Source organism: Amycolatopsis sp. NPDC058278 (assembly GCF_042881395.1).
Taxonomy (GTDB): Bacteria; Actinomycetota; Actinomycetes; order Mycobacteriales; family Pseudonocardiaceae; genus Amycolatopsis.
Map to the genome: position 1 here is coordinate 1 of NZ_JBHVXZ010000084.1, position 44,406 is coordinate 44,406.

The following is a 44,406-nucleotide window of genomic DNA, read 5'->3' on the forward strand; positions in this document are numbered from 1 at the left end:
ATCCCGCGTGGACGCCGGACGGCTCGCTCCTGGCGTTTCCCGCGGGACCGGACCCCGATTCCGACCTGACGTTCCGCTCCGGCGCGTACGTCGTCGAGCCCGGCGGGGACCCACGGCCGGTCGGCTCCGGCGAGGGCATGTGCGGCACGGTCGCCTGGACCGCCGACGCCGCCGCGCTGCTCGTCGTCGGCCGCCGCGACACCGCGCCCGGGCACCTGGGGCTGCTGCGGATCCCGTTGGACGGCGGCGAAACCACTGATCTGGCCGCCTCGCTGGACCGCAACGTCATGCCCGGCGGGCCGGGCTACCCCGGCGCGCTCCCGCAGCTCTCCGGCGCCACCGTGCTCTTCTGCGTTCGCGACCGCGGTTACACGCACCTGTACGCGGTCGACGCCGGGGGTGGCGAGCCGCGGCTCGTCGTCGGCGGCGCCGGGAACACGGTGGCCGCGATGTCCGTCGCCGGGGACACCGCGGCGATCGTGCTGGTCACGCCGACCTCCTACGGGGAGGTCGCCACGGTCGGCCTGCCCGGCGGGGAGATCGAGGTGCGCACCGCGTACGGGACGGGGGACCTCGAGCCGTTCGTCGCCGAAGAACGCGAGTTCACCGTCTCCGACGGCACGGTCGTGGCCGGCTGGCTGCTGCGCGACCCCGCCCGCACCGGCCCGCGGCCGCTGCTGCTGGACATCCACGGCGGCCCGCACAACGCGTGGAGCGGCACCGCCGACGCCGTGCACCTCTACCACCAGGAACTCGTCGCGCGCGGCTGGGCCGTACTGCTGCTCAACCCGCGGGGCAGCGACGGCTACGGCGAAGCGTTCTACACCGCGGCGGTCGGCGCCTGGGGCGTTGCCGACGCCCGCGACTTCCTCGAACCCCTGGATGACCTGGTCGCCGAGGGCGTCGCCGACGCGCGGCGGCTCGCCGTGGCCGGCTACAGCTACGGCGGCTACATGACCTGCTACCTCACCAGCCGGGACGACCGCTTCGCCGCGGCCGTCGCGGGCGGGGTCGTCAGCGACGTGGTCAGCATGGCCGGCACCTCCGACAGCGGCCACTACCTCGGCGTCGCCGAACTCGGCGCGCTCCCGGCGGAAAACCGGGCGCACTACGCGGCGCTTTCCCCGCTGTCCCAGGTGGAAAAGGTGCGCACGCCGACCCTGGTGGTGCACGGCGGCGCCGACGACCGCTGCCCGGCCGGGCAGGCCGAGCAGTGGTTCACCGCACTGCGCGAGCAGGGTGTGCCCACCCGCCTGGTGCTCTACCCCGGCGCGGCACACCTGTTCATCCTCGACGGAAAACCGTCGCACCGGCTGGACTTCAACCGCCGGATCGTCGACTGGGTCTCCCAGTACGCGGGCGAGCCGGGCAAGCCGGCGCGGGTGCCGCTCGACGCCGCGCACTGGCGGCGGCGCCTGGCCGCGCTGGCGCGCAAGCACCGCGTGCCGGGTGCGTCGCTGGGCATCCTGCGCGGCGACGACCAGGTGCTGGCGAGCCACGGCGTGCTGAACACCGCCACGGGGGTCGAGGTCACCGACGACTCGGTGTTCCAGATCGGCTCGATCACCAAGGTGTGGACGGCCACGGTGGCCATGCAGCTGGTCGACGAGGGCCTGCTGCAGCTGGACGCGCCGATCGCCGACGTGCTGCCCGAGCTGCGGCTGGCCGACCCGGACGTCACCAAGCAGGTGACCCTGCGGCACCTGCTCACCCACACGAGTGGCATCGACGGCGACGTCTTCACCGACACCGGCCGCGGCGACGACTGCATCGAGAAGTTCGTCGGCCTCCTCGCCGAGGTCGCGCAGAACCACCCGCTCGGGGCGACGCTGTCCTACTGCAACTCCGGGTTCGTGCTGGTGGGCCGGGTGATCGAGCAGCTCACCGGCCTGACCTGGGACGCGGCCCTGAGCGAACGGCTGTTCACCCCGCTCGGCCTGACCCGCACGGGCACGCTGCCGGAGGAGGCCCTGCTGCACCGCGCGGCGATGGGCCACGTCTCGGCCGGTGACGGCGAGCCGCGGCCGGCGCCGGCGTGGGGCCTGCCGCGCTCGGCGGGCCCGGCCGGGCTGATCACCGCGCCGGCGGCGGACGTCCTGGCGTTCGCCCGGATGCACCTGGCCGGCGGCCTCGACGTGCTGTCCGGCGCGTCGGCGGCGGCGATGACCGAGTGGCAGGCGGACATGCCCGACAAGCACACCCTCGGCGACTCGTGGGGCCTCGGCTGGATCCGCTTCGACTGGGACGGCCACCGCGTCATCGGCCACGACGGCAACACGATCGGGCAGTCGGCGTTCCTCCGGCTCCTGCCCTCCCACGGGCTGGCCGTCACACTGCTCACCAACGGCGGCAACACGCGCGACCTGTACGAAGAGCTCTACCGCGAGATCTTCGCCGAGCTCGCGGGGGTGGCGATGCCCCGCACGATCGGGCCGGCCGCCACGCCGCCGTCCGTGGACTTCGCGGAGTTCCTCGGTGTCTACGAGCGCGCGTCGATGCGGATCGAGGTTTTCGAAGGCGGCTCGGGCCTGCGGCTGCGGCAGACGATCACCGGCCCGATCGCCGTGCTGGTCCCGGAACCGACGACGGAACACGACCTGATCCCGATGGGTGGCTCGCAGTTCGTCTTCCGCGAGCCGGGCGCACGGTCCTGGATCTCGGCGACGTTCTACACGCTGCCGACGGGGGAGCGGTACCTGCACTGCGGTGTCCGCGCGACCCCGAAGACCAGGTAGCTGCGGTGAACTCCCGCTTCCGCTCGCCGAGCGGAAGCGGGACTTCCCTCAGTGGTGCGCAGCGGCCTGCGGGGCCGGCCCCCGCCGGATCAGCCAGCTGCCGGCGAAGGCGACCAGCCCCACGACTCCGGCGACGATGAACGCGGCCCGCAGGCCCGAGGCGTCCGGGCTGGCCGCCGTCGTGTCGTGGCTGCCCAGCGTCGCCACACTGACGAACACCGCCGTGCCGAGCGCGCCCGCCACCTGCTGCAGCGTCGAGAGGATCGCGCTGCCGTGCGAGTACAGGTGCTCGGGCAGCACGCCCAGCGACTCGGTGAACAGCGGCGTCATCATCAGCCCCAGCCCGGCCATCATCAGCACGTGGATCCCGATCACCGCGACCAGCGGCGAATCCGGCCCCAGCACCGCGAACAGCCACAGCGAAGCGGCCATCGCCGCCGCGCCGGGGATGACCAGCGGGCGCCCGCCGACCTTGTCGAACAGCGCACCGACCGGGCGGCCCAGCAGCCCCAGCACCAGCCCGCCGGGCAGCACGGCCAGCCCGCTGACGAACGTGCTCGTGTGCAGCACCGTCTGCAGGTACAGCGGCAGCAGGATCGCCGCGGCGCCGATCAGGCACACGAACAGCAACGCGGTCAGCACCAGCGCGACGACGAAGCTGCGGTGGGTGAACGGCCGCAGGTCCAGCAGGGCGCGGTCCCGGCGCTGCAGCCGCAGCTGCCGCCAGGTGAACACCACCAGCGAGGCGACCCCGACGACGATCGGCACCCAGCCCGGCACCGGCGGCTCGGCCCCGGCCTGCTCCCCGCCCGACGACAAGCCGTACAGCACCCCGCCGAACCCGATCGCGGACAGCAGCACCGACGGCACGTCCAGCGGCACCTGACGGCGTTCACTGTCGAGGCGCAGCATCAGCGCACCGGCCACCAGCGCGGCGACCGCCAGCGGCAGCACGATCCAGAACATCCAGCGCCAGCCCAGCGACGACAGCACCGCACCGCCGATGGTCGGCCCGATCGCCGGCGCGACCGCGATGACGATCGTGATCGTGCCCATCGTCGCGCCGCGCCGCTCCGGCGGCACCAGCCGCATCACCGTCGTCATCAGCAGCGGCAGCATCACCGCCGTGCCGCACGCCTGCACCACGCGCCCGGCCATCAGCAGCCCGAACCCGGGCGCGAGCGCGCTCAGCAGCGTGCCCAGGCTGAAGGCCGACAGCGAGAACAGGAACACCTGCCGCGGCGAGAACCGCTCCAGCAGGAACCCGGTCGTGGGGATGACGACCGCCATGGTCAGCAGGAACCCGCTGGTCAGCCACTGCACGGTGGTCGTCGGCACGCGCAGGTCGACGGTCAGGTCGCGCAGCGCGACGCTCAGGATCGTCTCGTTGAGGATCATCACGAACGCGGAAAGCACGAGAACCCCGATGAGGAGTCCCGAGCGCGCCGGGGGGCGGTTCACGTCGGCGGGCGGGGTGGACACGGTTTCGGTCATCGGGGTGGGACTCTCCTGGTCGGCCGGGACGCCCGTGCCGAACACGGACGTCCTTCGCAGTGTGCCCGTTTCGGGCCTCTCCTGTCAGGCGGTTTTCGGTACACCGGACCCCCTGCGCGGCCGCTCCAGACGTCCGTTATGCTTCTCGTCAACACAAAGTTCCGCAGCGCGCGATTAGCTCAGCGGGAGAGCGCTTCCCTGACACGGAAGAGGTCACTGGTTCAATCCCAGTATCGCGCACCACGAGTCCACCCCCGGATTTCGTGGCAGGCGGCACCGCGGGCGATTAGCTCAGGGGGAGAGCGCTTCGTTCACACCGAAGAGGTCACTGGTTCGATCCCAGTATCGCCCACGAGATTCGCTGGATGAGCCCTGTTCGCGGAAAGCGCGAACGGGGCTCATCTCGTTGTGTCCTGTGGGGGCCGAGCCCCCACGCCCCCGCCGGGGGCACGCCCCCGGACCCGCGCGGGTGGTTGCGTTGCGCTGTCGGGGTGCTGTGGGTGTGGGCTTTGATCCACTTCGGACTCTTTGCTCACAGCAGGCGGCGCTGGTGCACGTCGGCGGTGATCGTGTGGACCATCTTCGCCAGCTCGCCTGGTTCGGGGAGGGTTCCTTGTCGGCGGCCCGCGAAAAGCAGGTGGGCTGCTCCGATCAGGGACAGGGACAGGGAATCCACCTCCGCGTCCGCTGCGATGCGGCCCTGTTCGCGCTCGGCTGACAGGTAGGCCGCCAGCATCTGCCGCGCTTCCACCAGGAGCGGCACCCCGTTGCCCCGGTGGCGCAAGCGGGTGCGGAGCTCGTCGCGGAAGAAGATCAGGCTCGACAAGGCCACGGTGACCGGGTCGAACAACTCCGTCAGGGCGTCGACGAGGTTCTCCGCGACCGTTCGGGTTCCCGCCCCCGCCCGCAGGAGTACCCCCTGGTCCGTCAGGCGGGCGATGCGGTCGCGGACCAGTTCGGCCAGGAAGTCGTCGAAGTCGGCGAAGTGGCGGTGCAGGACACCCTTCGCGACGTCGGCCTCGGTGGTCACCGCCCGGCTGGTCAGCGCGGCCGGCCCGTCGCGGAGCAGGACCCGCTCGGCCGCGTCGAACAGCTGCTTGCGCACATCGCGCAGGTGGACCCCGGTCGGCATGCCCCTATTCTCCGGTACGCCCGGCGGTTGCCCTAGTGGGCGAGTGCCCATTAAAGTGGGCGCATGCCCACTCAACCTCATGAAGCGCGTGCGATGGCGGAATCCTTCGGAACGGACGCCGAACGCTACGACCGGGCGCGGCCGGAGTACCCGCGCGAGCTGGTGGACCGCGTCGTCGCCGCGAGTCCGGGACCCGACGTCCTGGACGTCGGCTGCGGAACCGGCATCGAAGCCCGCCAGTTCCGGGCGGCGGGCTGCCGGGTGCTCGGCATCGACCCCGACGAGCGGATGGCCGCCTTCGCACGTCAGGGCGGCATCGACGTCGAGGTGGCGAAGTTCGAGGACTGGGCCCCGGCCGGCCGGACCTTCGACGCGGTCGTCGCCGGCCAGGCGTGGCATTGGGTGGACCCGGCGACGGGCCCGGCCAAGGCGGCGCGGGTCCTGCGGCCCGGCGGCCTGCTGGCGGTGTTCGCCCACGTGTTCCAGCCGCCGGCCGAGGTGGCGGCGGCCTTCGCGGCGGCGTGCCGTCGCGTGCTCCCGGGTTCGCCGTTCGCGGCCGAGTCCCGGCCGGCCGCGGAGATCTACGACGTGATGTTCACCGGATTCGCCGACGCGATCGCCAGGGAGGACGGCCTCGGCACCCCGGACCGCTGGCACTTCGAGTGGCAGAGGACGTACACGCGCACCGAGTGGCTCGACTTCCTCCCCACAACGGGCGGCTTGACGCGGCTGCCACCGGACAAGCTGGCCGAGGTGCTGTCCGAGGTGGGCGCGGCCATCGACGGGCTGGGCGGCAGCTTCGTGCTGCCGTACACAACGTTGGCGGTGGTCGCGACCCGCCTTGACAAATAAAGTTGTCGGTGAGATCTTGGCTGAAGCCGAGGAAACCTCGACTTCATCCGGCCCAACTGGGGAGAAACCATGTCTTTTCAGGCTTACCTCGACAACGCGGAGAAGCAGACGGGCATCACCCCCCGAGCGTTCCTCGACCGCGCGGCGGCCAAGAACCTCACAAAGCCGGCCGAGATCATCACGTGGCTGAAGGAAGAGCACGCCCTGGGCCACGGCCACGCAACGGCAATCGCCAGGCTGATCACCAAGGGACCGGAGTTCGTGGCCGAGCACCACACAGGAGGAGTCCTCCACCTGGACGGCCTGGCGTCCCGCCCCTGACCGCCGGCTGCGCTCGCCCGCACCGGCTTGGCACCGGCCTCGACCGGCCAGTTTCGACCGGTTCTGCTCACCCCCGAGCACCGGCTGCGCTCACCCCCACCGGCTTGGCAGCCCGCCTCGACCGGCCGGCCCCTGACCGGCCTGGCTGCTCTCGCCCCCTCACCGGCCGAGGCCGCTCGCCCCTGCCCACCCGGCGAGCACACCCCCCTGCCAACCCGATACGCAGCCGCATCAGCGGCCGGCACGCCGGGTCAAGGCACGCTTTCCCGCCTTGACGCGGCGTGACGGCCGTTGAACAATCCGGCGTTCGGGTCGGCGGAAGAGGGAATCCGCGAGATGCTTCGCTGACCACGCAAGATGCCCGCCGGTCACGCGGCAGGAGCTGAAACTCATGGGACTCGGCACGGAACTCGCGTGACTGGGCACGGATCTCGCGTGACTGAGCACGGATCTCGCGTGGTTGAGCACGGATCTCGCGTGACTGGGCACGGATCTCGCGTGACTGGCGAGACATCTCGCGTGACTGGAGAGACATCTCGCCGCAAGGGCCTCACCCGGCGGCGAGCGGCCCGAGGAACGTCCCACCGGACACATCCAACGTCCGCCCGGTGATCCACCGCCCGCCCGGCCCGGCCAGAAACCCCACCACGTCCGCAACATCCTCCGGCTCGCCGATCCGCCCGAGGGCCGTGATCGCCGCGAGGCCCGCCGCCGCCTCCGGGATCGCGAGCATCGGCTCCGTCATGTCCGTGCGGATCGGCCCCGGCGCCACCGTGTTGACCGTGATCCCGCGCCGGCCCAGCTCGTTCGCCAGTGTCGGCGCCAGTGCCTCGACCGCCGCCTTGCTCACCGTGTACCCGATCTGGGTCTGGACCGCGATGCGGGTCGCCATCGAACCGACCGTCACGATCCGGCCGCCGTCGTTCAAGGCCGGCAGCAGGCGCTGGATCAGCAGCATCGGCGTCTTCACGTTGACCGCCAGGAGCCGGTCCAGTTCCTCCTCGGTCAGGGTGCCGATCGAGCTGTGAGAGCTGATGCCCGCATTGTTGACGAGGATGTCGAGCCCGTCGCCGCCGAACGCCGAGGTGACCGCGTCGGCCAGCCGGTCGACCGCCCCGGGTTCACCGAACCGGGCCGTCACCGGGAAGGCGCGGCCGCCCGCCTTCTCGATCAGCGCGACCGTTTCCCCGGCCGCCACTTCGTTGCCGCCGTGGTGCACCGCGACCACCGCGCCGTCCGCGGCCAGCCGCAGCGCCACCGCGCGGCCGATGCCCCGCGAAGCCCCTGTCACCAAAGCGTTCTTCGTCATGTCCGGTTCCTCCGGGTCCGTGCCGGGCCCGTGGTGACCCGGTGTTGTCCCGAAGGTTTCCGTCCGCCGCTGACCGGACGCGCACCACGCGCGCACCTCCCGGCAGCGCGTCGGTCAGCGGGCGGCCGCGACGGCGGGTTCGCGCGGACCCGGCGCCGGGGACCGCCGCGGCAGGAACGCGGCCACGGCCAGCGCGATCAGCGCCGCCGCCGACCCCATCCCCAGCACCAGCCGGAAGCCGTTCTGCGACGGCAGCGTCGCCGGCCCGAACGAAATCGTCAGCCGGGCGAGGATCAGCCCGGCGGTGGCGCTGGAAACCGACGTGCCGATCGAGCGCATCAGCGTGTTGAGGCTGTTGGCCGCCGCGGTTTCCGACACCGGCACGGCCCCCATGACCAGCGCCGGCATCGCGCCGTAGGCGAGCCCGATGCCCGCGCCGATGACGCTCGAGATCAGCACCAGGTGCCAGGTCGCGCTCATCAGGACGATGCCGAGCGCGTACCCGGCGGCGACGACCACCGCGCCGAGCATCAACGTCGTCTTCGGGCCGCGGGTGGCCGAAATGCGCGCGGACACCGGTGCCAGCGCCATCATCACCAGCCCGGACGGCGCCATCACCAGACCCACGGCCAGCATCGACTTCCCGAGGCCGTACCCGGTGGCCGCCGGCAGCTGCAGCAGCTGCGGCAGCACCAGGGACATCGCGAACATCGCGAAGCCGAACACCGCGGAGGCGATGTTGGTCAGCAGCACCTGGCGCCGCGCGGTCGTCCGCAGGTCCACCAGCGGCTGTGCCGTGCGCAGCTCCCAGCGGCCCCACAGCAGCAGGACGACGACGGCGATCGCGAACAGGCCCAGCGTCGCCGCGCTGCCCCAGCCCCAGTCGGCGCCCTTCGAGATGGCCAGCAGGAGGCACACCAGCGCGATCGACAACCCGGCCGCGCCGGGCACGTCGAACCGGCCGCCGGTGCGGACCGGCGACTCCGGCACGAGCGCGACGACCAGCGCCGTGACGACCACGCCCAGGCCGGCCGCGGTCCAGAAGAGCGCGTGCCAGTCGGCGTTTTCGGCCAGCAGCGCGGCCGCGGGCAGGCCCAGCGCGCCGCCGACGCCGAGCGACGCGCTCATCAGCGCCGTGGCGGAGCCGAGCCGTTCGGCGGGCAGCTCGTCGCGCATGATGCTGATCCCGAGCGGGATGACGCCGGCGGCGAGGCCCTGCAGGGTCCGCCCGGCGACCATCGGCACGAGGCTGTCGGACAGCGCGCCGATCGTCGAGCCCGCGACCAGCGCGCCGAGGCTGATCAGCAGCATCCGCCGTTTCCCGTACATGTCGCCGAGCCGGCCCATGGTCGGCGTCGCCACCGCACCCGCGAGCAGGGTAGCGGTGATGGCCCAGGTGGCGTCGGCCGCGGAGGCGTGCAGCAGCCCGGGCAGCGCCGGGATCAGCGGGATGACCAGCGTCTGCATCAGCGAGACGGTGATGCCCGCGAGGGCGAGGACCGCGACGACGAGGTTCGCGCGCGGCGAGGCCTCCCGGGCGGACGTGGATGGGTCGGGCACGAGCGGTCCTCCGGGAGCGGTCGAGGGGCGCGGTCGAGTTAAATCAGTCGCTTGACTTAGCTTAGCAGTCTTCGGTTGACTGATCACGAACCGACGGCCACCGCGGAGGAACCATGACGAGCACCGCCGAGATCCCCGAGTTCCCGATGATCCGGGCCGCGGGCTGCCCGTTCGACCCGCCGCCCGCCGCCCGCGCGCTGCAGGAGGAGACCCCGCTCGCCCGGGTCCGGCTGTGGGACGGCAGCACGCCGTGGCTGGTGACCCGCTACGCCGACCAGCGGGCACTGCTGGCCGATCCCCGCGTCAGCGCCGACGTCACGCGGCCCGGGTACCCGAGCCCGGCGCCGCTGCCGAAGGGCGGCACCGGCATCAGCTTCATCCTGATGGACAACCCCGAGCACGCGCGGCTGCGCAAGATGGTGACGGCGCCGTTCACGATCCGCCGCGTCGCCGCGATGCGCCCGGCCGTGCAGAAGATCGTCGACGACCGGATCGACGGGCTGCTGGCCGGCCCGAACCCGGTCGACCTCGTCGAGGCGTTCGCGCTGCCGGTGCCGTCACTGGTGATCTGCGAGCTGCTGGGCGTCCCGTACGCCGACCACGGCTTCTTCCAGGAGAACAGCAAGGTCATCATCCGCCGCGACGCCCGGCCCGAGGAGCGGGCGGCCGGGCACCGGGCGCTGATCGGCTACCTCGACCAGCTGGTGGGCGAGAAGCTCGAGCACCCCGCCGACGACCTGCTTTCCGGGCTCGCCACCCGCGTCGCGGCGGGGGAGCTGACCCGGGGCGAAGCGGCGCAGATGGGCGTCCTGCTGCTCATCGCCGGCCACGAGACGACGGCCAACATGATCGCGCTCGGCACCCTCGCCCTGCTGGAGCACCCGGACCAGCTGGCGCTGCTGCGTGAGAGCGACGACCCGGCGCTGGTCGCGTCGGCGGTCGAAGAACTGCTGCGCTACCTGAACATCACGCACAACGGGCGCCGCCGCGTCGCGCTGGCGGACATCGAGATCGCCGGGGAGACCGTCCGTGCGGGGGAGGGCCTGATCATGGCCAACGACATCGCCAACCGCGATCCGGAAGTCTTCCCCGCCGGCGACCGGCTGGACCTGACCCGCGACGCGCACCGCCACGTGGCCTTCGGCTTCGGCGTCCACCAGTGCCTCGGCCAGCCGCTGGCCCGGCTGGAGCTGCAGGTCGTCTACGGCACGCTGTACCGGCGAATCCCCACCCTGTCGCCGGCCACCGACGTCGGGAAGATCCCGTTCAAGCACGACGGGTCGGTGTACGGCGTGTACGAGCTGCCGGTCACCTGGTGAGTCAGACGCTGCGCAGCACCGACACGACCGCGCCGAGGATCACCGCGCGATCGCCGTCGATGACGTCGTAAGCCGGGTTGCGGGGCTCGAGGTACACGTGGCCGTCGCGGCGGCGGTAGACCTTGACCGTCGCCTCTTCGTCGATCATCGCCGCCACGATCTGACCCGAATGGGCTTCGGACTGCTGCTTGACCACCACGATGTCGCCGTCGCAGATGGCGGCGTCGATCATCGAGTCGCCGCGGACGCGCAGGCCGAACACCGTGCCGCGGCCGGTGAGGTCGCGGGGCAGCTTGAGGACGTCGTCGGTGTGCTCGATGGCCGAGATCGGGGTGCCCGCCGCGATGTCGCCGACCACGGGCACCGGCACCGAGTCGCCGTCCTCGGCGGACGCCGGGCCGTGCAGGAACGCGCGCACGTCGATCGGGCGCGACACGGTGGCCCCGCGGCGCAGGAAACCCTTGTCTTCGAGGCTGGCCAGGTGCTTCGACACCGACGACGTCGACTGCAGGCCGACGGCCTCGCCGAGCTCGCGGGTGCTGGGGGAGTAGCCGTGCTGGACCACCCAGTCCCGGATCGCGACCAGGATCCGCTGCTGCCGCTCCGGCAGGGCCGAGGGGTCGAGGTGCTCGAACGTGTCGTCGTAGGTGGTCACCGGCGTGATCCTAGAGGCAGGCGCCCCGCGTCCCGCCGCCGGTCCGGCCGGTGCGGTCCCGCTCAACGGAACACCGGGTGACAGTTGGCGCCTTACCAACATCAACCAGGACTTTGCCAGCCGTTGACCCGGGTAACGAATCGACGTATGGTCTAGACCACAATTTTCCTTCGCTCGCAACCCTTCCCGTCGCGGCGGACCTCCATCGAGGCCGGGGCCGCGGCTTCGCCGTGCCCGGCGGCGGGACGCGAGCCTTTCGGAGAAGGAGCTGGTATGAACCGCAAACTGGCCGCGGCCGCGGCGGGTGTCCTCCTGGCCCCCGTCCTGGTGGTGCTCAACCCCGCCGGGATCGCGAGCGCGCACGGCTACGTCAGCTCGCCGGCCAGCCGGCAGGCGCAGTGTGCCCAGCACGTCGTGGCGTGCGGGCAGATCCAGTACGAGCCCCAGAGCGTGGAAGGACCCAAGGGCCTGCGGTCCTGCAACGGCGGGGTGGCCCAGTTCGCCGAGCTCAACGACAACGGCAAGGGGTGGCGCGCCGCGAAGGTCGGCCGCACGGTGACCTTCACCTGGACCTTCACCGCCCGCCACCGCACGTCGAACTACCAGTACTTCATCGGCGGCCAGAAGATCGCGGAGGTGAGCGGGAACGACCAGCAGCCGCCGTCGACGGTCGCGCACCAGGTGAACCTGGGCAGCCACACGGGCCGCCAGACGGTGCTGGCGGTGTGGAACATCGCCGACACGGCGAACGCGTTCTACGCCTGCATCGACCTGCAGGTGAGCTGAACCGGCGCGGCCACCGGGCCGCACCGTCCACAGTGGCCGGACGGGCCGTGTCACCCCCTCGACGACACGGTCCGCCCGGCCTCCTTCGCGGCGACGAACCGCTTGCGCACCTCGACGACTTCCGTCAGCGCGGCCAGGGCCAGCATCCTCAGCAAGGCTCCGGTCGGCACTGCCTGCCCGCGGTCGTCGTCGCCCCGGAGACGACGCAGTTCCACGGCCTCGGCAGTGGCCTCGACCCCGTCCTCGCCGAAGCCGAGGTCGAGCAGCTGCAGCGACTTCTTCAGCAAGCAGTCGGCCAGCGGCCCGCTCTTCGTCGCCGCCGGGAATTTCGCGGGGCGTGAGGCCCAGTGCGAGAAGGAATTCGTGCAGCACGTCGGACGGCGCCCGCGCACCGGCGTCGGTGCCGAGTCCCCCCAGGTTCGCGTACAGCCGGCCCGTCCGGGAACCGCGCGATGTGCCCGGTGGCCCACCGGAGTACCAGGAACGTCTTGCCGATGCCGCGCGGCCCGGCCACCACGACGACGTTCTCGCCGCCGAGCAGCTTCGCCGTCAGCGCGCCGAGTTCTTCCGCCCGGCCGACGAACAGCCCGGGGTCGAAGGGGCGCAGCCGGGGCGGCCCGGCCGGCGGCCGGCTCCGGCCGGTCCGCCGGTGCGAGCAGCCGGTCACCTTCCCCGGGGCTCAGGTCCAGGGCCTGGGCCACGCGCCGCACGGACGGCCCGTGCGGGTGCCCCCGGCCGCCGGTTTCCCACCGCCGGATGGTCCGGATCGAGACCCCGGCGGCTTCGGCCAGGTGTTCCTGCGTGAAGCCCGCCGGGTCCAGTGCCGGCGGAGCAGTGCACCCCGGTGCGCGGTCGATCGCCCTCCCCGTTCGTCCGGCCGTTCCCCGGTGTCGGCGCGGGTTCCGTGATGCCGGGGCGGTACCGCCGGTGACCAGGACGCGAACCGGTCAGGTGTGGCCGGTCCGCCGTCACCGCGGTGGCGCGGAGAGTGACGGCCGCCTCGCCACCCGGGCCGAACTGTCCACAAAGGAGCCCGGGGAACCGAGGGGCACCCCGAACCCGGCGCCGCTGCTGGTACACCTGGTGCCATGGCTTTGCACGATCTCGGCGCCGCGGTGCGCCGGCTGCGCGAGAACACCGACCCGGCCGTGGCCGGGCTGCCGGGCGGGCGGCGGCGGACCCGCGGGTTGCGGCGGGAGGAGCTCGCCGAGCTGGCCGGGGTGTCCGCGGACTACGTGCGGCGGCTGGAGCAGGGGCGCCGCCACCCGTCGGCCGGGGTGGTGACCGCCATCGCCGGGGCGTTGCGGCTCGGGCGGGCGGACTACGAACGGCTCTGCGCACTGGCCGGCTACGCCCCGGTGGACGGGCGGGTGCCGCGCGAGGCGGGGCCGGCGGCGCTGCGGCTGCTGGAACGGTTCGGCGGCACCCCCGCGTTCCTGGCCGACGCGGCGTGGAACGTGGTCGCCGTCAACGGTGCGTGGTTCGCGCTGCAGGCCGGCGGCCCGACCGGGCACGACCGGGACTGGAACGTCGCCTGGCGCACGTTCTGCAACGCACCCCGCGGGATCAGCCGGACCGACGAGCGCGCGGCCGGCTTCCGGGCGATGCTCGCCGCCCGGCTGCGGGACACCTCCCTGCGCTACCCCGGGGACGCGGCGCTCGCCGGGCTCGTCGACGAGCTGCGGAGCACGAGCCGGCCGTTCGACACCTTGTGGCGGGCCCCGGAACCGGTGACCGCGTACGAGAACCGGGCGGTGTTCCGGCATCCCGACGGAGCGGACATCACGCTCGACGGCACCCTGCTCGAGGTGCCGGGAGACGACCTGATGGCGGTGGTCCTCACCGCGGCCCCGGGTTCGGCCGACGCGGCCCGGCTGGGCGAGGTCGTCGCCGCCTCGGGCCCGCCGTCCGTCGTCCGGGTGGGCCCACCCGGCCCACCCGGCTCGGCCGGCTAGCGGGTGAAGGTGAACCAGTTGACGTTGACGAAGTCCGCCGAGCTGCCGGAGAACGTCAGGTAGAGGTCGTGCACGCCGGTGGCCGGGGCGACGACGTTGGCCGGCACCGTCTGCCACTGCTGCCAGCCGCCGTTGTTCGCGAAGTCGATCTCGGCGATCACCGGGCCCGTCACGCTGTCCAGGCGGGCCCGGATGGCGCCGCTGACCCCGGCGGCCGCTCCCGAGGCGAGGCGGGCGACGAACTGGTTCGGCGAGCTCGCCCCGAAGTCGACGCGGGCGTACTTGAGCCAGTCGCCGTTCGCCAGCCAGCCGACGTCCACCCCGCCGCCGGTGTCGCCGCACGACTCGTTCTGCGTGCCGCTCTGGGCGTTGTAGGCCTCCGCCTGGATGGTGGAGTACGCGCTCGTGCCGCCGGAGCCGGGCGGGGTCGTGCCGCCGCCCGCGCCCGGTCCGAGCGAGACCGTCCAGGACGTCGGGGCCGGGTCCTGGAGGTGGCCGTCGACGGGCTGGGCCCCGGTCGGGCCGACGTCGTCGTACGGGAAGGCGTAGCCGATCGAGGCGTACTGGTGCACCAGGCGGGCGTAGTGGTTGGTGGTGGCGTCCCGGTAGTACTGCGACGGTGCGACGCCGTCGGGCTGGTTGTTCCCGCCGGCCACCAGCAGGCTGCTGCGGTTCAGCGCGGCGGCCAGCCGGGCGGCGACCGCGCCCCGGGCGTCGCTGCCGGAGTTGTACAGCGGTCCGCTCGCGCAGCCGAAGATGTCCGCCGCGCTCGGCTTGGTGAACGGCACGCCGTTGGTGTTCAGGCCGGCGAACACGATCGCGTCGCCGCTGACGGTGCCCGTGTAGGAGCCGATGCCGCCTTGGCCGTTGATCGTCAGCGGGGTCGTGCGGTAGTGGTCCCAGACGGCGTTGAGGTAGTTCGTCCAGTAGCCGCCGAAGTCGACGGGGGAGTGGCCGGGCGCGAGCACCCGCACCACCTTGCCGGCGCTGTCGGTGACGACCAGCCGGTCCCACGGTGCGCCGTCGGTGTTGTGCTGCGCGCGCAGCCCGTCCGCGATGCTCCCGAGGGCGCCGTCCGGCAGCGGGCTGACCGACTGCGCGCCCGCCGCGCCGGTGGTGGCCATCGACACCGGCAGCGCCACCATGTCGACGTAGCTGATGTTCGCGTAGAGGTTCGCGCTGTTGTAGGTGAACTCGCAGAACGTCCAGTTCGTCTGCCAGTTCGGGTCCGCGCTGGTGAACCCGGGCTGCACCAGTCCGGGCCCGGGGTTGACGAAGAACTGGATCTTCTTGCCGACCGAGAACCACACCCGGCCGCCGATGAGGAAGTCGGTCAGGGTCACCGTGAGCTGGGACCCCGAGCCGCCGAGCGGGATGGCGTAGTCCGGGACCGGCGTCACCGGCGAGGAGGGGTTCGGCAGCGCCTGGAACCGGCCGTCGGCGGTGACGAAGCCGGGGCGGCCCGCGGTGTCCGAGCCGCTGATGTAGGCGTAGACGGTGCCGCCGCCCGAATTGTTCTTCAGCGTCAACGGCAGGGCCGTGGCGGCGCGTGCTCGCGGAGCGGTGACGGCGGACCACAGCGGCGTGCTCGCCGCGGCGGCGACCAGGCCGGCGGTGACGAAGGTACGCCTCGACAGCATGGCACCTCCTCGGAAACGGGCGGCTTCCGCGGGGCCGGCCGGCCCCGCGTCCACCGGGAACGGTGACCGGACGGTAGGTACGCGGTCCGGCGGGGTCAACATCCGGCGGCCCGGATCGGGTACGGACGGCCCTCGAAGCTGCCTCATGTTGCCCGGACCACTGCTTCCGGTGGTCCGCATATCGTCCTTTGTGGACGCCGCGATCAGCGGTCGTGCGGCGCGGGGAGCCCGGCGGCGGCCAGCGCCGCCCAGAGTGGCTTCGCGTCGAACCGCGGGGTCCCCAGTCCTTCGACGAACCGGCAGCCGAAATCGCCGGCGGTGAGGGTGGTCGCCCGGCCCCGGGTGTCGACGAACCGAAGCCGGTAGCTCGGCCCCATGTCGGCGGTGCAGGCCAGGTCCGACGGCGGTTCCGGCAGGGCGCACGCGGCGGCGGCGACCTTCTTGATCGCGGCCGCGTCGGTGCTGCGGCTTTCGCCGCGCGTGCCTTCCGCCGCGCCGGGCAACGGCGGGTACAGCGGCCCGCTGTCGACGAGTTCACGCGGTTCGTAGGAGGCCGCGCACAGCGCGTCCGCCGACCCGGGCCGGGCGTTGTTGCCGCAGGCCACGGCACTCAGCACGACGAGGATCACGCCCGGGACAGCGGACAGCGTGCGCATGGGAGGTGCCTCCTTCGATCCGTTGCTCCCCGGACGGAACCACCCGGCCGTCCGGTTGCACCTACGGGTGGACTCCCTCGGCGAGGATGACGTCGGCGAGGTTGTCCATCGCCCGGGTCATGTCGGCGCGCAACCCGGCGGCGACGACGCGGTGGACGAGCGGACCGAGCGGGCCCAGGCCGAGGCGGTACCGGACGGCGTAGGTCATCAGCGTGTTTTCCGAACCGTCGCCGCGGGTGAGCGGCTCGAACTCGAACACGTTGGTCAGGTCCTGCAGCGGCGCGAACCCGACGCCGGTGTCGACCCGGCGGGTGAGCGGCTCGATTTCGCGGACCGTCCAGGTGGACCGGGTGGTCAGCGGGCCGAGCGACTTGTTGCGTTCGCGGTAGGTCCGGCCGATTTCCGCGGTGCCGTGGTGGTCGGTCACCTCCAGGACGGTCGGGACCCACTCGGCGTAGCGGTGGGTCGCGGAGATCACGTCCCACACCCGCCGGACCGGGTGCGGGATGATCGCCTGCTCGGAAACGGTGTAGTCGCGCACCATCGTCCCCTTCACTCGTGGCCGAGGACGGCGCGGGCGGCGGTTTCGCCGGAGCGGACCGCACCGTCCATGTATCCGTTCCAGTGATCCGCGTGCTCGGCACCGGCCCAGTGCACCCGGCCGAACGGCCGGTCGCGCCAGGGGCCGAGCTCGGTCAGCACGCCGGGCCCGGGCACGGACGTCGGTCCGCCGCGGGTCCATTCCTCGCCGACCCAGTCCTGTTCGAAGTACTCGACCGGGCTCAACGCGGCTTTCCCGACGGCGGCGGCGAAGGCGCGCAGAACGGCGGCGCGTCGTTCGCGGGGCGGCCGGGCCGCCCAGGCGTGCCACTGCGGGCCGCCGAGGAAGCCCATCAGGACACCCGGCTTGCCGTCGGGCGGCGAGTTGTCCCACATGGAACAGATCGGTGAGCCGTGCCGGAACACGGCCTGGCCGTTGAGCCCGTCGGCCCGCCAGAACGGCTCCGGGTACACGGCCTCGCACTTCATCAGCGCGCCGAAGGTCATCCGGGAGAACAGCGCGTCCTGCTGCGGCGGCAGCAGCGGGCGCCAGGAGATCCGGGCGGCCAGCGCCGGCGGGACGGCGACGACGACGTGCCGCGCGCTCCAGGTGTCCACATCGGACTTGACCGTCACCCGGTCGTCGTCCTGCTCGATCGCCCGCACCGGAGCGCCGAGCACCACGCGCCCGTCGAGCTCGTCGCCGATGCGTTGCGAGATCAGCTGAGAACCACCGGCGAAGCGGGATTCCTGCGCTCCGCCGGTGACGCCGATGCCGCGTTCGACGGTGCCGGGGGTGGTTTCGTTGCCGAAGCCGGCGATGTACCAGAGGCTGTAGAGCAGCGACGCGCCGGCGGCGCTCCCGCCGTAGGCCGAGCCGAGCAGCACGTTGACCAGGTCCAGCGCGCCGGTGCCCGCCGTGGTGTGCCGGATCCAGCTTTCGAACGTCACGCTGTCCCACGCCCGCGCCTTGGGAGCGCGCCACGGCGCTTCCAGGGGGATCTTCCCGGCCAGCTGGTTGATCCGCCGCATGGCGATCGCGAGGTCGGGCAGGGCGAGCGGGTCGGGCGGGATGTCGCCGCGGTACCGGCGCGCCCGGTCGCCGTTGACGTAGACCGACGCTCCCTCGGTGTGGGCGGGGAACGTCTCGACGCCGACCTGCTTGGCCAGTGCGAGGATGTGGTCCTGGGTCGGGCCGACGAACTGGCCGCCCGCTTCCACCACTTTGCCGTCGCCGAGGTCGTGGTTCACGGTGCGGCCGCCGACCCGGTCGCGGGCTTCCAGGACGACGACGTCGCGGCCGGCCGCCGACAGTTCGCGGGCGGCGGTGAGCCCGGCCAGGCCCGCGCCGACCACGACGACGTCAGCGCGGCGCATCGGCGGTCTCCAGCGTGGGCGTGGATGCGGCGAAGGCGTCGGCGGCCGCCAGGTCGAACTCGCCGTGGTCGCTGCCCAGCCCCTGGGCGACCAGGGCCGCGGCGGCGGAGCCGAGCACGGCGGCGTCCCGCGGCGAGCGGCCGAGGCCGATGCCGCGGAGGAAGCCGGCGGAGAACGCGTCACCGCAGCCGGTGGTGTCGACGACGTCGACCGCGAACGCGGGGACGGCGACCACCTCGTCCGCCGTGATCACCAGGGCACCGCGGGCCTCCCGGGTGACGGCGACGCAGCCGACGCCCTGACCGATCAACGCGCGAGCGCCGTCTTCGAGGGTGTCGGCGCCGGTGAGCCCGAGGACCTGCTGCTCGTTGGGCAGCAGGTAGTCCAGAAAGGACAGTGCGGGCGCGATCCAGGCCAGGATCCCGGGATCGCCGGGGGCGAGCAGGTCGGCCGAGGTGACCACGCCGGCCGCCCGCGCGGGGGAGAGGATCTTCGCCGCGTTCTCCCCGCCCATCAGCTCGGGCGCGCCGAGGTGCAGGTGGGTCGCCCGGGCGACTTCGGCTTCCGCGATGTCGCCGGGGCCGTAGGTGAGGTTCGCGCCGGGGACGTGGAAGGCGGGCCGGCTGCCGTCGGGGCGGATGGGCAGCACCGACGCCGAGGTCTGCACGTCTTCGCGGCGGACCACCAGTGAGGTGTCGATGCCGTACCGGGTCAGCATGGTCAGCAGCAGGTCGCCGATGGGGTCGGTGCCGATCGCGCCGGCGGTGCGGACGCTCGCGCCGAGCTTGGCCAGCGTCAGCGCGGTGCCGGCCGCGGTCCCGGCCGGCCCGAACCGGATCTGCTCGACCAGGGCCGCGCCCTGGCCTTCCGGGATGGCTTCGACCGGCCGGACCTGCACGTCGAACACGTGCGCGCCGAGCGTGATCACCGTTTGCGTCACAGATCCTCCTCGATCCGTTTGGTGCTGCCGTAGCCGCGCCGCAGCGCGGCTTCGATCACCGCGGTCTGCTGGGCGGTGTCCAGGACCCGGGGCGTGCCGATCGACGCGGCGTTCCGGTAGAGCTCGCAGGCCCACTCGAGCAGCAGCGCGTTGTCCACCGCCGCCTGGAGCGCGGGGCCGTGCACGACGGCGCCGTGGTTGGCCATCAGCGCCGCCGACTTGCCCTCGAGCGCGGTCCACACGTGCTCGGCCAGCTCATCGCTGCCGAAGACGGCGAACGGCGCGACCCGCACGGCCCCGCCGAGCAGGAGCTGCTGGTAGTGCACGCAGGGGAGTTCGTCGAGCGCGCACGACACCGCGGTGGCCTGCGGCGAGTGCGTGTGCACCACCGCACCGGCGCCGGAGCGGTGGTAGATCCCCAGGTGCAGTTCCAGTTCCGAGGTCGGCGCGAGCTCCCCGGCGACGACCTTCCCGGCCAGGTCGACGACGGTGACCTGCTCCGGCGTGATGCGCCCGAGCACGACGCCGGTCGCGGTCACCGCGACGTGCTCGCCCACGCGCACGCTCACATTGCCCGCGGTGCCGATCAGCAGTCCGGCACCGGCCAGGTCGTGGCAGGCCGCGACCACCGCTTCCCGCTCGGCCCGCAGGAGCACTGTCCCCTGAGTCATCGGCTCAGCGTAGGCTAAACATGAAACAAAGTCACGTTCATGTTCGGGCGGCCGGTGGCGGAACGACGATGCGGCTGCGGGGCGGCGATCGACACCGCCTGGTGCGGTGTCGCGTTGACAGCGCTCGGGGCGCGGGTGTTCTTCAAGGACGCCCTCACCCGGAGGGTGGCCGCCGGCGTCGGGCTGGTCGCCGCGGGCGTGCTGATCATCGAACTCGGCGCGGCCGCGCACTGAAGGGGTGGTGGGATGGCGACGCTGGTGGACCAGACGATCCTGATCGTCGGTGCTTCCTCGGGGATCGGCGCCCAGGTGGCCCGCGACATCGCCGGCCACGGCAACCGGGTGGTGGTCGTGGCCCGGCGGGCGGAGGAGCTGGCGGCCGTGGCCGCCGACGTCCGCGCGGCGGGGAGTGCCTGCCTCGACCTCGTGGCCGACGCGCTCGACCCCGCGGCGGCGGCCGCGGTGGTGGCGCGGGTGGTGGCGGAGTTCGGCGCGGTGGACGTCGCGCTGCTCAACGTGGGCCAGGGCCCGGACATGTCCGTGGCCGAAGCCGGGGTCGGCGACATCGCCCGGGTGATGGCGCTGAACTACGACGTCACGGTGAACTACCTGGTCCCGCTGATCGCGCAGCTGCGCCGGCAGGGCGGCGGCTTGATCGCGCAGACCAACTCCCTGGCGGGCCTGCTGGGGATCCCGCGCCAGGGCCCGTATTCGGCCGCGAAGGCCGCGGTGCGGACCCTGATCGACGCGGCGCGGGTCGAGCTCGCGCCCGAGGGAATCCGCTTCACCTCGCTGTACCCCGGCTTCGTGGCCACCGCCCGCGTCCGTGCCGACGGGCTGCCGAAACCGTTCGAGATCAGCGAAAAGCGGGCCGCGCGGCACGTGGTCCGGGCACTGCGGCGGGAACCCGCCGGCGCGTCCTTCCCGTGGACGACGTCCGCGCTGGTCCGGGTGCTGGGGGCGCTGCCGGTGTCCGTTTCCGGGCCGTTGTTGCGAAAACTGGCCCGCTGACCGGACCCGCGGGACGATGCCCCGCCCGCGTGCTGCGGTGAACCCGAACGGCCCGTGGCCCGTGTAGACGGACGGGTGCGGAGCGGAAGTACGGGAGATCGCCTGATGACTGCCATCGAGGAAAGCCGCCGTGCCGGGCGGGAACCGGACGAACGGCCGGGCTGGAACGCCGACCCCGTTCTCGTCCTCACTTTGGTCCTGTTGGCCGGATTCCTGGCGCAGGGACCGGTTCGGCGGCTGTTGTCCGCTCCGGTCATGCAGAGCTGGATGACGGTGTTCGTGGCGGTGGTCGTGCAGGCGCTGCCCTTCCTGGTCCTCGGGGTGCTGCTGTCGGCCGGGCTCGCGGTCTTCGTGCCGCCGTCCTTCTTCACGCGCGTGCTGCCGAAACGGCCGTCGCTGGCGGTGCCGGTCGCCGGGCTGGCCGGCGCGGTCCTGCCCGGCTGCGAATGCGCGTCGGTGCCCGTGGCCGGCGCGCTGGTCCGCGGTGGCGTGCGGCCCTCGGCCGCGGTGGCGTTCCTGCTGTCGGCGCCGGCGATCAACCCGGTGGTGCTGACGGCGACGGCCGTCGCGTTCCCCGGGCAGCCGCGGATGGTCGTCGCCCGGTTCGTCGCGAGTCTCGCGGCGTCGTGCGTGATGGGCTGGCTGTGGCAGCGTCTCGGCCGTCCGGACTGGCTGCGTCCCCGCGCGCACGAGCACGGTGACGGCGGAACCGGGGGAGCGGTGTTCTGGGGATCGGTGCGCCACGACGTCATGCACGCGGGCGGGTTCCTCGTCGGCGGCGCGATGGCCGCCGCGACCCTCAAGGCCGTGGTGCCCGCGAGCTGGCTGCACGCCGCGGCGGGCAATCCGGTCGTGGCGGTCCTCGCCTTGTCGGCGCTCGCGGTACTGCTGTCGATCTGTTCGGAGGCCGACGCGTTCGTCGCGTCGTCGCTGACGCAGTTCTCGCCGACGGCGCGGCTGGCGTTCCTGGTCGTCGGCCCGATGATCGACCTGAAGCTGTTCGGGATGCAGGCCGCCACGTTCGGCCGCGGGTTCGCGCTGCGGTTCGCGCCGGCGACCTTCGTCGTGGCCGTGGCGGCCGCGGTCCTGACCGGCGCGGTGCTGCTGTGAACCGGACCGTGCAGGCGATCCTGCTGTTCCTCGTCGGCGGGGTGCTGCTCCACGCCGGCGTGACCGGCCTGTACCTGCGGTACGTCAAGGCCGGGCTGCGCCCGTTGGTGCTGGCGGCCGGAGTGGTGCTGGTGATCGCGGCTCTCGCGACGGTCTGGTACGCGCGGCGCCACCCGGCCGGGCACCCGGCGCCCCGGATCTCGTGGCTGCTGGTGCTGCCGGTGTTCGCGCTGATCCTCGCCGCGCCACCGGCTTTGGGTTCCTACAGCGCGATGCGCGCCGGTACGGCGGTGACGGCGCCACGGATCGTCACCCCGCTCCCGGACGGCAACCCCGTCCGGCTGACCGTGATCGACTACGCGGACCGCGCGGTCTACGACCACGGCCGGTCGCTGGCCGGCCGGACCGTCACGATCACCGGGTTCGTGGCCTTCGACCCGAGCGGCACGCCGTACCTGGTCCGCATGCTCCTGAACTGCTGCGCGGCGGACGCCCAGCCGGTGAAGGTCGGCCTGACCGGCCGGGTGCCGCCGGTGCTCCAACCCGATTCGTGGCTGGAGATCACCGGCGGCTACAGCGCCGAGCAGGCCGTGGACCCGGTCAACGGCGGGACCATCCCGTTCGTCGACGTCGGCCGGGCGCGGCCGGTGGCGCCGCCGGCCGATCCCTACGAAAGCCTCGGCTAGCGGCGCGGCACCCGGTCATCTTCCCGCTTGCGGGCCGATCATCGAGTTCACGTCGATCGGCGACGGGATCGCGCCGAGCTGCAGCAGCAGGTCCGGAACCCGTTGCAGGCGCCGGGAATCCAGGATCGCGCCGTAGCCCGGCAGGGTGAGCAGCTTGGCCGTGTCCTCGTCGATCTTGGCGAACCGCACCAGCAGCGGCTCGACCTTGGCGCGGTCGAACGTGGCGTCGTGGGTCGCCTTCTGCATGGCGCGCTGGAACGCGGCCAGGGTCTTCGGGTTCTCCTTCACCCACTTCCGCGTCGCGCCGTAGCCGGTCAGCGGGAAGTCCTGGGTGGCCCCGCTGTTGATGTCGATCACCGGGATCGCGCCGGCCGTCTTGGCGGCCTGCGTGATGTACGGCTCCGGCAGGTATGCGGCGTCGGCCTGCCCCTGCTGCAGCGCCGCGGCGATGTTGGGCAGCGGGATCAGCACCCATTTCACCTTGCTGAAATCGACGTTGTGGTCTTGCATGATCGAACGGGTGAGAAGGTCCGAAGCGGTGTTCTTGGCCGTGATGGCGATCTTCGCGGTCGCCAGGTCGGAGATTGTTTTCACCGGCGAATTCGGGACCGTGACGATCGCATTGGACTTCGCGTTGACCGAAGTCGCGTCGGCGACCAGCTCCATGTCGGCGGCGCCGGTGCTGCGTGCGGTGAAGAACGGCGGATAGGTCGAGAACGCGATGTCGACATCGCCCGAGATCGACTTCGCCAACGAGGCCTGGCCGCTGGCGGCGATCACGGACTCGACGGTGAGGCCCTCGGCCTGGAAGTAGCCTTCGTCCTGGGCCAGCCAGAACGGCGCGAGGTCCGTGGTGGGCAGGATCGAAACCTTCAGCGCCGTCTTCTCCGGCCCGCTGCCGCTCGACGAAGCGCTCGAGCCGGTGGCGCCGAGTGCGCCGCAACCGGTTACGACCGTGACGACCGCGAGAGCGAGCGCGGCACGAACACGGCCACTGCTCCTGACGATTCCAAACAAGGTCTGCTCCTCGAAGGAGATGACAGTTGATGTACCGGCTCCAAGGAAGGTTGCTTGATTCACTCCCCGGCGTCAGGCGGGCCACTGTAGGGACCCCCGCAGCCCTTGACAATGCGTGATGGCGCCGGATCGGGGATTTCACCAGAATGGCGGCACGAATACTTGATCGACGATCTTGCCCGCCGTTGGTCACGGTCCGTTCGGCGTGAAGCTCGACGGCAGAGCGGATCGAGTGCGAAAAACGTGGCCCGAGACCGCCCGGCAAGGCGGAAAACAACGGACCGGAGGTCACGTCCCGTCGCGGCCGACCCGGCCTCGAAATCGACGCCGGCGCCGGTTTTCGCGGAGATTATCTGCGAAGACAGGCATCGTCGGCGACGCCGCGGAATCATCGAATGGCTCATCAGGTGCACGCAGAGTAACGGTGCCCGGGTGGTCCTTCCGGCCGTGGATGCGGCGCCGATGCCCTGTGTCGCAACGCCTATCGCCGGGACGACGGCCGTCGCGCCCCGCCTTGTCCGGACCGGCGTCGCCGATGTCGATCGGTGTGCGGGCGGCCGTTGCTCCATTGGTGCCGGGCCGGGGAATCGCATCCGGATCACGAATCGGGGCATTCGGCGAAAGGGGGGTTTCCGAGAAGGGAAGTCCGGGCCAACGGCGGACGTTCCGCGCCGCCCGAGCGTACCTCTTGTTGGGGAACAGGTTTTACTTCTAAACTTCCCGGTGTGCGACCGCTTACGGACGGTACGGAGCTGCTGGTCGGCCGGGACAGCGAGCTGTCCCGGCTGGTCGCTTGGATCCGTGACGTCGCGGCGGGCCGCGGCCGGGCCGTGCTGGTGGACGGCGAGCCCGGGATCGGCAAGTCGGCGCTGGTCCGGTCCGCCTGCGCGGCCGCGACCGAGGCGGGCTGCCAGGTGTACTGGGGCGCCGGCGACGAGCTCGGTCAAGCACTGCCGCTGCTGCCGCTGCTGGATGCCCTGGAGATCACGCCGGTCACGCGGGATCCCCGTCGTGACGCCGTTTCCGAGCTGCTGGGCGGCGGAGCCGTCGCGGGCAAGGGTGCCGACCTCGCCGCCGCGGCCGCCGAGCGGCTGATCGCGCTGGTGGACCAGCTTTGCCAGGACGGCCCGGCCGTGCTCGTCGTCGACGAGCTGCAGTGGGCCGACAGCACGACGGTGGCGGTGTGGAGCCGGCTCGCCCGCTCGGTCCGGCAGCTCCCGCTGCTGCTGATCGGGGTGCTGCGGCCGGTGCCGCGCCGCGACGACCTGAGGTCGCTCTTCCGGATCGTCCGGCCCGCCGAACGGCTGCGGCTGGCCCGGCTGGCGGAACCGGCGGTGCTCGAGCTGGTGGCCGCCCTCGCCGGCGGCAAGCCGGGCGCCCGGCTGGAGGAGCTGGCCGCCGGCGCGGCGGGCAATCCGTTGTACCTCACCGAATTGCTCGACGCGCTGACCAGGAGCTCGTGCCTGGAGGTCGACCACGCGGGCATCGCGGAGCTGACCGGCGCGGCCACGCCGGACTCGCTGCCGGAAGCGATCGCGGACCGGCTGGGCTTCCTCACGGAGCCGGCCCGGGGCGTGCTGCGGACGGCGGCGCTGCTCGGCGTCGGCTTCTCGGTCGCGGACCTGGTGACCGTGACGAACTCTTCGCTCGCCGAACTGTTGCCCGCGCTCGACGAGGCCCGCGCCGCCGGCGTGCTCGTGGCGGCCGGCGACGACCTCGAGTTCCGGCACCCGTTGATCCGCACGGCGTTGTACGACGAGATGCCGACGGCGGTCCGGATCGCCTGGCACCAGTCCGCCGCGTGGGCGCTGGCGGAGGCGAACGCCCCGGTCGAGCGGGTGGCGCGGCAGCTGCTCCCGATGGTGTCCACAACGGACAGCCGGGTCCCGGTCCCGGACTGGGCCGTGCGGTGGTTGCTCGACGTGGCCATGCCGTTGATCGGCCAGGCACCCGTGGTCGCCGTCGCGCTGCTGAGACGGGCGGTGCGGGACGCGCCGCTCGACGACGCCGTGACCGGCGCGTTGGCCTGCCGGCTGGCCGACGCGTACTACCGGGTGGGCAACGTGGCCCAGGCCGAGCGGATCGCTTGCCGCGCACTGGATCGCGTCCGCGACCCCGACGTGCGCGTCGATCTGCACACGACGCTCGTCCAGAGCCGCGGGACGGCCGGCCGCGCCGCCGAGTCGCTCCCCGCGCTCAACGAGGCGCTGACCCAGCCGGGGCTGCAGGCCCGGCACCGGGCCCGGTTGCTGGTGCTCATCGCGCGGATCCGACGTGTCCTCGGCGAGGTCGACTCCGCGGGCCGGGCCGCGTCGGCGGCGCTGGCCGAACTCGGCTCGGCCGAAGACCGCTGGGCGGCCGGGTGGGCGCTGCACGTGCTGGCCCAAGGCGCGATGGCGCGCGGCGAGTGGGCCGGGGCGCTGCCGCTGTTCGAGCGCGCGATAGCCATCGTGCGGGGCGACCCCACGCTGATCGAACTCACCCTGCTGCTGCGCATCAACCAGTCGGTCACCTTCGGCGCGCTCGACCGCTACGCCGACGCGCTCACCGCCGCCGGGCAGGCGCGCGACCTGGCCGAGCGCACCGGCAGCGAGGCGCGGCTGACCCAGGTCCAGAGCGCGATCGGGCAGTTGATGCTGGGCGCCGGCCGGTGGGACGACGCGCTGGCCGAGGTCGACGTCGTCCCGGACGACCACAAGGACCCGGGAGTGGTCTGCTGCGACCACGGCGTCGCCGCGATCATCCACCTCCACCGCGACGAGACGGCCGCGGCCCGCCGCCACCTCGACGTCGCCGCCCTGCATTCGGAACGCGCCGGCGACGAGGTCGTGGAATCCCTGGTCCGGGCCCGGAGCCTGGCGTTCGAGCACGCCGGCGCGCCGGAGCGGGCGCTCGCCGTGCTGACCGCCGTGCCGGCGGGCGAAGACGCGGGGGAGGAGCGGCTGGGGGACGCCGTCCGGCTGGCGATGGCGATCGGCGACGTGCGGACCGCGGCGGAGATCGAGGCCCGGGCGCGCGGGATCGCCGCCGAGTCCGCCGTTCCGCACCGCCGCGCGCTCGCGCTGTACTGCCGCGGCCTGCTCGAGCGGGACGGGACGATGTTGCTGCGCGCCGCCGACGGCTACGCGGCCGCGGGCCGGCCACTGTCCCGGGCCAAAGCCCTGGAAGCCGCCGCACTCGCCTTCTTCGAAGCCCGGGACGAAGACCGCGCTTCGGCGCGGGCCGCCTTCACCCACGCCATCGACCTCTACACGGAGCTGGACGCGCAATGGGACGTGGCGAGACTGCGCGCCCTGTTTCGCGCGCGGGGTATCCGGCGCGGCCCGAAGGTGAAGCACCGCCAGGCCAGGCACGGCTGGGACAGCCTCACCCCGACCGAGGGCCGGATCGCCGCGCTGGTGGTGGAAGGCCTGTCGAATCCGCAGATCGCGGCCCGCCTCTACTTGTCCCCGCGCACGGTCGGCACCCACGTCTCGCACATCCTGACCAAGCTGGGCGTGCATTCACGCATCGACATCGCCCGGGAAGCGGCCCGCCACCAGTCCGCTTCCGGCTGAGCCGCGGGCAGGCCGCCCCGGATCCCCGGGACAGCCCCGTGCCCGCGCGCCGCATCAAGCAGCGACCTCCGGGGCGTCGTCCTGGGGACGCACGGCGAGCGGCGGGGTGACCGCCGCCGGCGGCGGGGCCCAGCGGAACACCGCGATGTGCCCGCTGACCATCTGGCCGAGCAGGACCGCCAGGATCAGCATCAGCGGCGTCCGCCAGGCGCCCGTGCCCGTGTGCAGCCAGCCGCAGACGAGCACGCCGAAGCCGGCGATGACGTACCCCACGCCCTGGACCACGGCCGACAGCGCCACCGAGCTGTCCTTGCTGCGCAGCGAGATGGTCGTCAGGGCGAACGCGAGCGCCCCCATGCCGGTGCCGGTGGCCACGGCCCACAGCCAGGGCGCGGCGGCGGGGGCGAGGATCAGGCCGGTCACCCCGATGACGTTGGGCGTGGCCAGGGTGATGACGAGCAGCGTCTGGTTGCGCCAGCGGCGGGTCCAGCCCGGCACCAGCCACATCATCGGCAACCCCATGGCCATCGACAGCGCCAGGCACGTCCCCGCGGTCGTCGGGGGGACACCGGCGTCGCGCAGGATGCCGGGCAGCCACCCCATGACCAGGAACGTCACCGTCGAGATGAGTCCGAAGTGGATGGTCAACGCGGAGGCCGACACCGCTCCGGGCGCCCTCCGCGGCGACACGAACTCGCCGGGCGTGCGCTGCCACACCTGCTGGGCCAGCAGCGCCGTGGTCGCCCACACGCCGAGGGCGACCCGCCACGACGACGACATGACCGCGGTGGGCGTGACCAGCGCACCGGCCGTGCTGCCCACCCCGAGCCCGAAGGTGAAGGCGGCGGAACCCTGGGCCAGCAACGGCAGCATGGTACCGAGCACGGCGATGGACAGGCACGCCAGCGCCGTCCCGACCAGGAGCTCCACCGGACCCCCGAGAACGCGTCCGGCCAGCGACAGCACCAGCCCGACGAGCGCCACGGTGACGGTCCGGTGCGTCCCCACCCGGCTGCACAGCCACGGCGTCGCCCAGCCGCCGAGGCCGATCGCCCACAGGGGCAGGGCGACGAGCACCGCGGCGACGAGGCCACCGGCGACGGAGATGTCCGGCAGCGCCGCGCCCAGGCTGGTCACGGCCGGCCGCAGGTTCAGTGCGAGAACGAAGATGACCAGAGTGGAGACGGTGGTGGTAGCACGCGACATCGCTCCTCCTCGGCGTCGAGGGCGGAGCGTCAAAACTCCGTAGGACAAATGTTTCGCGGTGCGCGCATTTCAGACATCCGTCACCTGACGGATGAAGGAACTTTTGTTGCCCCTCAACGATTATGGGCGCTTCGACGGCTCTGCGGATGGGCGTGCATCGGCACGGCCGGACGTCTCGGCCGCGGAAGGCACGCCCGGTTTCGTCACGGTCCGTGGTGACGGATCCCGATGGAGCGGCGAAATCCGCTCGGGCGGCGCAGTGGGGACGCCGGGAACGACGGCGCCGTCACTGCGGATCACCGCGACGGCGAACGGTCCACAGCGGAGCCGTCGGACATGGGTTTGCGTGGTGTCGGCCGCCAGCGCCATGTCGGCCACCAGCGGGGCGTTGAGCGCCGCCCGCAGCCCGAGCTTCGCCCGGCGCTCGGCGGTGTCCGGGTAGCTGAAGGTGAACGAGCCCGGCATGTTCCAGCCGCCCGGGCCGGCGTAGCCCTCGAGGCCGTACTGCTTGCCGAGACTGGCGGTCGAGTACCCGAAGCTGAAGGTCGCGTCTGCCCTGGCCGGGGTCGGTTTGCTCAGGCGCCCGACCCGGCTGCTTGAAACGTAACAACGGGTCGTAGTAGCGTCGGCGGGTCAGCGAGTTGAAACCTTTTAATCCGGAGGTCACGATGGTGCGGCAGGTGCGCGCGTGAAGGTGGCCGTGCTCGTCACCTGCATCAACGACGCGCTGTTCCCGGACACCGGCAAGGCGGTGTTCCGGCTGCTGCGCCGCCTGGGCGTGGACGCCGACTTCCCGCAGGCGCAGACCTGCTGCGGCCAGCCGATGGTCAACACCGGCTACCTCGACGAGGCCGTGCCGGTGGTCCGCGCGTTCACCGAAGCGTTCGCCGGGTACGACCACATCGTCACGCCGTCGGGTTCGTGCGCCGGTTCGGCCCGGCACCAGCACGGCCTGGTCGCGCGGCGCGCGGGGGAGCCGCGGCTGGCCGGAACCGGGCCGAAGGTCCGCGAGCTGAGCGAATTCCTCGTCGACGTGCTCGGCGTGACCGACGTCGGCGCCTACTTCCCGCACCGCGTCACCTACCACCCGACCTGCCACTCGCTGCGCATGCTCGGCGTCGGCGACAAGCCGCTGCGGTTGCTGCGGGCGGTGCGCGGGCTCGACCTCGTCGAGCTGCCCGCCGCGCAGGAGTGCTGCGGGTTCGGCGGCACCTTCGCCGTGAAGAACGCCGAGACGTCGACGGCCATGGGGGCCGACAAGGCCCGGCACGTCCGCGAAACCGGGGCGGAAGTGCTTGTCGCCGGCGACAACTCCTGCTTGCTGCACGTCGGTGGCCTGCTGTCGCGGCAGCGGTCCGGCGTCCGCGTGCTGCACCTGGCCGACGTGCTGGCCTCGACCGAGGAGGACGCGTGAGCGCCACGTTCGTCGGCATGCCCGCCTTCCCGGCGGCGGCCCGGGAAGCGCTCGCCGACACGCAGCTGCGCCGCAACCTCGCCCACGCCACCGGCACCATCCGCGCCAAGCGCGCGGCCGTCGTCGGCGAGGTGGCCGAGTGGGAGGAACTGCGCCTGGCGGGCGCCGCGATCAAGGACACCACCCTGCGCCGCCTCGACGAGCACCTGCTGACCCTCGAAGCGGCGTTGCGGGCGCGGGGCGCGACCGTGCACTGGGCGCGTGACGCGCGGGAAGCCTGTGACGTCGTCGCCCGCATCGCCCGCGATCACGGCGTCGACGAGGTCGTCAAGGTCAAGTCGATGGCGACCCAGGAGATCGGCCTCGACGAGGCGCTCGCCGAGCACGGCGTCACCGCCTGGGAGACCGACCTCGCGGAGCTGATCGTGCAGCTCGGCGACGACCTGCCCAGCCACATCCTGGTGCCGGCGATCCACCGCAACCGCGCGGAGATCCGGGAGATCTTCCGCCGCGAAATGGCCGGCGCGGGCCGTCCGGCGCCCGACGGCCTCACCGACGACCCCGCCGAGCTGGCCGGCGCGGCCCGGCTGCACCTGCGCGAGAAGTTCCTGCGCGCGAAGATGGCCGTCTCCGGCGCGAACTTCGCCGTCGCCGAAAGCGGCACCCTGGTCGTCGTCGAGTCCGAGGGCAACGGCCGGATGTGCCTGACCCTGCCCGAAGTGCTCGTTTCGGTGGTGGGCATCGAAAAGGTCATCCCCACGTGGGGCGACCTCGACGTGTTCCTCCAGCTCCTGCCGCGGTCGAGCACCGGGGAGCGGATGAACCCCTACACGTCGACGTGGTCGGGCGTGACCCCGGGCGACGGGCCGCAGGAGGTGCACGTGGTGCTGCTCGACAACGGCCGCACCCGCGCGCTCGCCGACGAGGTCGGCCGGCAGGCGCTGCGCTGCATCCGCTGTTCGGCGTGCCTGAACGTCTGCCCGGTGTACGAACGGACCGGCGGCCACGCCTACGGCTCGGTCTACCCGGGCCCGATCGGCGCGATCCTCAACCCGCTGCTCAAAGGCGTCGGCGTCGACGAGCAAACCGATTCGCTGCCGTACGCGTCCAGCCTGTGCGGTGCCTGCTTCGAGGCGTGCCCGGTGCGCATCGACATCCCGGAAGTCCTGGTGCACCTGCGCTCCCAAGTGGTCGACGCGCATCGCGGCGGACCACCGAAACCCGAGGCGGTGGCGATGAAGACGGCGTCATGGGTGCTCTCGGACGCCCGTCGGCTGGGTCTGGCCGAGCGCGGCCTGGGTGTCGCGAACCGGGCCCTGACCCGCTTCGGCCGCCGCCTGCTCCCCGGCGGCCGCCGAGCTCTGTCCCGCCTGCCGTGGCCGGGTTCACTGTGGACGAACAGCCGCGACCTGCCGGCGCCGCCGCGTGAGTCGTTCCGCGCCTGGTGGCGGAAGCGATGACCGCGCGCGAGGAAATCCTGGCGGCCGTCCGTGGCGCCCTGCGGGAGGCGGACCGGACCGAAGCCGTGGTGCCACGCGGGTACCGCTCGGCCGTCGCGGACGTCGCGGACGTCGCGGACGTCGTTGCCCTGTTCGCCGAGCGCGTCGTGGACTACCGCGCCGCCCTCACCCGGTGCACCGCCGCCGAGCTGCCGGACGCCCTCCGCGCGGCACTGGGGCCGGCGCGGAACGTGCTGGTACCCGACGGTTTCCCGGTCGCCGTCGACGGCTCGCCGCCGCCGGCGACCACGGCCGGGCCGGCGGGGTTCGACGCCGTCGTGACCACGGCGGCGCTGGGCATCGCGACCACCGGCACGATCGTCCTCGACCACGGCCCCGGCCAGGGCCGGCGGGCGCTGAGCCTCGTGCCGGACGTGCACGTGTGCGTGCTCCGGGCGGAGCAGATCGTGCCCGGCGTCCCGGAAGCGGTGGCCGCGCTGGACCCGGCCCGCCCGCAGACCTGGATCAGCGGTCCGAGCGCCACCAGCGACATCGAGCTGACCCGGGTGGAAGGCGTGCACGGGCCGCGGACCCTGCACGTCATCGTCGTCATCGAGTGACCGAAGGCTGCCCGGTGAGGTCCGGGTGAAGTCCCTTTCGGACGCCTGATTCTCGTGCGTGGCTGCCACGAACGAGTCAATGAGCGCGTGGTGGGCGGTCTGCGGGAGTCACTCGATGGTGTCGCGAGGTGGAAAGCCGGACCGGCCCGGCAGTAATTTCTGCTTCCGCGCTGCGTAGAACGCTGCCTTGGCCACGGACACCTCGACGGCGGCACGGGCCGAGGCCATCGAGCCACCGCGAATCGGCGCCTCGCGCGGAAACGGAATGGGAGTCGACAGCAGAGTGACCGTCACCGAAGAGATCACCACGCTTCTGCACCGGAACTTCGGCATCGAACCCGCGGACGTGCGGTTCGAGGCGTCGTTGCACGACCTGGGGATGGATTCGCTGGCCCTGGAGGAACTGCGCGTCCTGCTGGAGGAGCGCCTGGACATCGACCTCGAAGACGTCCAGCTGACCTCCCGGGAAACCGTGGGGCAGCTGGCGACGGCCGTCGACGAGAAGACCGGGCGGTGACCGCGCCTCCGGCAGCGGCGGTGACCGGGCTGGGCCTGGTCACCGCGGCGGGCGTCGGTGCCGGCGCCGCGTGGCGGGGCGTGACCCGGTCCGGAGCCGCCCCGGGAGTCCGCCACCAGGCGGAACTGCACGGGTTGTCCTGCGATTTCATGTACACCATCGACGATCTCGACACCGAGAGCGTGCTGGGGGTGCCGGCCCTGCGGATGATGGACCGGTTCTCCCAGCTCGCCGTGATCGCGGCCAGGGAAGCGGTGGCCGACGCCGGGCTCGACACCTCGGTGTGGGAAACGGACCGGGTCGCGGTCGTCATCGGGTCCGCCCACGGCGGCCTTCCGTTCTACGACCGGCAAAGCGCCGTCCTCGCGGAGAAGGGCGTCCGGCGGGTTTCGCCGAAACTAGCGCCGATGACCACGGTGAACAGCGCCGCCAGCAGCGTGTGCATGGACCTCGGCGCCCGGGGCCCGAGCCTGAGCGTCTCCACCGCGTGCTCTTCGGGCACCGTCGCGATCGGGACCGCGCTGCAGCTGCTGCGCGCCGGTGCCTGCGACATCGCCATCGCCGGCGGCGCCGAATCGGTGTGCTCCCGCTTGCTGATCGCCAGTGCCTGTCAGATGCGGGCGGTGTCCACCCGCCGGGACGACCCGTCGACGGCGTGCCGCCCGTTCGACGCCGACCGCGACGGGTTCGTGGTGGGGGAGGGCGCCGGTCTCGTCGTGCTGGAGCGGCCCGGGCACGCCGCGGCGCGCGGCGCGCGGGTCCGGGCGGGCATCGCGGGGTACGGCGCGTCCAGCGACGCGTACGCGGCCGTGGCGCCGGACCCCGAAGGCGCGGGGATCGAGCGGGCGCTGCGGACCGCACTGGCCGACGCGGGTGTGACGGCGGCCGAGGTGGGCCACGTGAACGCCCACGGCACGTCCACCGTGATGAACGACCTGATCGAGGCCACCGTGCTGCACCGGGTGCTCGGCGACCGGCCGTTGGTGACCTCGACCAAGGCGATGACCGGACACGCGCTCGGCGCGGCCGGTGGCATCGAAACCGCGCTCACCGTGCTGGCCCTCGAACGGCAGCTGGTGCCGCCCACGGGCAACTTCCGGACCCGGGACATCCGGATCCCGGTCGACGTCGTCGCCAAGGAAGCCCGGCCGGCCGCGTTCGACTGCGCGGTCAAGACGTCGATGGGCTTCGGCGGCCACAACGCCGCCCTCGTCCTCACGAAGAGCTGCTGAGCCCGGTTCCGGAGCAGAAGGAGATCATGCGCGAGGAAGTGGTCCGCCCCCTGACGCTCGGCGGAACGCGGTTCAGCTACCGGCTCCTCCGGCACCCCGGCCCGCGGACGGAACCGGTGATCGTGCTCGGTGGCGGCTTCCAGGGCAGCCGCGGCTGGCCGCACATGGAGGACCGGATCACCCCGGTGGCGGACTTCGTGACGGCGGACCTGCCCGGCGTGGGCGCGTCCGATTCCCTGCCACCCGGGGCCGGAACGGAGTTCGCGGGCGCGGCGGTCGACCGGATCCTCGACGACCTCGGCGCCCCGCGGGTCAACCTGTTCGGCTACTCCTACGGCGCGGAACTGGCCTTCGGCTGCGCCCAGCGCCATCCGCACCGCATCGCGCGGCTGATGCTCGGCGGCGTGGTCTCGCACACCAGCTCCGCCCAGCGGGAGTCGTTGCGGCTGGCGGCCGGTCACCTCGCGCGGGGCGACACCGAGAACTTCGCCGCGGTGGCTGCGCGGATGCAGCTGTGCCTCGACGAGGACCGCCACATCCCCCGCCGTTCCCTGGTCTACCGCTACGTCAAGCGCTCGATGCTCCACGTCGCCGTCCACGTGCCCGACGTGCTGGACTACCTGCAGCGGTCGCTGATCAGCAGCCCGTCCTTCGACGGCGGCCTGTCCGGGGTGCCGGCCCTGGTGTTCACCGGGGAGCACGACTCCATCACCGACCCCGAACGGCAACGCGCCTTCGCGGCCACGATCCCGGGCAGCCGCTTCGCCGCCATCAAGGATTCCGACCACTGGGTCGTCCTGGAACGCGCCGCCGACGTCGCCGACCTGACCGTTCGCTTCTTCACCGACCAGCCTTGGGAGGCGGCCCCGTACGTGGCGCATCCACTTTCGTGAGCCCGTCCGCGGTGAGGGTGAGGTGCCGCGTCAGCTCCTCGGCGGCGGCATCCGCATCGCGGGCCAACGCCGTCTCCTCGAGCCGGCGGTGCTCGGCGAGGTGATCCCGGCCGGGGCCGTGGTGCGCCGACCAGCGGCGCGCCAGTTCGCTCGCGGCCCACAGCCGGTCGAACGTCTCCAGCAGCACCGGGTTCCCGCAGCCCGCCAGCAGCGTGCGGTGGAAGACCCGGTGGGCTTCCGACCACGCCTCGCTGTAGTACTCGCCCTCCTCGGGGACGAACGCCGGGGTGCGGGCCAGCCGGTGGTGGGCGGCGCGCACGCCGGCCTCCCAGCCGACGTCACCGCGTTCGACGGACAGCCGTAGCACCATCGGTTCGATGGTGCGGCGGGCTTCCGCGATCTCCTGCCAGCGGCGGTGGGAGAGGGCCGGGACGGCGAAGCCGCGGTTGGGCAGGCGGTCGGCGAGTCCGTCGCCGACCACGCGCACGAGCGCCTCCCGCACCACCGCCAGGCTGACGCCCTGCTCCTGGGCGAGGTCCTGGGGTTTGAGCGCCGCGCCGGGGGCGTGGTCGCCGCGCATGATCGCGGCCCGGATGTGGGCGTAGACGCGTTCGGAGAGCATCCGCGGGGCCGAAGCGTCGGCTGGGGGCGTGGTCCGAGTCACCGGACCAGCATAGACGATCGCGACAATAATCGATTATTGTTGCTATAGTCGATCTAGCGGCGGCTGGATGCCCCGCGACCCGATCCGAGAGGAACGCTTTGAGCGTCAACGATCCCTTCGCCCGCCTGCCCGAGGCGGCGCCCTTCACCATCACCAGCACCACCATCACCGACGGCGGCGTCCTGCCGCCCGGGCAGATGTCGGGGCTGTCCGGGGTCCCCGGTGGGGAGGACAGGTCCCCGCAGCTGTCGTGGAGCGGTGCCCCGGACGGCACCAAGAGCTACGCCGTCACCGTCTACGACCCCGACGCCCCCACCGGGTCCGGGTTCTGGCACTGGGCCGTCGCCGACATCCCCGCCACCGTGACCGGACTTCCCGAGGGGGCCGGCGACGAGACCGGCTCGGGTCTGCCGCCGGGGGCGGTCCAGTTGCCCAACGACGCCCGCACGGCCCGGTTCCTCGGCGCCGCGCCGCCGGCCGGCCACGGCCCGCACCGCTACTTCGTCGTGGTGCACGCCCTCGACGTCGAGTCCATCGGCGTCCCCGCCGACGCCACCCCGGCCGTCCTCGGCTTCACGATGGCTTCGCACACGCTCGGCCGCGCGGTCCTCACCGCGACGGCGGAAACGCCGGCGGCCGGCGAACGCGTCGAGGTTTCCCGGCTGATCCCCGCCCCCGCCGGCGCCGTCTTCGCGGTGCTGACCGACCCGAAGGGCCACGTCGACATCGACGCGTCGGGAATGCTCATGGACGCCGAAGGCGACCGCGTCCGGCGGCCCGGTGACCGGTTCCGGGTGCACATGGACCGCGAAGCGCTGGGAGACTTTCCCCTGGGCAAGTACGAGGTCGAGGTGGTCATCACCGCGCTCGTCCCGGACGAGGAAATCGCATGGACCGTGGAAGCCGGGCGCGGGCCCCACGTCCGGCACGTCTACGGCTACCGGCTCGAGCCGGCCGAAGGCGGCACCCTGGTCACGTCCTATTACGACTGGTCGCAGATCGACGAAGGGTGGAAGCGGCGCAACGTCTTCCCGATCGTGCCCGAGTCCGCCCTCAAGGCCACGCTGGGCATTCTCGAGCGCACCGTCCGCCGGCGCGGCGTTTAAACGTCACTTTCGGTTGATTCTTCGCCGCATTCGAATTGCTGGCCGTCCCGATTTTGCCGACACTCGGGGAATGGAGAAGACGGCTTCCGAACCCGAGACGCTGCCCGAGTCCGACGTCCGGTTCCCGATCGTCCTGCGCGGCTACGATCGCCGGCAGGTGGACGAGTACGTGCGCGTCGCGGAAAAGCGCGTGGACCGGCACGAGAAGGCGCGGCGGGTCGCGGAGCGCCGGCTGGCCAAGGCCCAGGTGCCCGCGCCCCGCGCCCCGGAGCCGGACGACGCGGCCGGACTGGGCCGGCGGATCGAAAAGATCCTGCAGGTCGCGAAGGCCGAGGCCGCGGAGATCCGGGAACAGGCCCGCAAGGAGGGCGCGGAACTGCGGGCGGCGGCGGAGAAGGCGGTCGCCGAGGCGGAGGCCGCTCGCGCGGAGACCGAGCGCGCCGCCCAACGGGACGCGCAGCTGATCCTTTCCCGCGCGGAAGAGGAAGCCGAGACCATCCGGGCGGCCCACCGGGCGGTGCTGGACCGGCTGGGCCAGATCGTCGGCGTCGTCGAAGAGGTGCGCGAGCGGTTCGGCACCGAGGCCGAGGAGGAGAGCCCGGCCCCGGTGCCGGAGGCCGCGGACGCGGTGTCGTCACTCGCGTGACCGGTGGCCGCCGAAGCAGGTGACGGTCGCCGAAGTGACCGCGCTACGTGGCAGCACTCCAGCGGTGGATGGCGAACCGGCTGCCGTCGCGGCGCACTCGGGCAGCGCCCGGCCCGCCGAAATGGGCCGGGACGACGAGTTCGCCGGTGTCCGCGGCGCGTTCGAGGATCGCGTGCCGGGTGGTGGCGGCCTGGTGCGGGTCTTCGCAGAAGCAGCTGCTGTGTTCCGGCGCCAGGATCTGCACCGGGCTGTGCAGCAGGTCCCCGGCGAACACGGCCCGATCGCCGCCGGACGACACGCGCAGGACCGACGAGCCCGGGGTGTGGCCGGGCGCGGCTTCCAGCGTCAGGTTCCGGTCGAGGCGGTGGCTGCCTTCCCACAGCACGGCCCGGCCGAGCACGGGGGCGACGCTGTCGGCGTAGACCAGCAGGCTGCCGTCGCGGCGGAGCTGCTCGTGGGGCGTGCGGGGAGCGGGGCGGCGGTGGGCGTTGCGCGGATCGAAGTACACCTGGTCGGTGCGGGGGATCAGGTAGGTGGCGTGGGGGAACGTCGGCACCCATTCGCCGTTGCGGAGTTCGGTGTTCCAGCCGACGTGGTCGTAGTGGATGTGCGTGTTGACGACGACGTCGACGTCCTCCGGCCGGACGCCGGCCGCCGCCAGCCGGTCGAGGAAGGGTGTCGCCAGGTGGTCGAAGAGCGGGATCTGCGGCCGGTCCCGGTCGTTGCCGACGCCGGTGTCGACCAGGATCACCCGGCCTTCGCTGCGGAGCACCCAGGTCTGCACGGCGCCGCGGTAGCCGCCGGTCTCCGGGTTCCAGTGGTCGGGCGCGAGCCAGCCGGCGTTGTCCGTCCAGAGCCGGGGCGGGCTGCCGGGGATGATGGACCGCACGGGAGCGATCTCGCCTTGCCACTCGATGACCCTCATGACTTCGACTTCGCCGATGTGCATGACTCCACGCTAGGACGCAGGCGGGAGCGTTTCGATGCGACAAGTGCTCGTTCTGATGCGTGATCGTCTCAGGGCTACGATGGCCCGGTGGACGTGCTGAGTGACGCGATCGCCGCGGTGCGGATCGGCCGGCCCGTGTCGAACCGCCTCCGGGCCGGTTCGGAGTGGTGCTACCGCTTCGCGCCGTACGAGGGCGCGGGCTTCCACGTGCTGCTGCGCGGCAGCGGCTGACTGCTCCCGGACGGCGGGGAGCCGGTGGCGCTCGGCCCCGGCGACGCGGTCCTGGTTCCGCACGGCGGCGCGCACACCCTGTCCTCGACGCCGGACGCGACCGGCGCGGTGCCGTTCGAAGCGGCGGTGGCCGAGCCGGCGGGCCGCACCGAGTTCCTGTGCGGCAAGTACCGGCTGTCCCACGCGCGGCGGCACCCCTTGCTCGCGAGCCTGCCGGAGGTCGTGCACCTGCCCGCCGAGGTCGGGCGGCGCGCCGAACTGCGCGCGGCCATCGACCTGCTCGGCGGCGAGGTGAGCGACCGGCGGCCGGGTTCGGCCACGGTCCTCACCGGCCTGCTGGACCTGCTGCTGGTCTACCTGATCCGCGCCTGGCTGGCCGACCACCCGGGCACGGGCTGGCCGCAGGCGCTGCGAGACCCCGAAATCGCGGCCGCGCTGGAAGCGCTGCACGAGCACCCCGAAGCGCCATGGCGGATCGAGGACCTGGCCGCCCGGGTGGGCCTTTCCCGCGCGACCCTGGCCCGCCGGTTCACGGCGCTGACGGGACAGCCGCCCATGGCGTACTTGACGTGGTGGCGGCTCACGACGGCGGCGCGCCTGCTCCAGGACACGGATTTTCCCCTGCCGTCGATCGCCGCCAAGGTCGGTTACGCCTCACCGTTCGCGTTCTCGCACGCGTTCAAGCGGCAGTTCGGCGTCGCGCCGGGCGGATTTCGGACCGGCCGGTGACGACCGCGGTCCTCCGTCCGCGGGCAAAAGGGTCGGCGCAACTCGGGAAAGCCATGGCCGAGATCCGCCTGGACGAAATCGAGTGAAACCTCGGCCACTACGCCGGCCTCATCAACGAATGATCCCCCCGCCAGCGCCGCCTGAGGGCCTGAGGGAGCCGTCAGGGAGCGGATGGCTGTCGGCCGGTGGGGTGTCCTGGACGGCCATCGGGCCACCTCGCCCCGCGCTATGGGTTGACGCAGTATGACATGGCGATGCATAGTTACGATCATTAACTAGGCGATGAAGAGTCGCACAAGTTCCAGGAGCCGGCCATGACCGAAATGAGCGTCCCCACCGTGACCGCCACCGAAGTGGTACTGCCGGGCAAGGTCGAGCCGTCCGGGCTGCAGGTGCTCCGGCGCTCCCTCCCGGCGCCGGCGGCCGGTCAGGCCCTGGTGCGCGTCGAAGCGACCGCCGTGTCCTTCGCCGAAAGCGCGATGCGCCGCGGCCGTTACTTCGGCCAGCCCGCGTTCCCGTTCGTGCCCGGTTACGACCTCGTCGGGGTCGTCGAGGCGGTCGGTCCGGACGTGGACCGCGCGCTGATCGGCAAGCGGTTCGCCGCGCTGACCAAGACCGGCGCGTGGGCCACGGCCGTCCTCCTGCCCGCCGCCGACCTGGTGGCGGTGCCCGACGGCGTGAGCGCGGAGGAGGCGGAGACGCTGACGGTCAACGGGCTGACCGCCTACCAGATGCTCCACCACGTCGCGAAGGTGCAGGCCGGGCAGACCGTCCTCGTGCTCGGCGTCGGCGGCGGTGTCGGCACCCTGCTGGCCCAGCTCGCCCGCCACACCGGCGCGCGGGTGATCGGCACGGCGAGCCCGCGTCACCACGAGGCCCTGCGCGCACTGGGTGTCGAGCCGGTCGACTACCGGGATCCCGACGTCGCGGCCCGGGTCCGGGAACTGGCTCCCGGCGGCGTGGACGCCGTGTTCGACCACCTCGGTGGCGCGAGCATCTCCCGCTCCCACCGGTTGCTCAACCGCACCGGAACCCTGGTTTGCTACAGCATCGCGAGCAAGCTCGACGACCGCACGCCGGTGGTGCTCAGCTTCCTGAACGTGCTGACGAAACTGACGTTCTGGAACTACCTGCCCACCGGCAAGCACGCGAGCTTCTTCGACGTGTGGTCGGGCGCGGGCAAGCCGGACTCCGCCGAGCGCGACGCCTTCCGCGCCCGGATCCGCACCGACCTCACCCACGTCTTCGGCCTCCTGCGCGACGGCGTGCTCACCGCGAAGATCGCCGCCCGCTACCCGCTCACCGAAGTGGCGGCGGCGGTGGAACTCTCCGAGTCCTCCGCGCGAACCGCGCTGGGGAAGATCGTCCTCCTGCCGCAGGCCGGTTCCTGACTTTCCCTTCGTCCGAGAGGAGTGCGGCATCGTGAAGATCACCATCTCCGGCGCGTCCGGTCTCTCGTCTCCAGCTCAGGCGTCGCCTGCTACGGCCCGCGCGGCGACGAGGAGGTCACCGAGCAGGACCCGCCGGGCGGCACGTTCCTCGCCGAGGTTTCCGCCGCGTGGGAGCAGGAAGCGGCCAGGGCGGCCGAGTTCGGGGTCCGCGTGGCGCGGATGCGCACCGGCGTCGTCCTCGATGCTTCGGGTGGCACGGTGAAATCGCCTCGTGGAGCGGCGCCTACAACGGCACGGCACCCGAACCGGTCACCCAGCGGGAGTTTTCGAAGGCGCTGGGCCGGGCGCTGCACCGGCCCGCCGTCCTCCCGGTGCCCGGGTTCGCTCTCAGGGTGGCGCTCGGCGAGCTGGCGGACATGGTGACCACCGGCCGGCGCGCGGTGCCCCACCGCGCGCTCGACGGCGGCTACCGCCACGCGCACCCGCGGCTGGCGGAGGCGCTGACTTCGGCGTCGAGCTGACAGCGGCAGTGCCGATGGTCCCTTCCGCCGGTGACCGACGGCCCCGGCATCGATGGCGTTCGCCAGCAGCGGCGGCGAACGCCTTCCGATTGGCTGGGTACCCCACGAACCAGCGACCGGAGGCTGCCATGGCTCACCGTCCCGTACCGGCGAGCGACCTCGCCGAGGAGCTCCTCGGCGTCGGCAGGCCCACCCCCGTGCCCGGCATGAGCCGCGCCACGGCCCGGAAATCGGCCAGGGCCCGGGGTGCGGCGCTCGGCGCGCCCGCGCGCCGGACCGTCTCCTGAGGCCGGCTGTGGACGACGGGGGAGGCACGGTCGGGGTCGAGGAGGAGTTCGTGCTCGTCGACCCGCGGTCGGGGGCGACGGCCGCGGCGGCACCCCGTGTCCTGGCGCAGCTGGCGGACGAGCCGGGGGTGATGGCGGAGTTCCTGCGGTTCCAGGTGGAGACCGCGACCGAGGTGCACCGGTCGCTTCCCCAGGTCTGCGCGGACCTGACCCGGCTGCGGCACCGGGTGGCCGAGGCCGCGGAGCACGTCGGCTGCGTCGCGCTGGCCACCGGCGTGGCCCCGTTCGGGAGGGCGTCGCAGGTGACGGCCGATCCTCGCTTCCGCACGCTGGCGGCCCGGTTTCCCGCGCTGGTCGGCGAAGCGGGCACGTGCGCCTGCCACATCCACGTCGGCGTCCCGTCGCGAGCTGCCGGGGTGGCCGTGCTGACGCGGCTGCGGCCCTGGCTCGGTGCCCTGCTGGCGGTCAGCGCGAACTCGCCGTACGTCGACGGCCTGGATTCCGGGTGGGCCAGCGCCCGGTACCCGCTGTGGTCGCGCTGGCCGACGGCCCGCCCGCCGGGCGAGTGGCGCGACGTCGGGGACTACGACGCGGCGGTCGAGGGTGCCATCCGGCGCGGGCAGGCGCTCGACGCCCGCAGCGTCTACTTCTACGCTCGCCTGTCCCCGCGGCACCCGACCGTGGAGGTGCGGATCGCCGACGTCTGCCTCGACGTGGCCGACGCGGTGCTGCTCACCGGCCTGGTGCGGGGCCTGGTCGTGACCGCGCTGGCGGAACAGCGCCGCGGGGCGCCACCGCCGCGCGTGCCGGACGCGCTCGCCGAGCGGGCGTTGCGGGCGGCCGCGAGGTACGGCCTCGCCGGACCGGGCGTCGACGTGCTGACCGGCACCCCGATGGCTCACGAAGAGCTGGTCGAAGACCTGCTCGCCTACGTCCGGCCCGCGCTGCGGGCGATGGGCGACCTCGACGACGTCCTGGCCGCCTGGTGTGCGCTCAGGTCGCGGGGAGGGGGAGCGGAGCGGCAGCGAGCGCTGCGCGCGGAGTCGGGCACGCCGGCGGAGTTCGTCGCCCACCTGGCCGCGGTGACCCGGGGTGAAGACCGGGAACGGGAGGCGGCCCAGTGAAGACCACCGCCCATCCTGGGGCGTTCCACGCCCGCTCAGCGACGTGCTGCTGCCCGAAACCGGCGTGGTGACCGGGCGGCTACGTCGACGCCGGGGTCATCGGCGCGCTGTCCACGGCCGCCGCGGTCCCACCGCGGCGGCGCTTCGGGCGTCGTTCAGCGCAGCGGCAGCGCGAACTCGACGTACGGCCCGGTACCCCGGTGCTCCGGGTCCGGAACCAGCACGCCGCGCACGCCGCCGGACGCAGGGCGATGGTGTTCCGAGGCCCACGTGAACAGTGCCCCGACCGCGACCTCGACCTGGCTTCCGGCGCTCCACGGTCCGGGAGTCTCCTGCCGGACGAACGCTTCCTGGTGCGCGGGCTCCGTGCGCAGGGTCAGGTCGGGGAACCCGGCCGCGATCTCGGCGGCCCCGTCCTCGGGCACCGGCCAGCACCACTCGACCGGGCCGTCGCTGTCCCCGCTGACCTCCCCGTGGTAGATCGTGAACGGCGCACCCGCCGTCCCCTCGACCCGCGGAACACCGCCCCGGCGCAACCGGTGGATGAACAACTCCCGGGTCATGGGCTCCAGCTCGTCCTGGTTCACCCTGCTGATCACGCTGAGCACCCGTCGCTCCGGGATATCGCGGACGGTGACCTCGTACATGGCGGGCTTCCTCCCGTGAAGGTGATCGACGAGGCGGCCCACCAGCACGCGCTGGGCGGCGTGCTCGGCTTCGGTCTCGGCCCAGTAGCCGCGGATCTCCTCGGCGGCCGCGGCCGGCTCCAGCGCCAGGATGGCCCTGATCCGGGTCAGCGGGACACCGGCCCGGCGCAGCGAGGCCACCAGACGTGCCTGGTCCAGCTGCGTGACCGCGTACCGGCGATAGCCGTTGCCCGCGTCGACGTGGGCCGGCGCCAGCAAGCCGAGTTCGTCGTACAGCCGCAGTGCCTTGGGCGACAGCCGCGACAGCCGCGAGAACTCGCCGATACCGACCATGCTCATGGTGGACTCCTCGTCCCGGGCGGGTGCCCGGTCCCGGCCACTCTGCGGTTTCCCCCGGGGTGAAGGTCAAGGACCGGATGCGGCGGCGTCGCCGAGGACGACCGCGGGCAGCCACCGACCGGTTCCGCTGGGGCTTCGACCGGCTGCTCGACGGACTCGCCACGTACGCCGGGCCCGCTGGCGCGCAACGGCCGCGGTGAGCAACGGCGCCACGGCTTTCCCGCGCGTCCGCTCCGCGGCGCACGGCCGAGCTGCCGACCCGCGGCGGGTTCAGCTCGGGAGGTGACCGGACGGCGGGGGCCCGCCGTCCGGTCCCGCGAGACCGTCGGCCGGGTCGAGGCCGAGGATGGCGAGCAGCGTGGCGCAGTCATCGGCGTCGTCCGCCGACGAGGCGACCATGCGGGCACCACGCCGGCGTTGCTCGGGGCTGAGGGCGAACGGGTCCGGCTCCCGGCGCGGGGCCACCTTCGGCTGTCTCATCGGCGTGGTCCCGGCGGGGCTACGTGAGGACCGGACCGCGCCGGGCGGTGGTCAGGTGCGGGACCGGCTTCATGCCGCTGCTCCCGTCCCCGGCCACGCGAAGCGGCCGGTGTGGGGCCCGGGGACGACGCGGATTCGGCCACCCGCGTGCGAAATGCTCTCGGACACTTCCGACGGTACACGCGCGTTCCTCTCGAGCGCTGCAGCCGCGGACCGGTCATCACCCGGTGCAGTTGGGGACGGCGGGGACGCTGCCGACGCAGTTGTTGGGGGTGTTGGCGGTGATGGGGGCGTTGGTGGTGGTCATGGTGCCGCCTTGGCGGTAGACGCCGCCGGAGTTGCCCAGGAGCAGCAGTGCGTGGTTGTCGGTGACGGCGGTTTGGGTGAGGGTGGTGGCGGTGGAGTTGACGGCGGAGATTCCGCCGCCGCGGCCGGCGTTGTTGCCGGTGATGAACAGCGGGCTGCCGGAGACGCCCGTGACGGAGAGGGTGCCGCGGAGGCCGTTGTAGATGGCGCCGCCGTCGCCGAGGAGGGTGGTGTTGCCGGACAGCGGGCTGTTGGTGAAGGTGGCGGCGGGTGCGGTGCCGCTGGGGGTGTCGGGATTGGCGAGGCCGCCGCCGTTGCCGGAGGCGGTGTTGCCGGTGAGGG

Annotated in this window: 45 protein-coding genes, 2 tRNA genes and 2 pseudogenes; 27 read left to right on the top strand and 22 right to left on the bottom strand. The window is 72.8% G+C overall.

The window, feature by feature from the left end; translation table 11 throughout:
- The coding region (locus ACFVYA_RS33725; protein WP_387050788.1) for a serine hydrolase at window positions 1–2,735 on the top strand (2,735 nt) is incomplete at its 5' end.
- A 48-nt stretch (window positions 2,736–2,783) separates the two neighbouring features.
- On the opposite strand, the gene ACFVYA_RS33730 is transcribed toward ACFVYA_RS33725, so the two are convergent.
- A complete protein-coding gene (locus tag ACFVYA_RS33730; protein WP_285993786.1) occupies window positions 2,784–4,229 on the bottom strand; it encodes a DHA2 family efflux MFS transporter permease subunit in 1,446 nt (481 codons plus the stop codon).
- Window positions 4,230–4,397: 168 nt separating this feature from the next.
- Between ACFVYA_RS33730 and ACFVYA_RS33735 the strand changes: the two genes are divergently transcribed.
- Together ACFVYA_RS33735 and ACFVYA_RS33740 are read left to right on the top strand one after the other, a co-directional pair.
- Window positions 4,398–4,472 (top strand) — tRNA-Val (locus tag ACFVYA_RS33735).
- A 37-nt stretch (window positions 4,473–4,509) separates the two neighbouring features.
- Window positions 4,510–4,581, top strand: a tRNA-Val gene (locus ACFVYA_RS33740).
- Between the two features lie 180 nt (window positions 4,582–4,761).
- On the opposite strand, the gene ACFVYA_RS33745 is transcribed toward ACFVYA_RS33740, so the two are convergent.
- Window positions 4,762–5,361: a TetR/AcrR family transcriptional regulator gene (locus ACFVYA_RS33745; protein ID WP_387050790.1), complete on the bottom strand. Its 600-nt coding sequence runs from the start codon at window positions 5,359–5,361 to the stop codon at window positions 4,762–4,764.
- A 93-nt stretch (window positions 5,362–5,454) separates the two neighbouring features.
- On the opposite strand from ACFVYA_RS33745, the gene ACFVYA_RS33750 reads away from it, so the two are divergent.
- Both ACFVYA_RS33750 and ACFVYA_RS33755 read left to right on the top strand, forming a co-directional pair.
- Window positions 5,455–6,213, top strand: coding sequence for a class I SAM-dependent methyltransferase (locus ACFVYA_RS33750; RefSeq protein WP_387050791.1), 759 nt, complete (start codon window positions 5,455–5,457; stop codon window positions 6,211–6,213).
- A 69-nt stretch (window positions 6,214–6,282) separates the two neighbouring features.
- On the top strand, window positions 6,283–6,534 hold the full coding sequence (locus ACFVYA_RS33755) for a DUF4287 domain-containing protein (RefSeq protein WP_285990731.1): 252 nt from the start codon (window positions 6,283–6,285) through the stop codon (window positions 6,532–6,534).
- 550 nt (window positions 6,535–7,084) lie between these two features.
- Here the strand turns inward: ACFVYA_RS33755 and ACFVYA_RS33760 are convergent.
- Together ACFVYA_RS33760 and ACFVYA_RS33765 are read right to left on the bottom strand one after the other, a co-directional pair.
- Window positions 7,085–7,843: an SDR family NAD(P)-dependent oxidoreductase gene (locus ACFVYA_RS33760; RefSeq protein WP_387050793.1), complete on the bottom strand. Its 759-nt coding sequence runs from the start codon at window positions 7,841–7,843 to the stop codon at window positions 7,085–7,087.
- A gap of 114 nt (window positions 7,844–7,957) precedes the next feature.
- Entirely contained in the window at window positions 7,958–9,403 is a 1,446-nt protein-coding gene (locus ACFVYA_RS33765; RefSeq protein WP_387050795.1) for an MFS transporter, read from the bottom strand.
- 113 nt (window positions 9,404–9,516) lie between these two features.
- Between ACFVYA_RS33765 and ACFVYA_RS33770 the strand changes: the two genes are divergently transcribed.
- Complete coding sequence (locus ACFVYA_RS33770) at window positions 9,517–10,722, top strand: cytochrome P450 (protein WP_387050796.1); 1,206 nt, start codon at window positions 9,517–9,519, stop codon at window positions 10,720–10,722.
- Window position 10,723: 1 nt separating this feature from the next.
- Here the strand turns inward: ACFVYA_RS33770 and lexA are convergent, their stop codons facing one another.
- Window positions 10,724–11,377: a transcriptional repressor LexA gene (gene lexA, locus ACFVYA_RS33775; RefSeq protein ID WP_387050798.1), complete on the bottom strand. Its 654-nt coding sequence runs from the start codon at window positions 11,375–11,377 to the stop codon at window positions 10,724–10,726.
- A gap of 273 nt (window positions 11,378–11,650) precedes the next feature.
- On the opposite strand from lexA, the gene ACFVYA_RS33780 reads away from it, so the two are divergent.
- Window positions 11,651–12,163 carry a lytic polysaccharide monooxygenase auxiliary activity family 9 protein gene (locus ACFVYA_RS33780; protein ID WP_387050800.1) on the top strand — a complete coding sequence of 171 codons (513 nt, stop codon included), beginning with the start codon at window positions 11,651–11,653 and terminating at the stop codon, window positions 12,161–12,163.
- A 50-nt stretch (window positions 12,164–12,213) separates the two neighbouring features.
- On the opposite strand, the gene ACFVYA_RS33785 is transcribed toward ACFVYA_RS33780, so the two are convergent.
- The gene (locus ACFVYA_RS33785; protein ID WP_387050802.1) at window positions 12,214–12,555 is read right to left on the bottom strand and encodes a hypothetical protein; all 342 of its coding nucleotides are present in this window, start codon (window positions 12,553–12,555) and stop codon (window positions 12,214–12,216) included.
- 285 nt (window positions 12,556–12,840) lie between these two features.
- Window positions 12,841–13,098: pseudogene (locus tag ACFVYA_RS33790) on the bottom strand (helix-turn-helix transcriptional regulator); the annotation flags it as partial.
- Between the two features lie 153 nt (window positions 13,099–13,251).
- On the opposite strand from ACFVYA_RS33790, the gene ACFVYA_RS33795 reads away from it, so the two are divergent.
- A complete protein-coding gene (locus tag ACFVYA_RS33795; RefSeq protein ID WP_387050804.1) occupies window positions 13,252–14,118 on the top strand; it encodes a helix-turn-helix domain-containing protein in 867 nt (288 codons plus the stop codon).
- Here ACFVYA_RS33795 and ACFVYA_RS33800 read toward each other — a convergent pair.
- From ACFVYA_RS33800 to ACFVYA_RS33825, 6 genes are all read right to left on the bottom strand, one after another.
- Window positions 14,115–15,758, bottom strand: coding sequence for a beta-1,3-glucanase family protein (locus tag ACFVYA_RS33800; protein WP_387050805.1), 1,644 nt, complete (start codon window positions 15,756–15,758; stop codon window positions 14,115–14,117). The two genes, ACFVYA_RS33795 and ACFVYA_RS33800, sit on opposite strands and share 4 nt — an antisense overlap.
- Window positions 15,759–15,961: 203 nt before the next feature.
- Window positions 15,962–16,414, bottom strand: a complete 453-nt coding sequence (locus ACFVYA_RS33805) for a hypothetical protein (protein WP_387050807.1) — start codon at window positions 16,412–16,414, stop codon at window positions 15,962–15,964.
- A 61-nt stretch (window positions 16,415–16,475) separates the two neighbouring features.
- Complete coding sequence (locus tag ACFVYA_RS33810; RefSeq protein WP_285990741.1) at window positions 16,476–16,955, bottom strand: SRPBCC family protein; 480 nt, start codon at window positions 16,953–16,955, stop codon at window positions 16,476–16,478.
- A gap of 11 nt (window positions 16,956–16,966) precedes the next feature.
- Window positions 16,967–18,331: an FAD-dependent oxidoreductase gene (locus tag ACFVYA_RS33815; protein WP_285990742.1), complete on the bottom strand. Its 1,365-nt coding sequence runs from the start codon at window positions 18,329–18,331 to the stop codon at window positions 16,967–16,969.
- Window positions 18,318–19,271, bottom strand: coding sequence for a carbohydrate kinase family protein (locus ACFVYA_RS33820; protein ID WP_387050810.1), 954 nt, complete (start codon window positions 19,269–19,271; stop codon window positions 18,318–18,320). Before ACFVYA_RS33820 ends, ACFVYA_RS33815 begins: the two co-directional genes overlap by 14 nt.
- Window positions 19,268–19,927 carry a class II aldolase/adducin family protein gene (locus tag ACFVYA_RS33825; RefSeq protein WP_387050846.1) on the bottom strand — a complete coding sequence of 220 codons (660 nt, stop codon included), beginning with the start codon at window positions 19,925–19,927 and terminating at the stop codon, window positions 19,268–19,270. Before ACFVYA_RS33825 ends, ACFVYA_RS33820 begins: the two co-directional genes overlap by 4 nt.
- Window positions 19,928–19,981: 54 nt before the next feature.
- Between ACFVYA_RS33825 and ACFVYA_RS33830 the strand changes: the two genes are divergently transcribed.
- From ACFVYA_RS33830 to ACFVYA_RS33845, 4 genes are all read left to right on the top strand, one after another.
- Window positions 19,982–20,176 carry a hypothetical protein gene (locus ACFVYA_RS33830; protein ID WP_387050812.1) on the top strand — a complete coding sequence of 65 codons (195 nt, stop codon included), beginning with the start codon at window positions 19,982–19,984 and terminating at the stop codon, window positions 20,174–20,176.
- Window positions 20,177–20,188: 12 nt separating this feature from the next.
- Window positions 20,189–20,953: an SDR family NAD(P)-dependent oxidoreductase gene (locus ACFVYA_RS33835; RefSeq protein WP_387050813.1), complete on the top strand. Its 765-nt coding sequence runs from the start codon at window positions 20,189–20,191 to the stop codon at window positions 20,951–20,953.
- A gap of 105 nt (window positions 20,954–21,058) precedes the next feature.
- A complete protein-coding gene (locus tag ACFVYA_RS33840; RefSeq protein ID WP_387050815.1) occupies window positions 21,059–22,063 on the top strand; it encodes a permease in 1,005 nt (334 codons plus the stop codon).
- On the top strand, window positions 22,060–22,749 hold the full coding sequence (locus tag ACFVYA_RS33845; RefSeq protein WP_387050817.1) for a TIGR03943 family putative permease subunit: 690 nt from the start codon (window positions 22,060–22,062) through the stop codon (window positions 22,747–22,749). Before ACFVYA_RS33840 ends, ACFVYA_RS33845 begins: the two co-directional genes overlap by 4 nt.
- A 15-nt stretch (window positions 22,750–22,764) precedes the next feature.
- On the opposite strand, the gene ACFVYA_RS33850 is transcribed toward ACFVYA_RS33845, so the two are convergent.
- Window positions 22,765–23,766, bottom strand: coding sequence for an ABC transporter substrate-binding protein (locus ACFVYA_RS33850; protein ID WP_285993787.1), 1,002 nt, complete (start codon window positions 23,764–23,766; stop codon window positions 22,765–22,767).
- A gap of 725 nt (window positions 23,767–24,491) precedes the next feature.
- Between ACFVYA_RS33850 and ACFVYA_RS33855 the strand changes: the two genes are divergently transcribed.
- Window positions 24,492–27,323 carry an AAA family ATPase gene (locus tag ACFVYA_RS33855; protein WP_387050819.1) on the top strand — a complete coding sequence of 944 codons (2,832 nt, stop codon included), beginning with the start codon at window positions 24,492–24,494 and terminating at the stop codon, window positions 27,321–27,323.
- Between the two features lie 54 nt (window positions 27,324–27,377).
- Here ACFVYA_RS33855 and ACFVYA_RS33860 read toward each other — a convergent pair whose 3' ends face one another.
- Both ACFVYA_RS33860 and ACFVYA_RS33865 read right to left on the bottom strand, forming a co-directional pair.
- Window positions 27,378–28,529: an MFS transporter gene (locus tag ACFVYA_RS33860; protein WP_285990749.1), complete on the bottom strand. Its 1,152-nt coding sequence runs from the start codon at window positions 28,527–28,529 to the stop codon at window positions 27,378–27,380.
- Window positions 28,530–28,649: 120 nt separating this feature from the next.
- Window positions 28,650–28,994, bottom strand: coding sequence for a hypothetical protein (locus ACFVYA_RS33865; RefSeq protein WP_387050821.1), 345 nt, complete (start codon window positions 28,992–28,994; stop codon window positions 28,650–28,652).
- A 223-nt stretch (window positions 28,995–29,217) separates the two neighbouring features.
- Between ACFVYA_RS33865 and ACFVYA_RS33870 the strand changes: the two genes are divergently transcribed.
- Genes ACFVYA_RS33870 through ACFVYA_RS33880 form a run of 3 tightly spaced genes read left to right on the top strand, consistent with a single transcriptional unit; the run spans window position 29,218 to window position 32,002 of the window.
- Complete coding sequence (locus tag ACFVYA_RS33870; RefSeq protein ID WP_387050823.1) at window positions 29,218–29,943, top strand: (Fe-S)-binding protein; 726 nt, start codon at window positions 29,218–29,220, stop codon at window positions 29,941–29,943.
- A gap of 17 nt (window positions 29,944–29,960) precedes the next feature.
- Window positions 29,961–31,403 carry a lactate utilization protein B gene (locus ACFVYA_RS33875; RefSeq protein WP_387050848.1) on the top strand — a complete coding sequence of 481 codons (1,443 nt, stop codon included), beginning with the start codon at window positions 29,961–29,963 and terminating at the stop codon, window positions 31,401–31,403.
- Window positions 31,400–32,002, top strand: coding sequence for a lactate utilization protein C (locus ACFVYA_RS33880; RefSeq protein WP_387050825.1), 603 nt, complete (start codon window positions 31,400–31,402; stop codon window positions 32,000–32,002). The genes ACFVYA_RS33875 and ACFVYA_RS33880 overlap by 4 nt, the downstream gene beginning before the upstream one ends.
- Before the next feature lie 108 nt (window positions 32,003–32,110).
- Here ACFVYA_RS33880 and ACFVYA_RS33885 read toward each other — a convergent pair whose 3' ends face one another.
- Complete coding sequence (locus ACFVYA_RS33885; protein ID WP_285990752.1) at window positions 32,111–32,296, bottom strand: hypothetical protein; 186 nt, start codon at window positions 32,294–32,296, stop codon at window positions 32,111–32,113.
- Here ACFVYA_RS33885 and ACFVYA_RS33890 point away from each other — a divergent pair.
- From ACFVYA_RS33890 to ACFVYA_RS33900, 3 genes are read left to right on the top strand one after another with little or no spacing between them, the layout of a single operon-like run.
- Window positions 32,286–32,519, top strand: coding sequence for a phosphopantetheine-binding protein (locus tag ACFVYA_RS33890; RefSeq protein WP_285990753.1), 234 nt, complete (start codon window positions 32,286–32,288; stop codon window positions 32,517–32,519). The two genes, ACFVYA_RS33885 and ACFVYA_RS33890, sit on opposite strands and share 11 nt — an antisense overlap.
- Entirely contained in the window at window positions 32,516–33,751 is a 1,236-nt protein-coding gene (locus ACFVYA_RS33895; RefSeq protein WP_387050827.1) for a beta-ketoacyl-[acyl-carrier-protein] synthase family protein, read from the top strand. Before ACFVYA_RS33890 ends, ACFVYA_RS33895 begins: the two co-directional genes overlap by 4 nt.
- 26 nt (window positions 33,752–33,777) lie before the next feature.
- Window positions 33,778–34,644 carry an alpha/beta fold hydrolase gene (locus ACFVYA_RS33900; protein ID WP_387050829.1) on the top strand — a complete coding sequence of 289 codons (867 nt, stop codon included), beginning with the start codon at window positions 33,778–33,780 and terminating at the stop codon, window positions 34,642–34,644.
- On the opposite strand, the gene ACFVYA_RS33905 is transcribed toward ACFVYA_RS33900, so the two are convergent.
- The gene (locus ACFVYA_RS33905) at window positions 34,592–35,266 is read right to left on the bottom strand and encodes a GntR family transcriptional regulator (protein ID WP_387050850.1); all 675 of its coding nucleotides are present in this window, start codon (window positions 35,264–35,266) and stop codon (window positions 34,592–34,594) included. The genes ACFVYA_RS33900 and ACFVYA_RS33905 overlap by 53 nt on opposite strands.
- Before the next feature lie 140 nt (window positions 35,267–35,406).
- Here ACFVYA_RS33905 and ACFVYA_RS33910 point away from each other — a divergent pair, with 140 nt between their 5' ends.
- Complete coding sequence (locus ACFVYA_RS33910; RefSeq protein ID WP_387050831.1) at window positions 35,407–36,414, top strand: YbhB/YbcL family Raf kinase inhibitor-like protein; 1,008 nt, start codon at window positions 35,407–35,409, stop codon at window positions 36,412–36,414.
- 70 nt (window positions 36,415–36,484) lie between these two features.
- Window positions 36,485–37,060, top strand: coding sequence for a hypothetical protein (locus tag ACFVYA_RS33915; protein WP_285990757.1), 576 nt, complete (start codon window positions 36,485–36,487; stop codon window positions 37,058–37,060).
- A gap of 43 nt (window positions 37,061–37,103) precedes the next feature.
- Here ACFVYA_RS33915 and ACFVYA_RS33920 read toward each other — a convergent pair whose 3' ends face one another.
- A complete protein-coding gene (locus ACFVYA_RS33920; RefSeq protein WP_387050833.1) occupies window positions 37,104–38,009 on the bottom strand; it encodes an MBL fold metallo-hydrolase in 906 nt (301 codons plus the stop codon).
- A gap of 93 nt (window positions 38,010–38,102) precedes the next feature.
- On the opposite strand from ACFVYA_RS33920, the pseudogene ACFVYA_RS33925 reads away from it, so the two are divergent.
- The 6 genes and pseudogenes from ACFVYA_RS33925 to ACFVYA_RS33950 form a co-directional block, all read left to right on the top strand.
- Window positions 38,103–38,606, top strand: a pseudogene (locus tag ACFVYA_RS33925) (cupin domain-containing protein); the annotation flags it as partial.
- 78 nt (window positions 38,607–38,684) lie between these two features.
- A complete protein-coding gene (locus tag ACFVYA_RS33930) occupies window positions 38,685–38,969 on the top strand; it encodes a helix-turn-helix transcriptional regulator (protein ID WP_387050851.1) in 285 nt (94 codons plus the stop codon).
- A 314-nt stretch (window positions 38,970–39,283) separates the two neighbouring features.
- A complete protein-coding gene (locus tag ACFVYA_RS33935) occupies window positions 39,284–40,360 on the top strand; it encodes a medium chain dehydrogenase/reductase family protein (protein ID WP_387050835.1) in 1,077 nt (358 codons plus the stop codon).
- Window positions 40,361–40,527: 167 nt separating this feature from the next.
- The gene (locus ACFVYA_RS33940; protein WP_387050837.1) at window positions 40,528–40,881 is read left to right on the top strand and encodes a DUF1731 domain-containing protein; all 354 of its coding nucleotides are present in this window, start codon (window positions 40,528–40,530) and stop codon (window positions 40,879–40,881) included.
- Window positions 40,882–41,009: 128 nt separating this feature from the next.
- Window positions 41,010–41,168, top strand: a complete 159-nt coding sequence (locus tag ACFVYA_RS33945; protein WP_387050838.1) for a hypothetical protein — start codon at window positions 41,010–41,012, stop codon at window positions 41,166–41,168.
- A gap of 8 nt (window positions 41,169–41,176) precedes the next feature.
- Window positions 41,177–42,292, top strand: a complete 1,116-nt coding sequence (locus ACFVYA_RS33950) for a glutamate--cysteine ligase (RefSeq protein WP_387050840.1) — start codon at window positions 41,177–41,179, stop codon at window positions 42,290–42,292.
- Between the two features lie 155 nt (window positions 42,293–42,447).
- Here ACFVYA_RS33950 and ACFVYA_RS33955 read toward each other — a convergent pair whose 3' ends face one another.
- From ACFVYA_RS33955 to ACFVYA_RS33965, 3 genes are all read right to left on the bottom strand, one after another.
- Window positions 42,448–43,278, bottom strand: coding sequence for a MerR family transcriptional regulator (locus ACFVYA_RS33955; RefSeq protein WP_387050842.1), 831 nt, complete (start codon window positions 43,276–43,278; stop codon window positions 42,448–42,450).
- 270 nt (window positions 43,279–43,548) lie between these two features.
- A complete protein-coding gene (locus ACFVYA_RS33960; RefSeq protein ID WP_285990766.1) occupies window positions 43,549–43,758 on the bottom strand; it encodes a hypothetical protein in 210 nt (69 codons plus the stop codon).
- Window positions 43,759–43,978: 220 nt separating this feature from the next.
- Window positions 43,979–44,406, bottom strand: a 428-nt coding sequence (locus tag ACFVYA_RS33965; protein WP_387050844.1) for a hypothetical protein, incomplete at its 5' end; no start/stop codon positions are given.

Excerpts from the sequence above, each read along its gene's own strand:
- ACFVYA_RS33730 (WP_285993786.1), bottom strand. The coding sequence starts at position 4,229 with ATGACCGAAACCGTGTCCACCCCGCCCGCCGACGTGAACCGCCCCCCG.
- ACFVYA_RS33745 (WP_387050790.1), bottom strand. The coding sequence starts at position 5,361 with ATGCCGACCGGGGTCCACCTGCGCGATGTGCGCAAGCAGCTGTTCGAC.
- ACFVYA_RS33750 (WP_387050791.1), top strand. The coding sequence starts at position 5,455 with ATGGCGGAATCCTTCGGAACGGACGCCGAACGCTACGACCGGGCGCGG.
- ACFVYA_RS33755 (WP_285990731.1), top strand. The coding sequence starts at position 6,283 with ATGTCTTTTCAGGCTTACCTCGACAACGCGGAGAAGCAGACGGGCATC.
- ACFVYA_RS33760 (WP_387050793.1), bottom strand. The coding sequence starts at position 7,843 with ATGACGAAGAACGCTTTGGTGACAGGGGCTTCGCGGGGCATCGGCCGC.
- ACFVYA_RS33770 (WP_387050796.1), top strand. The coding sequence starts at position 9,517 with ATGACGAGCACCGCCGAGATCCCCGAGTTCCCGATGATCCGGGCCGCG.
- ACFVYA_RS33780 (WP_387050800.1), top strand. The coding sequence starts at position 11,651 with ATGAACCGCAAACTGGCCGCGGCCGCGGCGGGTGTCCTCCTGGCCCCC.
- ACFVYA_RS33795 (WP_387050804.1), top strand. The coding sequence starts at position 13,252 with ATGGCTTTGCACGATCTCGGCGCCGCGGTGCGCCGGCTGCGCGAGAAC.
- ACFVYA_RS33800 (WP_387050805.1), bottom strand. The coding sequence starts at position 15,758 with ATGCTGTCGAGGCGTACCTTCGTCACCGCCGGCCTGGTCGCCGCCGCG.
- ACFVYA_RS33805 (WP_387050807.1), bottom strand. The coding sequence starts at position 16,414 with ATGCGCACGCTGTCCGCTGTCCCGGGCGTGATCCTCGTCGTGCTGAGT.
- ACFVYA_RS33815 (WP_285990742.1), bottom strand. The coding sequence starts at position 18,331 with ATGCGCCGCGCTGACGTCGTCGTGGTCGGCGCGGGCCTGGCCGGGCTC.
- ACFVYA_RS33830 (WP_387050812.1), top strand. The coding sequence starts at position 19,982 with ATGTTCGGGCGGCCGGTGGCGGAACGACGATGCGGCTGCGGGGCGGCG.
- ACFVYA_RS33835 (WP_387050813.1), top strand. The coding sequence starts at position 20,189 with ATGGCGACGCTGGTGGACCAGACGATCCTGATCGTCGGTGCTTCCTCG.
- ACFVYA_RS33840 (WP_387050815.1), top strand. The coding sequence starts at position 21,059 with ATGACTGCCATCGAGGAAAGCCGCCGTGCCGGGCGGGAACCGGACGAA.
- ACFVYA_RS33860 (WP_285990749.1), bottom strand. The coding sequence starts at position 28,529 with ATGTCGCGTGCTACCACCACCGTCTCCACTCTGGTCATCTTCGTTCTC.
- ACFVYA_RS33865 (WP_387050821.1), bottom strand. The coding sequence starts at position 28,994 with ATGCCGGGCTCGTTCACCTTCAGCTACCCGGACACCGCCGAGCGCCGG.
- ACFVYA_RS33875 (WP_387050848.1), top strand. The coding sequence starts at position 29,961 with ATGCCCGCCTTCCCGGCGGCGGCCCGGGAAGCGCTCGCCGACACGCAG.
- ACFVYA_RS33880 (WP_387050825.1), top strand. The coding sequence starts at position 31,400 with ATGACCGCGCGCGAGGAAATCCTGGCGGCCGTCCGTGGCGCCCTGCGG.
- ACFVYA_RS33900 (WP_387050829.1), top strand. The coding sequence starts at position 33,778 with ATGCGCGAGGAAGTGGTCCGCCCCCTGACGCTCGGCGGAACGCGGTTC.
- ACFVYA_RS33905 (WP_387050850.1), bottom strand. The coding sequence starts at position 35,266 with ATGCTCTCCGAACGCGTCTACGCCCACATCCGGGCCGCGATCATGCGC.
- ACFVYA_RS33915 (WP_285990757.1), top strand. The coding sequence starts at position 36,485 with ATGGAGAAGACGGCTTCCGAACCCGAGACGCTGCCCGAGTCCGACGTC.
- ACFVYA_RS33920 (WP_387050833.1), bottom strand. The coding sequence starts at position 38,009 with ATGCACATCGGCGAAGTCGAAGTCATGAGGGTCATCGAGTGGCAAGGC.
- ACFVYA_RS33935 (WP_387050835.1), top strand. The coding sequence starts at position 39,284 with ATGACCGAAATGAGCGTCCCCACCGTGACCGCCACCGAAGTGGTACTG.
- ACFVYA_RS33945 (WP_387050838.1), top strand. The coding sequence starts at position 41,010 with ATGGCTCACCGTCCCGTACCGGCGAGCGACCTCGCCGAGGAGCTCCTC.
- ACFVYA_RS33955 (WP_387050842.1), bottom strand. The coding sequence starts at position 43,278 with ATGAGCATGGTCGGTATCGGCGAGTTCTCGCGGCTGTCGCGGCTGTCG.
- ACFVYA_RS33960 (WP_285990766.1), bottom strand. The coding sequence starts at position 43,758 with ATGAGACAGCCGAAGGTGGCCCCGCGCCGGGAGCCGGACCCGTTCGCC.